Source organism: Bradyrhizobium sp. Bra64 (assembly GCF_024519875.1).
GTDB lineage: Bacteria > Pseudomonadota > Alphaproteobacteria > Rhizobiales > Xanthobacteraceae > Bradyrhizobium > Bradyrhizobium japonicum_G.
In genome coordinates this window covers 114,212-161,929 of record NZ_JALJRD010000014.1, presented here as the reverse complement: position 1 = coordinate 161,929, position 47,718 = coordinate 114,212, and the positions used below count along the sequence as shown (strand labels likewise).

Sequence of the window (47,718 nt, the reverse complement as noted above, 5' to 3'; positions counted from 1 at the left end):
GACCCTCATGGTGAGGAGCCCGCCAAAGCGGGCGTCTCGAACCATGCAGGCCGAGGTCTTTCGGAAACCTCCCGCTGTCATATGCGATAGCCCTGCCCTGGAGGGGTAGGGCAAGAGTTGCCCCAGCGTCTTCGCACATGACGGGCGCGCCCGGCTCGGCTAGATTATCCTCACAAAAGCAAGACGAATTGTCCGGGAGGACAGGCGTGCACCAGGGACGTGTCGTTTACGGCGCGATCGAGGAGGTCGTGTTCGGTCACCCGGCGGCCGCGGCCATCGTCGCGCAGATGGACCGGCTGGGGACGCGCCGTGCGTTCCTCATGGTCTCCGGCACGCTGAACCGGCAGACCGACGAGATCACGAAGATCAGAGATGCGCTGGGCGCGCGCTGCGCCGGCCTGTTCGACGCGATGCCGGCGCACACGCCGCGCGAAGCGGTGATCGCGGCCACCAATGCGGCGCGCGAGGCGGGCGCCGATCTGATCGTCACGGTGGGCGGCGGCTCGATCACCGACGGCGCCAAGGCGGTGCAGCTCTGCCTCGCCAACGGCATCGACGACATCGAGGGCATAGATCGTATCCGAGTGCACAAGGGCGTCGCGCCCGAGATGACCGCGCCGGTCGTGCGCCAGATCAGCGTGCCGACCACGATCGCCGGCGGCGAATTCAGCTCGATCGCGGGCGTCACCGACCGCAGCACGCATGTGAAGCAGATGCTGCGGCACCCGCTGACGGTGCCGCGGGCGACCATCCTCGATCCCGCCATCACCGTGCACACGCCGGAATGGCTGTTCCTCTCGACCGGCATCCGCGCCATCGATCATTGCGTCGAGGCGATCTGCTCGCACGAAACCCATCCCTATGCCGACGCGCAATCGGTCAAGGGGCTCGCGATGCTGGCCGACTCGCTGCCGCGGGTGAAGGCCGACCCTTCCGATCTCGACGCGCGGATGGACGCCCAGATCGGCACCTGGCTGTCGATGGGCGCGCTCGCAGCCGGCGTGCCGATGGGGGCGAGCCATGGCATCGGCTACGTTCTGGGCGCGGCCTTCGACGTGCCGCACGGCCACACCTCCTGCATCATGCTGCCGGCCGTGATGCGATGGAACGCGAGCGCGAATGCCGAGCGCCAGATGATCGTCGCGGCCGCGATGGGCTTTCCCGGCCACAACGCCGCCGACGTGCTCGATGCCTTCATCCGTTCGCTCGGCATGCCGCGCAGCCTCGCCGACGTGCGCGTCTCGCCCGAGCATTTCGACGCCATCGCCGAACAGGCGATGCGCACGCCCTGGGTGCCGCGCAATCCGCGCAAGATCGACAGCCCGGCGCAGTTGCGCGAAATCCTGGTTCTCGCCGCATGATTCAAAGCCGGAGGATCGATGTACCCAGGTCAGCATGCCCGCCTACGCCCTCTCCAGCCTGCCTTCATCATGGCTGGAACAGGCGAGGCGGTCACCTATCGCGAGCTCGACGCGCGCAGCAATCGCCTGGCGCATCTGTTCCGCAAGCACGGCCTGAAGCGGCTCGACCATTACTCGATCTTCATGGAGAACAATTCGCGCTACCTCGAAGCCTGCGGCGCGGGCGAGCGCTCCGGGCTGTACTACACCTGCATCAACTCGTTCCTGACGCCGGGCGAGCTCGCTTATCTCCTCGTCAACAGCCAGTCGAAGATCCTGATCACATCTGCGGCGAAACTCGACATCGCGCGCGAGGCGATCAAGGCCTGCCCCGACATCAAGCTCTGCATCGTCGCCGACGGCCCCGGGGAGAGCGACCGCATCGTCGGACTTGCCGAGGTGACCGCCGACATGCCGAAGACGCCGATTGCGGATGAATGGCTCGGCACCGCGATGCTCTACTCGTCGGGCACGACTGGACGGCCCAAGGGCATCCTGCGGCCGCTGCCGGAGGAGCCGCCGAAGCACAATCTGCCGCTGTTCGATTTCCTGACAAAGCTTTGGCACTACCGCGAGGGCATGGTCTATCTGTCGCCGGCGCCGCTCTATCACTCGGCGCCGCAGGCGGCGGTCAACCTCACGATCCGCATGGGCGGGACCGTGATCATCATGGAGAATTTCGATCCCGAGCGCTACCTGCAGCTCGTGCAGCAGTGGGGCATCACCCATACCCAGCTGGTGCCGACGATGTTCTCGCGCATGCTGAAGCTGCCTGAGGAGGTACGAAAGCGCTACGATTTGTCCTCGCTGGAGATCGCGATCCACGCCGCCGCGCCCTGCCCGGCGCTGGTCAAGGACGACATCATCAAATGGTGGGGCCCGATCATCCACGAATATTACGGCGCGACCGAGGGCCTCGGCTTCACCGCCTGCAACAGCGAGGAATGGCTCGCCCATCGCGGCACCGTCGGCAAGGTGCTGCTCGGCGACCTCCATATCCTCGACGAGAACATGCAGGCGTGCCCGACCGGCACGCCGGGGCAAGTGTGGTTCAAGACTGGATCGCCGTTCGAATATTTCAACGATCCGGAGAAGACGAAAGAGGCGCGCTCGGCCGACGGCAGCATGAGCACGGTCGGCGACGTCGGCTATGTCGACGCGGATCGCTACCTCTACCTCACCGACCGTGCGACCTTCATGATCATCTCGGGCGGGGTGAACATCTATCCGCAGGAATGCGAGAATTTGCTCATCACCCATCCGAAGGTCGCGGACGCCGCGGTGTTCGGCGTCCCCAATCCCGATCTCGGCGAAGAGGTGAAGGCCGTGGTGCAGCCGATGCCGGGCGTGGTGCCGGGCGAGGCGCTCGCCGAGGAGCTGATCGCCTTCTGCGGCGCGTCATTGTCGCGGCAGAAGGTGCCGCGCTCGGTGGATTTCGAGAAGGAATTGCCGCGGCTGCCGACGGGGAAGCTTTACAAGCGCCTGCTGCGGGACCGGTATTGGGGGAACAAGACGTCAAGGATCGTGTGACAGGCACAACCACAAACTTCACTGTCATCCAGAACCAACGTCGGCGCGGACCCGGGACGACAGCGAAGCTTGTCGCGGCGGCTCGGCACAGGAACCATCCGTTCGCACCTGCACTCCCACATTATGAAATGTGTGAACCTCCTGCGGCCTCGCGTCATCCGAATTGTCGAGAGCGCTGCCGCCCTTGCGGGTTGCTTCGCAGGGCCCGCGTCGCTATCGTCGCGACAAACAGGCCGCAAAAGGCCGATGTCCAGGGAGGATGAGCATGCGGAGCGTATGGGCGCTCGCCGCGATGGCGGCGCTATCTGTGCTGACGGCCTCAACCACTACGCTCGCCGGCGAGCCCAAGCAGGGCGGTGTCCTGCGGATGTATCATCGCGACAGTCCGGCCAACGCCTCCATCCTCGAAGGTGCGACCTATTCGGTCAACGTGCCGTTCATGGGGGTCTTCAATAATCTCGTCATTTATGACCAGCACATCGCGCAGAACAGCCCTGATACCCTGAGGCCTGATCTGGCCGAGAGCTGGTCCTGGAGCAGCGACAACAAGAAACTGACGTTCAAGCTGCGTCAGGGCGTCAAATGGCATGACGGAAAGCCGTTCACATCGGCCGACGTCAAGTGCACTTTCGATCTCCTGATGGGCAAATCGCAGCAGAAGTTGCGGCAGAATCCACGCAAGGCCTGGTACAGCGAAGTCAACGACGTCACGCCCAACGGCGATTTCGAGGTCTCCTTCGATCTGAAGCGGCCGCAACCTTCGCTGCTGGCGATGCTCGCGTCCGGCTATACGCCGGTCTATCCCTGTCACGTCTCGCCGGCGGACATGCGCACCCATCCGATCGGAACCGGGCCGTTCAAATTCGTCGAGTTCAAGGCCAACGAATCGATCAAGCTGACGCGAAATCCTGACTACTGGAAGAAGGGCCTGCCATATCTCGACGGCATCGAGTACACGATCATCACGAACCGCTCGACCGCGATTCTCGCCTTCGTCGCCGGCAAGTTCGACATGACCTTCCCGACGCACATCACGATTCCGCTCTTGAAGGACATCAAGTCGCAGGCGCCGAACGCGGTTTGCGTCGTCGAGCCGACCAATGTCTCGACCAACATCATCGTCAATTCGACCTCCCCACCGTTCGACAACATCGATATCCGCCGAGCGATGGCGATGGCACTCGACCGGAAGGCCTTCGTCGATATCCTGTTCGAAGGCCAGGCCGATATCGGCGGCACCATGCTGCCGCCACCTCAGGGCATCTGGGGCATGCCCAAGGACAAGCTGGCGACCATTCCGGGCTATGGCCCTGACGTGAACGCGAGCCGGGAGGAAGCGAAGAAGCTGATGCAGAAGGCGGGCTACGGCCCGGACAAGCACCTCGCGGTAAAAATCTCGACGCGCAATATCGCCGAATATCGCGACCCCGCGGTGATCCTGATCGATCAGCTCAAGAGCATCTATATCGACGGCGAGCTCGACGTCGTCGAGACCGCGAACTGGTTCCCGAAAGTCGCGCGCAAGGATTACATGCTCGGCCTCAATCTGACCGGCAATTCCGTCGACGACCCCGACCAATCCTTCTACGAAAACTATTCCTGCGGCTCAGAACGGAACTACACCAATTACTGCAACAAGGAGATCGAGAAGCTGTTCGACGCGCAGTCGCAGGAGACCGACATCGGCAAGCGCAAGCCGCTGGTCTGGGATATCGACAAAAAGCTGCAGGAGGACGTCGCCCGTCCGATCATCTTCCATGCCCGGGCCGGTACCTGCTGGCAGCCCTATGTCAAGGGCGTCACGATCATGTCGAACAGCTCCTATAACGGCTTTCGCTACGAGGACGTGTGGCTCGACAAGTAGCGCGCCAGGCTGAAGACCAGCGGCTCGCGGAGGGCGAAGGATGTTTGCCTATCTGGTGCGGCGCCTGCTTCTGATGCTCGTGACCCTGTTCGGGATCTCGGTCGTCATCTTCTTCCTGCTGCGCATCGTGCCCGGCAACATCGTCGACATCCTGTTTGCCGCGGCCGGCTATGTCGATCCCGCCGACAAGGCCAATCTGGAAAAGGAGCTCGGCATCGACCAGCCGCTGATCTTGCAATACTGGCACTGGATCAGCGGTTTTCTGCGTGGTGACTTTGGTTACTCCTACGTCTCCGAGAAGCCGGCGCTCCAGGAGATCTTGCCGCGGATTCCGATCACCGCGCGGCTTGCCGGGCTGGCGCTGCTGTTCTCGGCGTCGATCGGCATTCCGCTCGGCGTCATCAGCGCGGTGAAGCAGGGCACGCGGCTCGATTACGCGCTCCGCGTCGTCAGCCTGAGCGGATTGTCGCTGCCTTCGTTCTGGCTTGGATTGCTCATCCTCACCGCGTCGGTGGCGATGTTCAATCGGATGCCGATCTTCAATCCAAATCCACAGACCTGGCTCGAGGCGTTCGCCAGCTACGCCGTGCCCGCCGCCGCCGTCGGCTTCCGCAGCGCCGCGCTGACCATGCGCATCACCCGATCCTCGATGCTGGAGGTGCTGAGGCAGGACTATATCCGCACCGCGCGCGCCAAGGGCGCCTCCGATGCCACCGTGAATTATCAGCATGCGCTGAAGAACGCGATCCTGCCCGTCATCACCGTGATCGGCATCGAGGCCGCGTTCCTGATCGGCGGCCTCATTGTGACGGAGACCGTGTTCAACATCCCCGGCGTCGCCCGCTTCCTGGTCGAGGCGATCCGCTGGCGCGACTATCCGATCGTGCAGAACCTCGTGATGCTGATCGCGGTCGTGGTGGTGAGCGCCAATTTCATCGTCGACATGCTGTACGCCGTGTTCGATCCACGGATCAGGTACACGGATTAGGAGAGCTGCTTGGCTACGATCGACTATGATCTCGAACTGAGACGCGCCGGCGCGCATGCTGCCGGCGGCTGGCGGCGTGTGCTGTTTCTGGCGCAACGGCACGTGCTGGGCGCGGCCGGCCTCGTCATCATGACACTGTTCGTGGTCACGGCGATCTTCGCCGATTTCATCGCGCGCTATGATCCCCTGACGATCGACGCCGCCGGCGCGCTGGCGCGCCCGAGCCTGACGCACTGGATGGGCACCGATTCCTTCGGCCGCGACGTCTTCAGCCGCATAATCCACGGCTCGCGGATCTCCCTTGCGGTCGGGATCGGCTCGACCGCGCTCGGCGGCGCGATCGGCGTCATCGTCGGATTGACCTCGGGCTATCTCTCCGGCTGGGTCGATCTGGTGTTCCAGCGCATCTCCGACGTTCTCCAGGCGCTGCCGCTGCTGGTTCTGGCCCTGATCATGACGGCGGCGCTCGGCCCGTCGCTCCCGAATGTCATCATCGCCATCGCCATTCCGCTGATCCCGACCGTGTCGCGCGTCGTCCGCGCCAACACGCTGGCGCTGCGCGAACTGCCATTCGTCGAGGCCGCCAAGTCGATTGGCATGAGCGAAGTGCGCATCGCACTGCGCCACGTGCTGCCGAACACGCTGGCGCCGCTGATCGTGCTTGCGACCGCGCAACTCGGCTCGACCATCCTGACCGAGGCCTCGCTCTCGTTCCTGGGCCTCGGCATTCCAGAGCCTTATCCGTCCTGGGGCCGCATGCTGTCGGAATCCGCGGCCGAATATGTCCGCACCGCGCCGTGGCTGGTGATCTTCCCGGGCATCGCGATCAGCCTCGCCGTGTTCGGCGCCAACCTGTTCGGCGACGCCCTGCGCGACATCCTCGATCCCCGGCAGCGCGGCTGATGGCGGAAAAATCCGATCTCGTGCTCGAGGTGAAGAATCTGAAGACGGTGTTCTTCACCAATTCCGGCCTGTTCAGGGCGGTCGACGACGTCTCGTTCACCGTGAGGCGCGGCGAGACGCTGGCCATCGTCGGCGAATCCGGCTGCGGCAAGAGCGTCACTGCCCTCTCGCTGATGCGGCTGGTACCCGACCCGCCCGGCCGCATCGTCGGCGGCTCGATCACGCTCGAAGGCACCGATCTGCTGGCACTGGACGAGGCAGCGATGCGCGCTGTCAGGGGCAACCGCATCTCCATGATCTTCCAGGAGCCGATGACCTCGCTCAATCCGGTGATGCGGATCGGCGACCAGATCGTCGAGGCCGTGCGGCTGCATCGGAACATGTCGTCGAAAGAGGCCCGCGACGTCGCGGTCGAGATGCTGCGCCTGGTGCGCATCCCCGAACCGGCGCGGCGCGCACGGGAATATCCGCACCAGCTCTCCGGCGGCATGCGCCAGCGCGCGATGATCGCGATGGCGCTGGCCTGCCGGCCGGCGCTGCTGCTCGCGGACGAGCCGACCACCGCGCTCGACGTCACCATCCAGGCGCAGATCCTGGCGCTGATCCTCGACCTCCAGAAGGAGCTCGGCACCGGGCTCGTGCTCATCACGCATGACCTCGGCGTCGTCGCGCAGACGGCGCAGCGCGTGATCGTGATGTACGCGGGCAGGAAAGTCGAGGAAGCCAGCGTCGAGGCGCTGTTCGCCGCGCCGATGCATCCCTACACGCGCGGGCTGATGGCCTCGATCCCGGCCGTGCCGGCGTCGGGTGTCGCCGCGCAGGAACGGCTGAACGAAATTCCCGGCACTGTGCCGTCGCTGGTCGGGCTGCCGAAAGGCTGCGCTTTCGCGCCGCGCTGCAAGCTCGCGATCAAGCGCTGCGAGGCCGAATATCCGCCGCTCACGGATTGGGGCGGCGGCCATCTCGCCGCATGCTGGCGCGCGGCCGACGTGGCGGAGGTGGCATGACCGTGGCGCTGCTCGAGGTCACCGATCTCACGAAGCACTATCCGGTGCGCGCGGGCGTGTTGCGCCGGCAGGTCGGCACCGTGCATGCCGTCGACGGCGTCTCGTTTTCAGTTGGAGTCGGCGAGACGCTGGGCCTGGTCGGCGAATCCGGTTGCGGCAAATCGACGGTGGCACGCAGCGTGCTGCGGCTGGTGGAGCCGACCTCGGGCCAGATCCGCCTCGATGGTGCGGACATCACCCATCTCTCAAAGACGGCGCTGCGCCCGCACCGGCGCTCCATGCAGATCGTGTTCCAGGACCCGTTCGCCTCGCTCAATCCGCGCATGACCGCAGGCGACATCGTCGGCGAGCCGCTCGCCGTGCACGGGCTCGCGACCGGCAAGGCGCTGGAGGCACGCACAGCAAAGCTGTTCGAGCAGGTTGGCCTTCGGCCCGACCAGATGCGCAATTTCCCGCATCAATTCTCCGGCGGCCAGCGCCAGCGCATCTGCATCGCGCGCGCGCTGGCGCTCGGGCCGCGTCTGATCGTCTGCGACGAGCCGGTCTCCGCACTCGACGTCTCGATCCAGGCCCAGGTGATCAACCTCTTGATCGACCTGCAACGCCAGCACGGCTTCTCCTATCTCTTCATCGCGCACGACCTTGCCGTGGTCGCCCATATCAGCCACCGCGTCGCCGTGATGTATCTCGGACGCATCGTCGAGATCGCCGACAAGGACGAGCTGTTCCGCAGTCCGCGCCATCCCTACACGCAGGCCCTGCTCGCCTCGGTGCCGGTTGCGAACCCGCTCGCGAAGAAGCTCGTGCCGCTGGTCGACGGCGACGTGCCGAGCCCGGTCAATCCACCCTCCGGCTGCGCGTTCCACACCCGCTGCCGGTTTGCGATGGAGCGATGCAGGACGGAGCGGCCGGCGCTGGTGGATACCGGTGATCGTCATCAGGTGGCGTGTTTGCTCAATGAGGGGACGGGGCGACCGAACTCGATCCCGTAGGACGGGCAAAGCGAAGCGTGCCCACCATTCCATGGCAATCGCGGCACTGGTGGGCACGGCCCTATGCGCCTTTGCCTACCCTACGATAGCGTCGTGCCGGCCTACCCCGCCCCGATCTCGGCCACGATCCTTCCCGTCGTCACCTGCTCGCCCTCCGCGACGTCGATCGCGGCAATGACTCCGTCGATACCGGCCTTGTGGACGTGCTCCATCTTCATCGCTTCGAGCGTCAGCACCGGTTGGCCGGCAGTGACGCGCTCGCCGGGCTTCACCAGGACCGCGACGACGCGGCCGTTCATGGCGGCGCGGACTTTTCCGTCGCCGCCATTGCTCGCGGCAGCCTTCGGCGCGGCGAGGGTGAGATCGGTGACCGCAAGCGGAATGCCGCGGTGTTGAAGGTAGAGCTGGTTCCCGCCGCGCAGGAATCTTGCGCTGTCCATCACGCCATCATGGCGAAAGCGGATCGCGTCGGCATCGAGCTGGTCGATCTCGAACCTGTCTTGCCGTCCGTCGACGGCAACGGTGTAGCCGCCATCGCGCTCGCGGGTGACCTCGAGCTCACACGCGTGATCCGCAATTTCGATTTTCGCGGGCAGAGGGAACGTAGCCGCAAGGCTCCGTCCGCTGTGCCACGACGGCGCGCGCGGATTTGTCACGTAGAGCAGCAAGCCCGCCAACGCCGTTTCGAATGCGGCGTCGGCGCGCGGCGCCGGCAACTCGTCGCGGTGCGCGCCGATGAAGGCCGTCGTCGCCTCGCCCCTGGCAAAGCCGGGATGACGCAGGCAGGCCATCAGGAACGCCTGGTTGGTGGTGACGCCGAATGCTGTCAGTTGCTCCAGCCCGACGATCAGCCGTCCCCTCGCCTCCTCGCGCGTGGCGCCGTGGCTGATCACCTTGGCGATCATGGAATCGTAGAACGGCGGGATCTCCGAGCCCGATTGCAGCGCATGCTCGACGCGGATGCCCTCCGGGACCTGCCAGAGCGCCATGCGGCCGGACTGCGGCATGAAATCCTGTGCGGCATCTTCCGAGCAGAGCCGCACCTCGATGGCATGGCCTTCGAAGCGAATGTCCTGCTGTTTCACCGGCAATGTCTCGCCGCGCGCCACGCGCAGCTGGAGCTCGACGAGATCGAGCCCGGTGATCGCCTCGGTCACGGGATGCTCGACCTGGAGCCGCGTGTTCATCTCCATGAAGTAGAACTCGCCGTTCGTATCGAGCAGGAATTCCAGCGTGCCGGCGCCCTCATAGCGCAGCGCCTTCACGGCGGCGACCGCGACCTCACCCATTCTGGCGCGCAACTCCGGCGTCACCGCCGGCGACGGCGCCTCCTCGATCAGCTTCTGGTGCCGCCGCTGTACCGAGCAGTCGCGCTCGCCGAGATGGATGGCGTTGCCGTGGCTGTCGCCGAAGACCTGGATCTCGATGTGGCGCGGATTCTGGATGGCGCGTTCGAGGATCACGGTCGGATCGCCAAAGGCGGCCTTGGCCTCCGACCGTGCACTGCGCAGCGCATCCGGAAACGAAGCTACATCGGTCACGAGCCGCATGCCGCGTCCGCCACCGCCGGCGACAGCCTTGATCATCACGGGGAAGCCAATCTTCCTGGCTTCCGCAAGCATGACATCGTCGCCCTGGTCGGCTCCCTGGTAGCCAGGCACGCAGGGCACGCCGGCCTTCTTCATGATCTCCTTGGCGCCGGCCTTGTTGCCCATCGCCTCGATCGCCTGTGGCGACGGGCCGATGAAGACGAGGCCAGCGTCCTTGCAGGCCTGCGCAAAATCCTCGTTCTCGGCGAGGAAGCCGTAGCCGGGATGCACGGCATCCGCGCCGCTGGCTTTCGCCGCGGCAATGATCGCGGGAATGTTGAGATAGGACCGCGCCGGCAGCGCTTCGCCGATGCGCACGGCCTGATCGGCCTGCCGCACATGGAGGGCATCGCTATCCGCATCCGAATAGACCGCGATGACGCCAAGGCCGAGCCGGCGCGCGCTGCGCATCACCCGCAGCGCGATCTCGCCGCGATTGGCAATCAGAACCCTGACGTACGGCCGGTGCTGCACTGATCCGTTCCTCATGGGCGGGCCACCGAGAACTGCATGCGCTGAGGTGTCCGTGCGTCGCCCTCGCGGCAGATCGCAAGTACCTCAGACAGGACCGCGCGGGTGTCGCGCGGATCGATCACGCCGTCGTCGAGCACGCGCGCGCTGGTCGAGAACACGTCCATCTGGCCGTCGAACACGCCGATGATCTGCGCCTTCATGGCGTCGAGCTTGTCCTTTTCGATCGGCTTGCCGCGGCGGGCTGCGGCGGCTTCCGTCACGATCGCCATGGTCTCGGCGGCCTGCTCGCCGCCCATCACGGCAGTCTTGGCGTTCGGCCAGGAGAAGCAAAAGCGCGGGTGGAAACCGCGGCCGCACATGCCGTAATTGCCGGCGCCGAACGAGGCGCCGCAATAGATCGTGATTTGCGGTACCGTCGCCGACGTCACCGCCTGGATCATCTTCGAGCCGTGCTTGATCATGCCGGCTTCTTCATAGGCCTTGCCGACCATGTAGCCGGTGGTGTTGTTCAGATACAGCAGCGGCGTGCGGGTCTGGCAGCAGGCCTGGATGAAATGCGTTGCCTTGTTGGCGCCGGCCGGATCGAGCGGGCCGTTGTTGGTGATGATGCCGATCGCCTGCCCTTCGATGCGTGCATGGCCACAGACGGTGGCCGGACCGTAATTCGGCGCCATCTCGGTGAAATCGGAATCGTCGACGATGCGTGCGATCACCTGCTTCATGTCCACGGGGCGCTTGTGGTCCATCGGCATGATACCGAGCAGCTCGTCCTGGTCGTAGCGCGGCGGCTTGTGATCAGCTTCCGCCCGGCCCGGCCGCTCCCACTCCAGAGCCGCCATGATCTCGCGCGCGATACGCAGGGCATCGCGGTCGTCCTCGGCGAGATAGTCGCCGAGGCCGGAGACCTGCGTGTGCATCTCGGCGCCGCCAAGTTCTTCTTCCGTGGCGATCTCGCCGGTCGCGGCCTTCAGCAGCGGCGGCCCCGCGAGGAAGGCGCGGGTGCGGCCGCGCACCATGACGATGTAGTCGGACAGGCCCGTTTGATAGGCGCCACCGGCAGTGGACGAGCCGTGCGTGACGGTAACGACCGGCAGCCCCGCCGCCGAAAGCCGCGCCAGATTGCGGAAGATGTTGCCGCCGCGGACGAAATCCTCGACGCGGTAGCGCAAAAGGTTGGCGCCGGCGCTTTCGACCAGTTGCACGTAGGGCAGCTTGTTCTCTAGCGCGAGCTCCTGCACACGCAGCGTCTTATCGAGGCCATAGGGTTGCAGTGCGCCGGCATCGATGCCGGAATCATTGGCGCTGACCATGCAGCGGACTCCCGAGACGAAGCCGATGCCGGCGATGACGCCGCCGCCCGGCACGCTCTTGTCGGCATCCGGCACATCGAACATGTAGCCGGCCAGCGTCGACAGCTCGATGAACGGCGCGCCAGGATCGAGCACCAGCGCGACGCGTTCGCGCGGCAGCAGCTGCCCGCGCTTGTGGAAGCGCTCCTTTGCCGCGGCCGAGGCTGCGCGCGTACGCTCTTCCAGCGCGCGCATGCGGTCGATCAGTCCGAGCATGCCGTCGCGGTTGGCGCGGTAGCCGGCACTGCCAGGGGAAACGGTGTTTTCGAGAATGGACATGACTTGATCCTGCTCGTCATTGCGAGGAGCGAAGCGACGAAGCAATCCAGACTGCCTCAACGGAAAGATTCTGGATTGCTTCGCTTCGCTCGCAATGACGGATGAGGCGATACCTTACCGATTCGTCCCAAATATCTTCCGCGCTTCCGCCGGACTCGCGATCTCACGGCCTGCGCGCCGGGCGCAGGCGGCGATGGCCTCGATCAACTGGCCGTTCGACGTCACCTTCTTGCCGTCGGCGAGATAAAAGGCGTCCTCGAGGCCGGTGCGCAGATGGCCGCCGAGCTCGGCGCAGCGCTGATGCAGCGGCCAGATCTCTTCGCGGCCAATGGCGGTGACCTGCCAATGCGCTTCGGGGCGCTTCAGCTTGAGCAGGATCGGCAGCAGCTCCGGATCCGACGGCATGCCGGAGGCGACGCCCATGACGAAATTATATTCGAGCGGACCCTTGTACATGCCGACCTGGGTGTACATGCCGACACAACGCACGATGCCGACGTCGAAACATTCGAACTCGGGGATGGTGCCGACCGCGTTCATGACGTCGAGATAGTCCTTCACTTTCTCGACCGCGTTGTCGAACATCATCGGCGGCCAGGCCCAGCTGTTGTCGGCCTTCACTTTCAGATAATTCAGCGAACCGGCGTTGCAGGCCGCAATCTCGGGCCTGGTCTCACGGATGCAGTCGAGCGCGCCGCTGTAGTTCGGCCCTGATACCCCGGATGTGTGATTGATGAGGACGCCGGGACATGCTTCGCGGATCGCCTGCTGGATTTCCTTGCTGACGCTGACCTCCCAGGAGGGCAGATGTCCCTTGTTCGGCGCCTGCTGACGCAGATGGATGTGCATGATGGACGCGCCCGCATCGAACGCAGCCTTGGCCTCGCGCGCCATTTCTTCAGGCGTGACCGGCACGTTGTGCTGCTTCGGATCGGTGAGCACGCCGTTCAGCGCGCAGGTGATGACGGCCTTGTCGCTCATGCCCTAGATATCTCGCACGTTGAGAATTCAACGCTTGCGATCATGTGATGCGCGGCATGCGGCTTCTTGCGCGGAGAAGCTGGAAAGCGAGATGCTGCAGGGCGGGCAATGGCGCTCCTGCGCCGTGCCCACCATCTCTCCAGACCTTGCGCAGGCGGTGGGCACGCTTTCGCTTTGCCCGCCCTGCAAGAGCGACGCTAGCTCGCCTCCGCCAGCCGTACCGTCTCGCTGCTGCGATAGATCGCGAGGTCGCGCGAGCCGACGAAGATCGCGCGCGGCTTCAATCCGTAGAAGCGGCGGATCGAGTGGCTGAAATGGGTCGAGTCGGGATAACCGATGTCCTGCGCGAGATGGGCGAGGTTGAGGTCCTGGTTGGCGAAATGCAGCAGGTGCCGCGCGCGCTTCCAGGCGCGGAAGGACCGGAATGAGATGCCGGTCTCTTCCTTGAACAGATGCAGGAAGCGCGACGCCGAGAGCCCCGCTTCGGCCGCACAAGTATCCGCGGTCACCGGCTCTCCGGAGAAGCGGCCGATGCGGGCCACTGCGCGCATCACGCGCGGGTCGAGCACGCGGCGCGGCAGCGCCTCGCCAAAACACATCTCGTCGAATTCGGCGGTGGTGATGTCGTTATAGCGGCGCTGGCGCAGCAACGTATAAGCGGCGAGGATCTTGCGGGCATAGACGGCCTTGTCCGGTCCGGTCAGCCGCTCAGCCAGAGCCTCGATCACGCCATCCGGCAAGCTCTCGGGCTCGAGCGTCACGCTGATTGCGGTGCGGTAGTCGCTGGCGATGGAATGCCGCTGGTTCGGCAGGGTGACGAACAGCTCGCCGGTGGCGAGGGCGTCGTCGATCGTCAGATGCAGGCTGCCTTTGACCGCCACGTAGACGTGACAGCAGCCGGGCGTCCGCTTGCGGGGGCGGCCGAGCAGGCCGGCATAGAACACCCGCTCCGGCGTGATCAGCATCAGATGGTCGGATTCGCGACCGTTATCTTCCATGGGGATCCTCCTCGCGCGGCTCTTTGGCCGCTGCGGACGGAGATCACCTTAGCCTAAATTCGGGCGGTGTCACGGCGGGATAGCGCTGTCATGGCGCGCAAAAGGTCAGCATTCCCGGGCGGCTGTCGAACCGCATCCGGAACCCTTCAACAGTCGTCGTCCCGGCCTTACGCCGGGACGACAAGTCTTAGGCCCTTACCCTCGGCACAATGTTCTGCTCGATCCCGGCCTTCTGCTCTGCAGCAACCGCGCGCTTGAAGCCGTCGCGCTGCTGCAAACGCGCCCAATAGGCTGCGACATTTGGCCCAAAATCCTTGGCCAGCCCGATATTGTCGGCGAGGCGGAGCGCATAGCCGATCACGACATCTGCGGCGGTGAAGCGGCCGGCACACAGGGTTTCGGCATTTGCGGTGGCGGCCTCGACGGCGCGCAGCCGGCCCAGAAACCATTTGGCGTAGTCGCCGGCGACCTGCGGATTGCGGCGCTCCTCCGGCTCGAGCTGGGTGTATCGGAGCACCAGCGTTTGCGGGAAGGTTAACGTGGCGTCGCTGAAATACATCCAGTTCAGGAAGGCGCCATAGGCGGGATCCTCCGGACCGACCATCAGCGGCGTCGGCCCGTGCTTGATGCCGAGATAGTGGCAGATGCCGGAGGACTCGGTCATCTTCGTCTCGCCGTCGATCAGGAAAGGGATCGTGCCAAGCGGATTGATGCCGAGATAATCCTTGGCAAAGACCCTCGGCGGGAACGGCAGCATTTTGAGCTCATACGGCAGCCCCATCTCCTCCAGCATCCAGAGCGGGCGGAACGAGCGCGCGGCGTCGCAGTGATAGAGCGTGATCATCAGGAACTTCCCTTGCTGCCGGGCAGCGTGCCCATCATCTTGCACAGGACCATCAGCATGACCTCGTCGGCGCCGCCGCCGATCGAGGTCAGCCGGCCGTCGCGATAGGCGCGGCTGACCGGCGTCTCGTTGGTAAAGCCCATTCCGCCCCAATATTGCAAGCAGGCGTCGGTGAGCTCGCGGCCGAGCCGGCCGGCCTTCAGCTTGGCCATGGTCGCAAGCTTCGTCACGTCCTCGCCGGCGACCAGCTGCTCGGCGGCGCGATAGATCAGCGCGCGCAACAGCTCGACCTCGGTCTGCATCTCCGCGAGCTTGAAGTGGACGACCTGGTTGTCGAGAATCGACTTACCGAACGCCTTGCGGTTTCTCGTGTATTCGATCGTTTCATTGATGATGTATTCGTGCGACTTCAGGCAGGCGGCGGCGCCCCAGAGCCGCTCCTCCTGGAACTGGATCATCTGGTAGGTGAAGCCTTTGCCCTCCTCGCCGATCCGGTTGCGCTTGGGCACGCGGACATCGTCGAAGAATATCTGCGCGGTGTCGGAGGAGCGCATCCCCATCTTGTCGAGCTTTCGCGCGACGGTGACGCCCTTGGTCTTCATGGGCACGCAGATCAGCGACTTGTTGCGGTGAACGGGCCCGTCGCCGGTGTTGGCGAGCAGGCAGATCCAGTCAGCCTGTGTGCCGTTGGTGATCCACATCTTGCCGCCATCGATGACGTAGTCGTCGCCATCCGAACGCGCGTTGGTCTTGATCGAGGCGACGTCCGAGCCCGCGCCCGGCTCGGAGACACCGATGCAGGCAACGAAGTCGCCCGAGATCGAGGGGCTGAGAAACTCGCGCCGCACCTCGTCCGAGCCGAACCGCGCCAGCGCCGGCGTCGCCATGTCGGTCTGCACCCCGATCGCCATCGGCACGCCGCCGCAGGTGATGGCGCCCAGTTCTTCCGCCATCGTCAGCGCGTAGGAATAGTCGAGACCCGAGCCGCCGAACTCGAGCGGCTTGTTGAGGCCGAGAAAGCCGAGGCTGCCCATTTTCCTGAACAGCTCGTGCGCCGGGAAGATGCCGGCCTTCTCCCATTCATCGACATGGGGGTTGATCTCGCCCGCGATGAATTTTTGCAAGCTCCGGCGGATCTCGTCGTGGTCGGCGGTGAATAGCATTCTCTCTCCATCGTCATTCCGGGATGGCCCGAAGGGCCAGGCCCGGAATCCATAACCACGGCTGGTGGTTATGGATTCCGGGCTCACTCGCTTCGCTCGCGCCCCGGAATGACGCAAGGAAGAATACTCACAGCCCCATCTGCCGCGACGCCAGATCCTTCATGATCTCCTCGGTGCCGCCGCCGATGGCGTTGACCTTGACCTCGCGGTAGATGCGCTCGGCCTTGATACCGCGCATGAAGCCGGCGCCGCCGAAAATCTGCACGGCCTCCGAGGCGCAAAACGCCATGGTCTGCGTCGCCTGATTCTTCATCATGCATATCTCGGCGACGGGGCTTTCGCCCTGCTCCAGGCGCCATGCCAGCATTTCCAGCATTGCCTGACTTGCGGCGACCTTCTGCGCCATGTCCACGATCTTGTGGCGGATGACCTGGTGCTGCGCCAACGGCTTGCCGAACGTCTTGCGCTCCTTGGCGTAGGCAATCGCCTCGTCGAGGCAGACACGCGCGAAGGCGGTGCAGCTCGCCGCCATGCCGATGCGCTCGCTGTTGAAATTCTGCATGATGATCTTGAAGCCCTGGCCTTCCTCGCCGATCAGGTTTTCGGCCGGCACGCGGCAGTCGTCGAAATGCAGCGTCGCGGTATCGGAGGCCCACCAACCCATCTTCTTCAGTTTTGTCCGCGACAGGCCGGGCGTATCCCCCTCGATCAGGAGCAGGCTGACGCCACCGGCACCCTCGCCGCCGGTGCGCACCGCAACGGTCAGATAATCGGCGCGCATCCCGGAGGTGATGAAGGTCTTCTCGCCGGTCACGACGTAGTGATCGCCCTCGCGCCGAGCCCTGGTCCGCAGATTGGCGACGTCCGAGCCGCCGCCCGGTTCGGTGATCGCAAGAGCGGAAATCTTCTCGCCGGCGAGCACCTGCGGCAGCACGCGCGCCCTAACCTCCGGGCGCGCCGCCCGCGCGATCGGCGGCGAGCCGATGGTGTGGCTCATCAGGCTCGCGCTGATGCCGCCGGCGCCCGCCCGTGCCAGCTCCTGGCTCGCCACGATCTTCATGAACTGGTCGGCGGCGATCCCGCCATGTTCCTCGGGGAATCCAAGTCCCAACAGGCCGATCTCGGCCGCCTTGCGATAGAGGGCGCGGGGAAATTCACCCGCTTCGTCCCATTCATGGGCGAACGGCGTAATCTCCTTCTCGACGAAGCGGCGCATGACGTCGCGGAAAGCGTCATGCTCGGCGGTGTAGAACGGGCTCGTCATCGCACTCCTGCCTCGTTGACGGATTCATCTCGCCCACCATCGCTGGAACATTGGCGGTTCACTTGCGCGGAGTGGCTGGCTGCGGCCATGGCGACAATCTAGCAACTCAACGCAAGACGATTTTCGTCACTCACAGGCCAACTCCGGGTCAAAAAAAGTGGTGCACAAAACTCCGGCTGGCCTCCCTTGGCCACGCCGGGCATGGTGCACGGCAATAGAGCGCAGGCGGCACAAGACCGCCGAGGGAGGGATTTTTGGCCGTTCGTTACTACGATTGGATCGCCCACCATCGCCGCCGGACACCTGATAAGGTTGCGGTGATCGATCTGGCGAGCGAGCGCCGCTTCACCTATGCGCAACTCGACGCCCGCATCTCGCGCCTCGCCTCCTTCCTGCGTCACACGCTGGAAGTCTCGCGCGGCGACCGCGTCGCGGTGCTGGCGCTGAACACCACCGATACGCTGGAGGTGCAGTTTGCCTGCGGCCGGCTAGGCGCGATCTTCGTGCCGCTGAACACGCGTCTCACCGTTCCCGAGCTTCAGTTCATCACCGGCGATTGCGCGCCGAAGGTGATGATCCACGACGTCGAGCTGGCCGAGACGGCGCTTGCCGTCGCAAAACTCTGCGGCATCGCGACCAGCCTGCTGCTCGGTCCCGGCGGGAGCTATGAAGCCGGCATCGCGGCCGCAAGACCGCTCGCGGCGATCGAGGAGGTCACGCTCGATGACGTCTCGACCATCATGTACACGTCGGGCACCACTGGGCATCCGAAGGGCGCGACCATCACCCATGGCATGACCTTCTGGAACTGCGTCAATCTCGGCGGCCCGGCCTGCATCGGACCGTCTTCGGTGCTGCTCACCGTGCTGCCGCTGTTCCACACCGGCGGACTCAATTGCTACACGAATCCGGTGCTGCATGCCGGCGGCACCGCGATGATCATGCGCGCCTTCGATCCCGGCATGGCGCTCGGCCTGATCAACGATCCCGCGCAGGGCATCAACGCGTTCTTCGGCGTGCCCGCGAACTACCAGTTCATGGCGCAGCATCCGGCCTTCGCGACCACCGATCTCGGCCGATTGATCGTCGGCGGTGTCGGCGGCGCGCCGATGCCGGTGCCGCTGCTGAAAGCGTGGGAAGCGCGCGGCGTCGCGCTCCAGCAAGGCTACGGCATGACCGAGACCTCGCCGGCCGTGCTGGTGCTGGATCGCGAAGATGCCGCGCGCAAAGCCGGCTCCGCGGGCAAGCCGGTGCTGCACACGGAGGTCCGCATCGTGCGGCCCGATGGCAACGATGCCGATGTCGGCGAGCTCGGCGAGCTCTGGGTGAAGGGGCCGAACATCACGCCCGGCTACTGGAACAGGCCGGAGGCCAACAAGACGTCCTTCACCGACGGCTGGCTGCACACCGGCGACGCAACGCGCGTCGACGAGGAAGGCTTCTACTACATCGTCGACCGCTGGAAGGACATGTACATCTCCGGCGGCGAGAACGTCTATCCGGCGGAGGTCGAGAACGTCCTGCACCAGCTCGACGCCATCGCCGAAGCCGCCGTGATCGGCATTCCCGATCCGCAATGGGGTGAAGTGGGCCTTGCCATTGTTGCGGTCAAGCCGGGACAAAAGCTGACCGAGGCCGATGTCATCGCGCATTGCGCGGCCAATCTGGCGCGTTTCAAATGCCCACGCCAGATCCGCTTCGTCAATGCGCTGCCACGCAACGCAACCGGCAAGATCCACAAACCGACCTTGCGCAAGGAATTCTCGGCGGCCTCGGAAGTCGACAAGAAGGCCGCCAACGCCTGATCGGAGCGCCCCTTGCGGGCGCTTTTCTTTTTTGCGTGCCTGCCCAGAAGAAACCCAAAGAAACCCCAAGGAATTTTCATGAACAAGAAACTGACACTGCTTGCCGCAGCAACAGCGATGACGCTGCTTGCGACCCAATCCGCCCAGGCGCAAAAGAAATACGACACCGGCGTCACCGACACCGAGATCAAGATCGGCAACGTCGAGGCCTATTCCGGTCCAGCTTCCGCCTACGGCGTCATCGGCAAGACCGAGGAAGCCTATTTCAAGATGATCAACGACCAGGGCGGCATCAACGGCCGCAAGATCACCTGGATCTCCTATGACGACGGCTATTCGCCGCCCAAGACCGTGGAGCAGGTCCGCAAGCTGATCGAGAGCGACGAGGTATTTTTGATCTTCAACGCGCTGGGCACGCCGACCCAGACCGCCGTGCAGAAATATCACAACGCCAAGAAGGTGCCGCAGCTGTTCCTCGCCACCGGCGCCAGCAAGTGGAACGACCCCAAGAACTTCCCCTGGACCATGGGCTTCCAGCCCAGCTACCGGGTCGAGGCACAGATCTTCGCAAAATACATCCTGAAGGAGAAGCCGGACGCCAAGGTCGCGATCTTCTATGCCAACGACGATTTCGGCAAGGATTACCTCGCCGGCATCAAGGACGTGTTCGGCGACAAGGCATCGAAGCTGATCGTGGCCGAAGAGAGCTACGAAACCTCGGAGCCTTCGATCGACGCCCATATCGTCAAGCTCAAGGGCACCGGCGCCGATGTTTTCGTCAACATCGCGACCCCGAAGTTCGCGGCGCAGGCCATCAAGAAGATCGCGGAGCTGGAGTGGAAGCCGATGCACCTGATGACCGACGTCTCGGTGTCGATCGGTGCGGTGATGAAGCCCGCCGGCCTCGAGGCCTCCGAAGGCGTGCTGTCCGCCGGCTATCTGAAGGACGCGTCGGATCCGCAGTGGAAGGACGACGAGGGCATGAAGAAGTTCATGGTCTTCATCGACAAGTACATGCCCGGCGCGAACATTTCCGACGCCAATCTCGTTTACGCCTATGCAGCAGCCCAGACGATGGTGCAGGTGCTGAAGCAGTCGGGCGACAACCTGACTCGTGAAAACGTGATGAAGCAGGCGGCCAGCCTCAAGGACTTCGTGCCCGACACGCTGATCCCGGGGATCAAGATCAACACCTCCGCCACGGACTTCGCGCCGATCGAGCAGCTCAAGATGTGGCGGTTCAAGAAGGGCCAGTGGGAGCTGTTCGGCGACATCATCACCGCCGAGACCGGAGGCTAGCTCACCTCGATTGGACAGGTCTCAACGAAATAGCGGCCGAAAGGCCGCTATTTTTTATGTGCGCTCGGCGGGCGAGCTATCCCGGCAGGAAGAGCGCAAAAGACTCGTCGATCGTGCGGCGCAAGTGACCGCGATAAAGCGCATGGTTGGCGTCATCAGGCGCGACCCGTCCCAGCGACGGCTTCGGGACATTCCTGAGCGGCACATAGGCGATCGGCGCAGCGATCGGCGTCAGCTGCGAGCCGGGCCCGGCGCGGAGCGTCGAGATGATGCCGTACATTTCGCCGGCAACCGTCGGCCGCGACACCGTGATCACGCGATGCTGTCCGTGCTTTATGATGACGAGATAGATGAAGCCGGACTGATGCGGCACTGCGACCTCGCCGGTGTGCTCATAGGCGGCATCGGTTCGCTCACCTTCGCGGAACACCAGTGACGAGACCCTCGGCTCCCAGACGATCTCGGTGCGGTAGGCGAAGATCGCGTCCTTGTCCCCGAACGACGGCCGCAGCGTGATGTAGACGTCCTCGAGCCAGGTCACCGCGCGATGGGCGTAGGAGCCAAGGCTGTCGGGCGCGACATCGCTTGCGGCCGGAGGCGTCATCACGACGACGCTTTTGCGCAAGGAGACGCCCAGCGCCTGCTCCAGCCGCACCGTCGTCGCCAGCGTGAACGGCCGCCGCCCGCCAAGGACCTTCTCCAGCGTCGACAGGCTGAGCTTGGCCTGCTCGGCCAGCGCTTGCCGGGAGATCCGGCGTCTGGCGAGCTCCTCGCGAATAGTCTCCGCGACCTCGCGGCTCTGCTCGTCCGAGAGCTGCTTGTCGATGAATTTGTCCTGCATCTGCATCGTGGCCCTGCTCCAGGACGGCCATCCTAGCAGGGCGGACAAACCAGCACAAAACCGCACCTGGCCATCCCGGCGGCGGCCGATCCAGGCCGACCGCGGCGGAACATTGCCGATCATTCTGCTCGCGAAATCGCCCGCTCCCGACCGATGCTCTGCAACGTCAAACACCTTCGGGAGCAAGCCAAATGGACAATTACGACGCGGTCGACAGCAACGAACACCCCTGGCTGGGCAGACTCATTGTGGTCGGACTGTTCCTTCTGGCGCAGGGCATCGCGGTGATGCTGGTCGCCTTCGTGGCCCTGCTGGTGAGCTTCGAGCCGGGCTGGTCGGCGACGACGGAGCAGGCCAGCCTGCTCCAGCCCCGCGATGCCCGATCCGGCACCCTCCTCCTCAAAGAAGACGGCGCCACCATCGAAGCGATCCGCCTCGGCATCGATATCGACGTCACGGTCTCCGGCCCGACGTTGCGCGCCCGCGTCACGCAGGTATTCCGCAACCCGACCAAGGACTGGGTCGAGGCGACCTATGTCTATCCGCTTCCCACCGGCGGGGCCGTCGATACGCTGAAGATGGTGGTCGGCGACCGCGTCATCGTCGGCGACATCAAGCAGCGGCAGCAAGCGCGCGTGATCTACGAAGAGGCGCGACGCGCCGGCCAGAAGGCCGCGCTCACCGAGCAGGAGCGGCCGAACATCTTCACCAACTCGGTCGCCAATATCGGCCCCGGCGAAACCGTGCTGGTGCAGATCGAATATCAGGAGCCGGTGCAGCAATCCGCCAACGAATATTCGCTGCGCCTGCCGCTGGTGGTCGGGCCACGCTACAATCCGGCGCCGATCGTGCAGAGCGTCGACTTCCGCAACGATGGCTCCGGCTGGGGCGCGACGACGTCGGACCCGGTGCCGGACCGCAACCGCATCTCGCCGCCGGTGCTGGATCCTGCCCGGAATGCGCCGGTCAATCCGACCAGCATCACGGTGCGCCTGAAGGCCGGGTTTGCGCTGGGTGAGGTCAAGAGCCCTCACCATAACGTCAAGATCGAGAGCCCGGACAGCACGACACGAATCGTCACGCTCTCCGACGGCATTGTCCCCGCCGACCGCGATTTCGAGCTGACCTGGAAACCGGCCGCGGAGAAGGCGCCGTCGGTCGGCCTGTTCCGCGAGCATGTCGGCGACGCCGACTATTTGCTCGCTTTCGTTACACCGCCCACCACCGAGCAGGCGACGCAGAAGCCGCTGCCGCGCGAAGTCGTGTTCGTGATCGACAATTCCGGCTCGATGGGCGGAACGTCGATCGTACAGGCCAAGGCCAGCCTCACTTATGCGCTCGCTCGTCTCCAGCCGACCGATCATTTCAACGTCATTCGCTTCGACGATACCATGGACGTGCTGTTTCCGACCTCGGTGCCGGCGGATGGCACGCATGTCCGCGAGGCGACTTCGTTCGTCGATGCGCTGCAGGCGCGTGGCGGCACCGAGATGGTGCCGGCGATGCGTGCAGCGCTGACCGACAAGCTCGGCGACACCAGCATGGTTCGCCAGGTCGTGTTCCTGACCGACGGCGCCATCGGCAATGAGCAGCAATTGTTCGAAACGATCACGGCGATGCGCGGCCGCTCACGTGTGTTCATGGTCGGCATCGGCTCCGCGCCCAACACCTACCTGATGACGCGCGCCGCCGAGCTCGGCCGCGGTGCCTTCACCCAAATCGGCTCCGTCGAGCAGGTCGAGGAACGCATGCGCGGCCTGTTCGCCAAGCTGGAGAACCCGGCGGTGACCGGCCTCAGTGTAAGGTTCTCCGAAGCCAAGGCCGACGTCACACCGGCGATCATTCCGGATGTCTATCGCGACGAGCCGCTGGTGCTGGCGGCAAAACTCGACAAGCTCGCGGGCTCGATCGAGATCAAGGGACGCGTCGGCGACCGTCCGTGGTCGGTGACGCTGCCGCTGCAGAGCGCAGCCGAAGGCAAGGGCCTGTCGAAGCTGTGGGCGAAGCGCAAGATCGGCGACGCCGAAGTGGCGCGCACCATACGGGAACTCACGCCGGAGCAGGCCGACAAGGCGATCCTGGCGCTGGCGCTCGACCATCAGATCGTCACGCGACTGACGAGCCTCGTCGCGGTCGACAAGACGCCGAGCCGTCCCGAAGGCGAGCCGCTCAGGCTCAGCGAATTGCCGATCAACCTGCCGGCCGGCTGGGACTTCGAGAAGGTCTTTGGCGAGCGGCCGCAGGTGCCGGGTCAGTTGCGCGAGCGCCATGCCGATGCGCGCAATCAACCGACGGCAAGGCGGCCGACACCAGCTTCACCCGATGCGATCCGTCTGCCCAAGACCGCAACCTCGGCCGAGCTGAAGATGATCGCAGGCCTGGTCCTGATCGTGCTTGCCCTGGTCCTGTTCGTGTTCAACCGGTGTCAGACCTTGCTCACTGACGCCGCTTGAGAGAGGAGCCCCCCAAACTCCTCTGTTAGCGCGCGCGGCTGCCCGTCCCACACCAACGGCCGCGCGCGCCTTTTTCGAAATGACGAACGAGAGACACCGATGACCCGCTTCGTCTCTCCCCTGGTCCTGGCGCTGATAGGCATCCTCCTGTTCGGCGACGGCGCCTACATCCACGCCAAGGCCTGGCTCGCGCAGGTGCTGCTGCAGCGCGCGTTCGACAGGAGTGTTGCGACCGGCGAAGTGGTCAAGCCATGGTCATGGGCCGACACCTGGCCCGTCGCGCGGATCGAGGTAAAGCGGATCGGCGCCAGCGCGATCGTGCTGGAAGGCACGAGCGGCCAGGCGCTCGCTTTCGGTCCCGGCCATATCCGCCAAACGGCTGACGCGGGCGAGCGCGGTGTTGCCGTCTATGCCGGCCATCGCGACACGCATTTCCGTTTCCTGCGAAACGTCGCCATCGGAGATATCATCGAGATCACCCGTCGCGACGGCAGGCAGTTCCGCTATCGCGCGGACGCCTCGGCCATCGTCCGCTTCGATGAATCCGGCATCGATCCCACGGCGCAGGATTTCCAACTCGTGCTCACCACGTGCTGGCCGTTCGAGGCGGTGACGCCCGGGCCCGAACGTTATGTCCTGCATGGCGTCCTGATTGGCGTCGATAAAGATGAATAAGTGCGATGCATCGCTCATTCCATCACGCGGCATACCATGTGGTTGCCAGTCCGAAGAACTCGCCATAGAACAGAGTGACGCACCGCCAACAAGAACAACAGGTGAGGTCACGCCATGGAAGCTCGCGTATCTGCTGCGTCCGGTTCTTCGCGCCCATGGTCTCCAACGCCCGACGCCAGCGACATCGTCAAGGGCATCCACGCCATGCTGCACCCGCACAACATCGTGCTGGTGGGCGCGACCGACAAGCCCGGCAACTATGCCGAGCGCATCTGGAACAATCTGGTCAAATACGGCTTCGAGGGCGGGCTCTATCCGGTAAATGCCAAGCGCGAGACCATCTGGGGCGTCCCCTGCTTCAAGGATTTTGCCAGCCTCCCGGAGAAGCCAGATCACGTGCTGGTGCTGGTGCCGGCGCGCTTTGCGGTGCAAGTGATCCGCGATGCCGCAGCGGCCGGCGCGCGCTCGGCCACCATCGTCACCTCGGGCTTCAGCGAGTTGCAGGATGAGCAGAGCCAGAAGCTCGCGGCCGAACTGCAGGCGGCCGTGCGCGAGACAGGCCTGGCCGTCACCGGCCCGAATTGCCTCGGCAATCTGAGCGCTGGCGAAAAGCTCTTCACCAATATCGACGACCGGATCGTCACCATGGAACAGGGCGCGGTGGCGATCGCCGGACAATCCGGCGCCATCGTCATGGCGATCCGCCAGGCGCTGGAGGATCGCGGCGTCGGAGTGGGCTACATGGTGACGACCGGCAACGAGGCCGGGCTCGAGACGCCGGACCTGATGCGCTATTTCGCAGAGGATCCGAGCATCAAGGTGATCGTCGTCTATCTCGAGGGCGTGCGCAACACCAAGGCGTTCCGGGAGGCCTGCAAGGCTGCACGTGCCGCGAGCAAGCCGGTGATCGCGCTCAAGCTCGGCGCGTCCGAGGGAGGCCGCGCGGCGGCGATGGCGCACACCGGAGCGCTCGCAGGCTCGATCGAGACATTCGATGCCGTTGCAACGCGCGAGGGCGTGATCCGGGTTGGCGGGCTCGACGAACTGATCGAGACCACCGAATGCTTCGTTCACTCTGTCGTGCCCAAAGGCGACCGGCTCGCCGCGGTCACGCTGTCCGGCGGCAAGCGCGGCATGCTGATCGATGCCTTCTACGCGGAAGATCTGAACTTCGCGCCGCTGAGCACGCATGTCAGCTCGGAGCTTGCGAAAATGCTCGGGCCAGGCTCGATCGTCGGCAATCCGCTCGACGCCGGCTTTGCCGCGGTGGTCGATCCCTCCGTCTACATGAAGTCGATCGAGCTGATGATCGAGGATCCCGATATCGACATCGTCATCATCGATGCCGAACTGCCGAAAGCGCCGCACGAGCTGCGTGAGCGCAATCTGCGCATCGTCAACGAGATGGCGAGCCGGGCCGGTAAGCCGGTGATCTACATCAGCGCGATGTCGATCGGCTTCACCGAGTTCACCAAGTCCCTGCGCAAATCGCTGCCGCATCTTGCAGTGATGCAGGGCATGGACCGCGCGGTGACCGCGATCAGGTCGCTGCTTGCCTATGCCAAGCTTCGCAAGGAGGTGCCTGACATCGCCTCGAGCTCAAAGCCTGCCGCGCGTGCCGTGCTGGAGAAGGCGCTGAGATCGGCAACCGGCGCCGCGCTCGACGAGGTCGCCTCGAAGAAGCTCCTGAAAGCCTACGGCATCCCGATCTCGAAGGAGGCGATCGCGCAGACGGCAGCCGAGGCCGTGAAGATCGCCAAGCAGATCGGCTTCCCGGTCGTGGCAAAACTCGTCAGCGCCGAGATCCTGCACAAATCCGACATCGGCGGCGTGGTGCTGAATCTCACCACCGCGGCCGAGGTGAAGAAGGCGTTCAGCGACATCACCGCGCGCGTGAACAAGCTGAAGGGCAAGCCGAAGCTCGACGGCATCCTGATCGCGCAGCAGGTCAAGGCCGATCTCGAGCTCGTGGTCGGCGCCTCGCTCGATGCCGAGATGGGTCCGGTCGTGCTGTTCGGCACCGGCGGCATCGACATCGAGCTGATGAAGGACGTGGCGCTCGCCGGAGCGCCGCTGGACGAGGCCGAAGCGCGACTCCTGATCGGTCGCACCAAGGCCGGTATCAAGATGCGCGGCTATCGCGGCAAGCCGGCCTTGCACGAGGCTTCCGCCGTGAAGGCGCTGGTCGGCCTGTCCAATTTGATCGCGGATGCCGGCGACCGGATCGCCTCGATCGACATCAATCCGTTCCTGATCAATGCCAGGACGGGCGTCGCCGTCGATGCCCTCATCGTCCTGAACAATGCCGCGGCAAAGCGTGCGGCCGGACATTGACGTCGCGGAAGGCGGGTTACGCTTCCCTAACCTGCCTTACCTAGAATCGCGGCCATTCGGGCTCCTTCCAACTTTCCTGCTTTGGCCGTAGAATCGCCCCTGATGGCACGCGCGAGCAATCTGGTGATCGGAACGGCGACGCTGGCGGTGATCGCCGTGGCGTTCGGCGGCCTGCTCGGCATGCAGAAATGGCGCACCCTCCAGAGCCGCAGCCAGTTGCGCGTGGTGTTCGAGGGCGGCTCCGCCAGCGGATTGCGGCGCGGCGGGCCGGTCAATTTCGACGGCGTGCCCGCCGGCCAGATCCTGTCGATCAAGCTGGACAATCCCCGCAAGGTCGTGGCGCTCGTATCGCTCGATAACGCCGCGCCGATCCGCAAGGATACCGTGGCCGGCATCGAGTTCCAGGGCCTCACCGGAGTCGCCGCGGTGTCGTTGATCGGCGGCGCCCCCTCCGCCCCGCCGGTACCCCTCGACTCGGACGGCGTCCCGGTACTGACCGCCGATCTCAGCGATGCCGAATCCATCGTCGACACCCTGCACAGTGTCGACCGCACGATCGTGAGCAATGCCCCGGCGATCAAGGAGGGCCTGCGCACGTTCGAGACCTACACCGCCGGTCTCAAGAGCAAGGGCGACGAAATCGATTCCGTCATGGCCAAAGTCGACAGTGCCTTCGTGGGCTTCGACAAGGCTGTCACGAAGATCGAAGGCGTGGTGCCCGGCTTCGTCGACGGCAAGGCCGACGAGCTGTTCGAAAAGGTTCAGGGACTGCGCGAGCTCGCCGACACCATGAAGAAGAAATCGGCGAGCTACCTCGACGACATCCGTCGCTCGCTGCTCGACGTCAGCGAGGCCGCCAACAAGATGAGCGGGACGCCCACACCCGCCGCCGCACCGCGCCCGCCGCGCAAGCCGGCGCAGAAGAAGCGGTAGCGCCTACCACGCGTAACGCACGACGCCCTTGCCGGCATAGGAGCGGGTGACGTTCGAGAACTCGCTCTCGAAGGTCGCCGACGCGGACCAGCCGTTCATCCAGCTCATCTGTATCGCCGCCGTGGTCAATGCGGAATCGCGCGCCTGGACGGCCCCGTTCACGACGAACGCCGATCCCGGCAACGTCTGAAACACCGCACCGACGGCGCGGTCCGGATTGTAGTCATGGGCCCAGGCGACGCGGCCGCGCAAGGTCATCAGGCCGCCGGCCGCGGCGAATGACTTGTCCGCGCGCAGGCCGAGTTCGGTGCGGGTGCTAGTCATGTCCTTGGCGGCATAGTTGAGCGCAAAGGTATTGTTGCCGACCACCGCGAACTCCGAATAGCCCGGCAGGCTGAACATGGTGGCCTGGAGCGCTGCGTAGGGCGTGAGGCCGATCCACTGCGTGGCCTGGCGATAGCCGCCCTCGATACGGCCCGAGAACGCATTGGCCTTGAACTGCGCACGCAACTGATCGACCCCGGCAGCGGTGACGATGCGATTGGTCGTGACGTCCTGCCAGCCGTAGGCCAGCGCGGCCATGATGTAGGCCGGTCCCACAGTATGACGCACGAACGCGCCGGCCTGGAACAGGTCGGAGCGGCCCCAGCCAAGCCCGTTGACGTTGAAGCCGGTGCCGCCGCCGGCAAGCGCGATGCCAGCAATCGTCGAAGGCGAGAAGCGGTAGTCGAGACCGACGGCGGTGCCATAGACGCTGCTGGTGGTGTTGTTCGAACCGAGGCCGGCCTTGCCATCGGTGGTCTGCGAGCCGCCATAGCCGGCCGCCCACACGTCCCAGCGCTGCTCGAACGTCAGAGCCGGTGCCTTGCGAGAGATCGAGGCAAAGGCGTCGCGCGCGCTTTTGTCACGCGCGGCCTTGCCGGTCGCGGCATAGGCGTTCGCACTGATCTCGTCGGCGTATGGCGTCGCACCAGGCGTGCCACTGCGCCCAGAGCCGAACACGTCGGTGAGCAAGCCGAGGAACAGGTTCATCGCGTTGAAGGTCGTCTGCTGCGAACCCGTCGCCGGTTCGCCGGAAGCCTGCGTCAGGCCGTTCGGGCCGAGGCCTGCGAATTCGGCTTGCAGAAAGCCATTCGCGTTGAAGAAATTCTGAAGCGTCGCGGCAACGTTCTTCTGATTGACGTTGAGGGCGTACTTCGCGCCGTAGTCCAGCGTGAAATTGAGATAGACGGTGCCGCTGGGATCCACGGTCGTCGTGCCAATCAGGCCGCCGGGAGCGGCGACACCGGCAAAGTTGTCGGAGGCAGAGCCGGAAAACTGCATGATCTTGTATTGCGGCAAGATGGCGCTGCCAGCGTACAACGAGACGCCGACGGTGCCGTTCAGGCCAACATTGCCGAGAACATTGGCAAAGCTCGCGGTGGATCCGCTGCCGACCTGCACGAGGTAGACCGCACCGGACTGAAAGGCGAGGTCCCCCAGAACCAGCATGCTCGAGCCCGGACCACCGTCACCGGGCGCGAAGATGCCGCCGGCAGCGATGGTGGTATTACCGACGATCCCGGCGCCGAACAGCGCTCCGCCCGCGTTCACGGTGGTCAGGCTCGATTGGGAGATGTCGCCATCGACCCGCAGGATGCCGCCATTGACGGTCGTCGTGCCGGTATAGGTATTGGTGCCCGAAAGGACCAGCGTTCCGCTGCCTGCTTTTTCGAGGGAACCGGCGCCGATGAAACCGCACCCGCAGGGATCGTAGTTGCCGATGACACCGTCGACCAGCGTCGAGCGATTATTGCTACCGACGACGAGCGTGTTGCCACCCCCGATATAGTAGGTGCCATTGCCTTCGATCGAACCGGCCGTGATGCGGCCGTCACCGTTCAGGCCGCGGCTGATCCCGAAGTCAACGATGCCCGTGCCGGTGGTGATGAAGCGCGCGTTGCCGCCGGTGGAATTGTCATAGAACTTGGTCGCGCCGCCGTCCTTGGTGATGATGGTGGCATTGGCGGCCGTCGACAATCCGCCGAAAGCGGTCTGGCCGTCGACATCGTTGATGATTGTTGCGTTGTCGGCGGTCGCGGTGCTTCCCGGCACGGCGCCGAAGCTCGTGCCGCCAAAGTCCTTGTTGACGATGGTCGCCGAGCCCGCCGAGGCTTGATCGATGAACGCGGTGGTGCCGCCGTTCTGGTTAGTGATGCTGGCGGAGCCTGCATTGGTCCGGCCAAAGAAGCCGATCAAGCCGCCATCGTTGGTGATGGTCGCCCGGCCGGCCGTGGCGGTGTCGGTCCCGGTTCCGAACGGATCGCCAAAGTACAGCTGGCCCTTGTTGGTAATGACCATAGAGCCGGCGGATGTTGCGTTGAGAAACATCGTCGTGCCGGAGAAACTGTTCAGGAGCGACGTGATGCCCGACGTGTCGGCATTGACGACGTTGAAGAGACCGTCGTTGACGACGGCGCCGATGATGCTCGCGGTATGCGTCGGGTCACCAAGCTGCAACGCCGCGCAGGAGCAGATGAAAGTGTCGCCGGTATAGATATTTGCGCCGAGCAGCGCCAGGATACCGGGTCCCTGGACGTTGATCCCGCCGCTGCCGGTGATGCGCGAGGCGATCACGGCCGACGGATCCGCCGTGCCGGTGACATCGTTGGTGAAGAACGTGGTGCCGCCCGGGGCTAGCCGAAGGTCGCCGCCCTGGATGGTGTAGACCGAATTGTCGCCGGTGACGTCGAAGCCAACGAGGCCGGTGAGCTGGACGCCACTCGGCGCGACCGTCACGGTGCCGGCCGTGGCCGGCGTCAAGACTCCCGAGTAGCCGAATATCGTGCCGGCTGACGCGGGATCGTAGGCGCTGCTGGTCGAACCGAAGACATCCGTCCAGTTCGTGGTGGTGGTGTCCCACACCCCGCCGCCACCGTTGATGGCACCGTTCGGCGTGGTCTGCGATCCGTTGAAGACCTGCTGCGCTGCTACGGGATTTGTCGCGGCGGCCGCGCTCAAGGCGAGGCCAAGCCAGAATGCCGTGCGAACCGGGGCAACACCCCGGCGCGAGCAACCCTGCCCGCTCGATGGAAATCCAGCTCCCACGCTCAGCCCCTGCCCCCGGCGCTCTCAGCGGCGCCGCGCGGAACGTAGGGCATGGGTGCGGCCAGTAGAACTACGGCAAGGCAAGAATCAGCCAAGGAGGCTGCAACTTAGGCAGATTCAACAGCTCATGTTGCAACCGCGCCACGCGTTGCCGCGCCCGGCTCTCAATTCACGCGTGCGAAGGTGCACCAGGGGGTCCGGCCTTGTGTACGGTCGTTCACATCATTCGCGATGAAGGGCGGGTGCGCCAAACATGCTACCCGCCCTGCGCCATCCGCAACGGCTCAGTAATTGCTGGCCGCTGCCTCGTTCGGGATGCCCTCGATCGGGCACTCGTCGGTCCCCGGGGTCGAGCGGGTCATGGCCTCGACCATGTCCCGCGTCCCTTCCGGATCGGCGATCCAGTTCTTGTAGAAATCGTAGGGGCAGGCCGCAACACCGCGCGGGCTTTCGCCGGAATTGATCATGCCGGTATAGCCGCGGTGGACCAGCTTGTAGAGATGGTTCTGCGACTGGCCGTTGCGGCGCGCATCGCGGATCAGATGTTTCGAGAGCTGCGCGTACTGGATGCCGTAGTCTTCCTCGCCGCACTCGCCAAGCGTGCGGCCGTCGAAGCCGATGATCGCGGAGTGACCGAAATAGGAATAGACGCCGTCGAAGCCGGCGGCGTTGGCGACCGCCACATAGACATTGTTGGCCCAGGCCATCGCCTTGGAAATCAGGATCTGCTGCTCCTTGGCCGGATACATGTAGCCCTGGCAACGCACGATCAGTTCGGCGCCCTTCATGGCGCAGTCGCGCCAGATCTCGGGAAAGTTGCCGTCGTCGCAGATGATCAGGCTGACCTTCATCCCCTTCGGGCCGTCGGAGACATAGGTGCAGTTGCCGGGATACCAGCCCTCGATCGGCACCCAGGGCATGATCTTGCGGTACTTCTGGACGATCTCGCCCTTGTCGTTCATCAGGATCAGGGTGTTGTAGGGCGCCTTGTGCGGATGTTCCTCGTGGCGCTCGCCGGTCAGCGAGAACACGCCCCATACCTTCGCCTTGCGGCAGGCTTCGGCGAAGATCGCGGTCTCTTCGCCGGGCACCGCCGAGGCGGTCTCGTACATCTCCTTGGAGTCGTACATAATGCCCTGGGTGGAGTATTCCGGGAAGATCACGAGGTCCATGCCGGGCAGGCCGGCCTTCATGCCGACCAGCATGTCGGCGATCTTGCGGGCATTGTCGAGCACCTCGGCCTTGGTGTGCAGGCGAGGCATCTTGTAGTTGACCACCGCGACGCCGACGGTGTCGTTGCTGCTGGAAATATCGCCGTGAAGCATCTTGAGCGCTCCTGTATCTTGTTCGTGTTGGGTTGCCGCGCGCGTTAGTGGCTGATCATCCAGGGGCGCGCCGTGGGAAAGCCCTTTGCTCCGCTCCTGGTCTTGGTCACCAGCCGCGCCGGCTTCTTCCTGTCCGGCGCGCTCTTGTCCTTCACGGTCTTGCCCGACGAGCAGCAGCCGCAGCCGGGGCCATGCGAGGCCTTGTATTGCGCAAGCGTTTGCGGCGCATGCGTGCTGCGCTCGTTGACGGCGTGCGCCTTGCGGGTCTCCGCCGGCATGCAGAAGAAATTTGGTGCGGTCAGGATCACGCGCGGCGCCATGGTTTCACAATGCGGGCATTCCTGCGGGTCGTCGCATTCCGCCATCGGGCGCAGATCCTTGAACGGACCGCAATCGTCACAGAGATATTCGTAGACCGGCATCGCATCATCCCCACGCTGTTGCCTGTTTCGAGAAGTCCCGCGGCGGATGCGGGGCGGCAAATCCGTGCCGTCCCGCATCCCGTCGCGCAGGGAGACTATTTGTCCGGCGAGATCGGCATCTGGATATCGCCGGTGATGTGCTTGATGGGACCCGCCGCCGACGGCATGACGTCGAAGTCGAAGATCTCGGTCGGCAGCCACAGCGTGGCGCAAGCGTTGGGCACGTCGACGACGCCGGAGATGTGGCCCTGGCACGGCGCGGTGCCGAGGATCGAGTAGGCCTGGGCGCCGGAGTAGCCGAACTTCTTCAGGTACTCGATGGCGTTCAGGCAAGCCTGGCGATAGGCGATGTGGACGTCGAGATAGTGCTGCTTGCCTTGCTCGTCGACCGAGATGCCCTCGAAGATCAGATAGTCCTTGTAGTTCGGGGTGATCGGCGACGGCTTGAAGATCGGATTCTTGATGCCGTATTTCGCCATGCCGTCCTTGATCACTTCGACCTTCAGATGCAGCCAGCCGGCCATCTCGATCGCGCCGCAGAAGGTGATCTCGCCGTCACCCTGGCTGAAGTGCAGATCGCCCATCGAGAGACCGGCGCCGGGCACATAGACCGGGAAGTAGATCTTCGAGCCGCGCGAGAGGTCCTTGATGTCGCAATTGCCGCCATGCTCGCGCGGCGGCACGGTGCGGGCGCCCTCGGCTCCGATCTTGGCCTTGACGTCGCCCTTGGCGCGGCCGCCATGGGCGGTCGGCGCGAACGGCGGATTGGCAAGACCGGGCACGCGGGTCGGGTTGGTCGAGATCAGCTCGGCCTCGCGCTTGTTCCAGGTGTCCAGCATCTTCGGATCGGGCAGGCAGCCGATCAGGCCGGGATGGATGAGGCCGGCAAAGTTCACGCCGGGGACGTGACGCGACGAGGTGTAGAGACCCTTGATGTCCCAGATCGACTTCTGCGCCAGGGGGAAATGGTCGGTGAGGAAACCGCCGCCGTTCTGCTTGGAGAAGAAGCCGTTGAAGCCCCAGAGGCTCTCCTTCATCGGACCGACGTCGAGCAGGTCGACCACGAGGAGATCGCCGGGCTCGGCGCCCTTGACGCCGATCGGACCGGAGAGGAAGTGCACGATCGACAGGTCGATGTCGCGCACGTCGTCGGCGGAATCGTTGTTCTTGATGAAGCCGCCGGTCCAGTCATAGGTCTCGATGATGAAATCGTCGCCGGGATTGACCCAGGCCACAATCGGGATATCGGGGTGCCAGCGGTTATGCACCATGTCATTTTCGTAAGCCGACTTGGTGAGATCGACCTTGATCAGTGTCTCTGGCATCGAGAAGCTCCCCTTTTACACGGTTGGTTAGACGGACAGATATTTCGAGACCTGCGCGGCATCGACGGCATCGCGCGGATCGTCGCGCACGATCTCGCCGTTCTCGATCACCAGCACGCGGTCGGCGATGTCGAGCGCGAAGCTCAGCACCTGTTCGGACACGACGATCGAGAGCCCCTTTTCGTCGCGGATGCGCTTCAAGGTGCGCGCCATTTCCTTGATGATCGACGGCTGGATGCCCTCGGTCGGCTCGTCCAGCAGCAGCACTTTCGGCTTGGTCGCGAGCGCGCGCGCGATCGCGAGCTGTTGCTGCTGGCCGCCCGAGAGATTGCCGCCGCGGCGGCCCTTCATCTCCAGCAGCACCGGAAATAATTCGTAGATGTCAGCGGGCACTTCGGTCCCGCCGGAGACGACGAGGCCGGTCTCGATGTTCTCCTTCACCGTCATGGTCGAGAAGATCATGCGGCCCTGCGGTACATAGGCGAGGCCCTTGGCCACCCGCTCGTAGCTCGGCAGGCCGCCGAGCTCGGCGCCGTCCATGCTGACCGAGCCGCTCTTCGCCGGCAGGATACCCATCAGCGACTTCATCAGCGTGGTCTTGCCCATGCCGTTGCGGCCCATGATCGCCACGATCTCGTTCGCGGCGACCTTCACGTTGAGCCCGTGCAGCACCTCGCTCTGGCCGTAAGCGACGTGAAGATCGGAAATAGCTAGCATCGAGATTCTCCTCAGTGTCCCAGGTAAACTTCGATGACCTTGGGGTCGTTCTTCACCTTGTCCATGGTCCCCTCGGAGAGAATCTGGCCCTGGTGAAGCACGGTGACCTTGTGCGCGATGTCCTCGACGAACTTCATGTCGTGCTCGATCACCAGCACCGAACGGTTCTTGATGATGCGGTTGAGCAGTTCGGCGGTCTTGGCCCGCTCGGACACGCTCATCCCGGCGACGGGCTCGTCGAGCATCAAAAGGTCCGGATCCTGGATCAGCAGCATGCCGATCTCGAGCCATTGCTTCTGGCCGTGGCTGAGCAGGTCGGCGCTCATGTTCAGCCGATCCTGGAGGAAGATCATCTCCGCGACCTCGTGCACGCGGTCGCGGACGGCCGCATCGCGGGTGAAGGTCAGCGCGCCGAACACCGAGCGGCCGCGCGGATAGGAGATCTCCAGATTCTCGAACACCGTGAGGTCGTCATAGATCGAAGGATTCTGGAACTTGCGGCCGACGCCGGTCTTGACGATCTCGTTTTCCTTCATCCGGGTTAGCTCCTTGCCGCGGAACTGGATCGAGCCGGATGTCGCTCTGGTCTTGCCGCAGATCAGGTCGAGCACGGTGGTCTTGCCGGCGCCGTTTGGGCCGATGATGACGCGGATCTCGTTCTCATCGACGTAGAAAGAGAGATCGTTGACCGCCTTGAACCCGTCGAACGACACGGTCAGCGCTTCGACGGCGAGCAGGAATTCCCTGGGCTGTTGACCTACGAGCATGATGATCTCCTCACTCCGCCGGGGCACCGTCGGCGACCGAATTGTCGGTCCAGCCTTCGGGTTTCGGTTTGCGCGACGAGATCAGACGATCGATGCGCGGCTGCACATAGTCGCCCCAGATCCCCGCAAGGCCGTTCGGGAAGGCCAGCACGACGGTGATGAACAGCCCGCCCAATCCAAACAGCCACAATTCGGGAAAGGATTCCGACAGGCTGGTCTTGGCAAAATTGACCAGCAGCGTGCCGTAAACTGCACCAAGGATCGACAACCGGCCGCCGACCGCGGTGTAGATCACCATCTCGATCGAGGGCACGATGCCGACGAAGGACGGCGACATGAAGCCGACGTTGAGCGCGAACATGGCGCCGCCGATCGCGGCGAACACGGCGGCGATGCAAAAGGCGAAGATCTTGAAGTTCGCGACGCTATAGCCGGAGAAGCGGACCCGGTCCTCCTTCTCGCGCATCGCAACCAGGATACGTCCAAGCTTGGAGTGCCGGACGAACTGCGCGATCATGATGCAGGCGAGCAAGAGTCCAACTTCGAAGAAGTACAGCACGATCTTGGCGTGATCGGGCCGGATGTCCCAACCCTTCAGCGTCCGCAGATCGGTCATGCCGTTGATGCCGCCAGTGTAGCCCTGCTGTCCCACGATCAGGATGGTGAGGATGGCCGCGACTGCCTGGGTGATGATGGCGAAGTAGGTGCCGCCGACCCGGCGCTTGAACATCGCCGTGCCGATGATCAGGGCAAAGATGCCGGGGACCAGGATAATGGCGAGGATGGTGAAGGTGAGACTGTGAAACGGCTGCCAGAACAGCGGCAGCGACGTGATCTGATTCCAGTCCATGAAGTCCGGGATGCCGGGGGTCGACTGGATCTTGGTGTTCTCGACGCTCGATGCTTCGAGCTTGAGGAACATCGCCATGCAGTAGCCGCCGAGCCCGAAGAACACACCTTGGCCGAGGCTGAGAATTCCGCCATAACCCCAGCAGATCACCAGCCCCAGCGCGACGAAGGCATAGGTCAGATATTTTGCGACCAGGTTGAGCCGAAAGACATCCAGCGTGAGCGGCAGGACAACGACCAGGAAGACCGCGAGCACCAGAATTCCGATGAGCTCCGATCGATTGAAGAACCGATTGTCGGTCATGGCATCAGCCCCATTTCTCACTTGCGGACCTTGAGGGCGAACAGCCCCTGCGGCCGCAGCATCAGGATTCCGACAACGGCGAGCAACGTGAGCACCTTGGCCATCGAGCCCGACATGAAGAACTCGAGGGTGGATTGCGTCTGCGAGATCGAGAATGCCGACGCGATGGTACCGAGCAGGCTGGCGGCACCGCCGAACACGACGACGAGGAAGGTATCGACGATGTAGAGCTGACCCGACGTCGGCCCGGTCGATCCGATCATGGTGAAGGCGCTGCCGGCGACGCCGGCGATACCGCAACCGAGCCCGAACGTGTAACGGTCGACCTTCTCGGTGTTGATGCCGACCGCGCCGGCCATGATGCGGTTCTGCACCACAGCGCGCACCTGGCGGCCCCAGCGCGACTTGTACATCACATAGGCGACGCAGACGGTGATGAGGACGGTGAGACACATCACGAAGACACCGTTGATCGGCACCTCGATGCTGTCGCTGACGTGCAGCGAGCCAAGCATCCATTGCGGCAACTCGACGCCGACCTCGCGCGCGCCGAACACGGAGCGATAGGCCTGCTGCAGCATCAGGCTGAGACCCCAGGTGGCCAGCAGGGTGTCGAGCGGGCGCTTGTAGAGATGCCGTATCAGCACCCACTCCACCAGCATCCCCAATGCGCCGGACGCGACAAAGGCCAGGATCATGGCGAGGAAGAAATAGCCGCTGAACAGGCTCGGCAAATAGGTCTGGAAGAAATTCGAGGTCATCCAGGTGACGTAGGCCCCGAGGATCATGAACTCGCCATGGGCCATGTTGATGACGCCCATCTGGCCGAAGATGATCGCGAGCCCTAGGGCCATCAGGACGTAGACCGAGAACAGGATCAGTCCTGCAAAGCCCTGCATGACGAAGATGGAACCAAGATCACCAAGCGAATAGTCGCCGAACATCGATGTCCTCCGTCGGGGATAGGGTCCCGCGTCGCGAGCAGGTTCGCGACGCGGGGGTCTTGGGTATGGACTTGCAATCCACGCCAGGGAGCGGTGTGATCTTGAGGGAAGCCGCGGCTGACGCCGCGACTTTTACTGGTAGCCCTTGGGGAACGGATCCGGCTCGACCAGATCGGCGGTCTCGTAGATCAGCTCGAACTGACCATCGAGCTTGGCGCGTCCCACCCGGGTCTTCGACCAGAGGTGATGGTTTTCGTGGATGCGCACATAGCCTTCCGGCGCGCCCTTGAACTCGACGCCGGGCGAAGCCGCCGCAATCTTGTCGACATCGAAGGAGCCGGCCTTCTCGACCGTCAACTTCCACAGCCACGGGCCGAGATAGGCAGCCTGGGTGACGTCTCCGATCACGGTCTTCTCGCCCCACATCTTCTTGAACGCGGGCACGAAGGCCTTGTTGTTCGGATTGTCGAGAGACTGGAAGTACTTCATGCAGGCATAGGCGCCCGCGATGTTCTCGCCGCCGATGCCGTCGATCTCGTCTTCGGTCACCGAGATCGTCAGCAGCGCCTGCTTGGAGAGGTCGATGCCGGCAGCCTTGAGCTGCTTGTAGAAGGCGACGTTCGATCCGCCGACGACGTCGGTGAAGATCACGTCGGGCTTGGTCAGCTTGATCTTGTTGATGACCGAGTTGAACTGGGTGTTGCCGAGCGGATAGTACTCCTCGCCGACGACCTTGCCCTTCAGCACGTTTTCGACGTGCTTGCGCGCGATCTTGTTCGAGGTGCGCGGCCAGATGTAGTCGGAGCCGATGAAGAAGAACGACTTCGCGCCCTTTTCCTTCGCTATCCAGTTCAGGCCAGCGAGGATCTGCTGGGTCGCTTCCTGGCCGGTGTAGATCACGTTCTTGGACTGCTCGAGGCCTTCGTAGAAGGTCGGGTAGTAGAGCATGCCGTTGTACTGCTCCACGACGGGCAGCACGGCCTTGCGGGAGGCCGAGGTCCAGCAACCCATGATCGCCGCGACCTTGTCGTTGACGAGCAGCTTCTTGGCCTTCTCGGCGAAGGTCGGCCAGTCGCTGGCGCCGTCCTCCTGGATGAACTTGATCTTGCGCCCGAGCACGCCGCCGGCGGCGTTGATCTGCTCGATGGCGAGCTTCTCGGCCTCGATCGAGCCGGTCTCGGAGATCGCCATGGTGCCGGTCGCCGAATGCAGGATGCCGACGGTCACTTCGGTGTCGGTGACCGCGAGGCCCGTCGTATTGACCGCCGAGGTGGCCGGCGTCTGCGCAAAAGACGCCCGCGGCAGCATCGAGATGGCCGGTACGGCGGCCATTCCCATCAATAGTTTACGCCGGAGCGGCGATAACAGGCCCTTGTTTGCTTCGTCTGACATGAGCACCCCACTTTTGTTCGAGGACACGCGATTGGTCCTGAGAGGATGGCTCGAATTTGTGCACCGCAAGCATACGCAAGATCGCGTATACTGCACCGCAAAATAGCGACGTAGGCTTTTGGTACGGGATTTGCGAGAGGTCCGGCGAGTTCGGGAGCGGGGTTTCAGTGGCAGGGCGGCAGCGAATAGACCGCGTCAGGCGCCAGTACAACCAATGGGTCGCCAACCAGACGCTGGAAGACTACGCGCTGCGCTTCACCGCCAAGAGCGCGCGCCGCTGGTCCGCCGCCCGCGTCGCCAACACGGCCATAGGCGCGATCTCGTTCCTGGTGCTCGAAGCGATCGGCGGCACCATCACCCTGAATTACGGCGTCACCAACGCCGCTGCCGCGATCCTCGTCGTCTCAACCATCATCTTCTGCTGCGGCGTACCGATTGCCTATTATGCCGCCAGATGCGGCATCGACATTGACCTGCTCACCCGCGGCGCCGGCTTCGGTTATATCGGTTCGACCATCACGTCGCTGATCTATGCCTCCTTCACCTTCATCTTCTTCGCGGTCGAGGCGGTGATCCTGGCGACCGCACTGGAGATGTGCCTGGGGATTCCGCGTCCGATCGGCTACCTCATCAGCGCGGTCGCGATCATCCCGCTCGTGACCTACGGCATCACGCTGATCAGCCGCTTCCAGCTCTGGACGCAGCCGCTCTGGGTCGTCCTGCACATCCTGCCTTTTGCCGCGATTGCATGGGCCAATCCCCACTCCTTCACGGAATGGCACAAATTTGCCGGCGAGCACGGCGACCTCGGCGGACATTTTGATCTGCTGCTGTTTGGCGTCGCCTCCTCGGTGGTTTTCTCGCTGGTGGCGCAGATCGGCGAGCAGGTCGACTTTCTGCGCTTTCTGCCACGCGACCGCCGCACCTCCAGGGCGTCGTGGTGGATTGCGCTGATGAGCGCGGGACCGGGCTGGATCGTGCTCGGCGCGCTAAAGCTTCTGGCCGGCTCGTTCCTCGCCTTCTTTGCGCTGAGCCACGGTGTGCCGCCGGAAGAGGCCGCCGAACCCGCGCATATGTACCTGGTCGCATTTCAATACGTGCTGTCGGAGCCGGATCTCGCGCTCGCGCTGACCGGCGTATTCGTGATCCTGTCGCAGCTCAAGATCAACGTCACCAACGCCTATGCCGGATCGATCGCCTGGTCGAACTTCTTCTCGCGCCTCACCCACAGCCATCCCGGGCGCGTCGTCTGGCTGGTGTTCAACGTCATGGTCGCGCTGCTCTTGATGGAGATCGGCGTCTACAAGGCGCTCGAGCAGACGCTTGCGCTCTACTCCAACGTCGCAATCGCCTGGGTCGGCGCGCTGGTGTCCGATCTCGTCGTCAACAAGCCGCTCGGCCTGCGTCCGCCGCAAATGGAGTTCAAGCGCGCGCATCTCTACGACATCAACCCGGTCGGTGTCGGCGCGATGACGCTCGCGATCATCGTCTCGATCGCGGCGTTCTACGGCCTGTTCGGGCCGACCATGAAGGCGCTCGCGGCCTTCGTCGCGCTCACCGTCGCCTTCGTCACCGCGCCGGTGATCGCCTGGCTCACCGACGGTAAGTACTACATCGCGCGCAAGCCGAAGCGGAGCTGGGCCAACATCGAGTCGATCCAGTGCTGCATCTGCGAGCACAGCTTCGAACCCGAGGACATGACGTCCTGCCCCGCCTATGCCGGTCCCATCTGTTCGCTGTGCTGCTCGCTCGACGCGCGCTGCCACGACCTCTGCAAGCCACATGCGCGCGCGCAGGTACAGTTCGCCGACGCGCTCAGCAGGATTTTGCCGCAGCCGATCTATCAGCGGATCAACTCGCAGTTCGGCCATTACATCGGCGTGTTCGTCGTCTCCGCCGGCCTCGTCGCGCTGGTGCTTGGGCTGATTTATCTCCAGACCTCGGCGAGCATTCATGGCGAGAACACGCTCGTCTCCAACGTACTCTGGAAGGTCTTCTTCTCGCTCAGCATCATCATCGGCGTGGTCGCCTGGCTGTTCGTGCTGGCACAGCAAAGCCGCCGCGCGGCGGAGGCCGAAACCAAACGGCAGACCACACTGCTGATCCAGGAGATCGACGCGCACAAGCGCACCGACGCCGAGCTCCAGCGCGCCAAGGAGGTCGCCGAATCCGCCAACCTCGCCAAGAGCCGCTACGTCGTGGGCCTGAGCCACGAGCTGCGTTCGCCGCTGAACGCGATCAGCGGCTATGCCCAGCTGCTCGAGCAGGATTCGACGCTCAACACCAAGCCGCGCGACCAGGTCCGCGTCGTCCGCCGCAGCGCCGATCACCTCTCCGGCCTGATCGACGGCATCCTCGATATCTCCAAGATCGAGGCGGGGCGGCTTTATCTCTCGCGCGACGAAGTGCGCTTGAGCGAGTTCCTCGACCAGCTCGTCGGCATGTTCCGTCTTCAGGCCGCCGCCAAGGGCATCGACTTCGTATTCAGGCGGCCGCCGCACCTGCCGGTTGTCGTCTATGCCGACGAGAAGCGGCTGCGCCAGGTGCTGATCAACCTGCTGTCCAACGCGATCAAATTCACCCAGACCGGCAGCGTACAGTTCGTCGTGCACTATCGCAGCCCCGTCGCGGAGTTCGAGGTGATCGATACCGGCCCCGGCATCCAGGGCGACGATCTCGAACGGATCTTCGCGCCCTTCGAGCGCGGCGCGCTCGGGGTTTCGCAGCCGCAGACCGGTACGGGATTGGGGCTTACGATCAGCCGGCTGCTGGCCGGCGTGATGGGCGGCGACATCAAGGTCGCCAGCACGGTCGGCCGCGGCAGCACCTTCAGGGTGAAGATGCTGCTCTCGGAGGTCACCAATCCCAGGCGCATCGCGCCGGTGGAGGCTCCGGTCTCCGGTTATCACGGCGCGCGCAAGACCATTCTCGTCACCGACGACGACCCCGTTCATCGCGACCTGTTGCGCGAGGTACTGACTCCGCTCGGCTTCATCCTGCTCAGCGCTCCCGACGGGCCGGGCTGCCTGGCGCTGGCGCAGCATTGCCGGCCCGATCTGTTCCTGCTCGATATTTCCATGCCGGGCATGGACGGCTGGACGGTCGCGGAGACGCTGCGCGCGAGCGGCCATCACCAGGCGCGCATCCTGATGGTGTCGGCCAGTGCGCTCGAAGCCCACGGCACGCCGCTGGCGCAGCCCTTCCACGACGGCTATTTGATGAAGCCGATCGACATTCCGCGATTGCTGGAGACGATTCGCCAGCTCCTCAAGCTCGAGTGGCAATACGGCTCGGACGAGATCCTCGTGCCGTTGTGGCAGCCGGAGAGCGGCTCGCGGCCGCCGGTGCGGCACATCGAGGCACTGATCGGGCTTGGCCAGATCGGCTACGTCAAAGGCATCCAATTGAAGCTGGACGAGATCGGCAGCGAGCACCCTGAACATGCCGATTTCGTCGCGCAGATGCGATCGCTGGTCGACCGCTTCGACCTCGACCAGTACATGGCCACATTGAAAACATTGCATGCGTATGAGCACTGAGCCGAAAAAGCGCGACGTCGCGCTGGTGGTCGACGACTCCCCGGAGACGCTGCGGCTGCTCACCGACGCGCTCGACGGCGCCGGAATGACGGTAATGGTGGCGCTCGACGGCGCCTCGGCGATGCGCATCGTCGACCAGATCACGCCCGACATCGTGCTGCTGGACGCGGTGATGCCCGGCATCGACGGCTTTGAGACCTGCCGGCGCCTGAAGCGCGACGCCGGCCTTGCCAATGTGCCCGTGATCTTCATGACGGGCCTTGCCGAAACGGAGCACATCGTGCGCGGGCTGGAGGCCGGCGGCGTCGACTACGTGACCAAGCCGATCGTGATCGAGGAGATGCTGGCGCGCATCCGCGTCCATCTCGGCAATGCCCGGCTGACCCAGAGCGCGCGCGCTGCGCTCGACGTGTCCGGCCGCTTCCTGTTCGCGGTCAACCGCCAGGGTCACGTGCTCTGGGCGACGCCGCAGGCGCAGAAGCTGCTGTCCGACCACCACGGCACACAGGCCGACGACTTCGTCCTGCCGCCCTCACTGCTGCAATGGCTGGGGCAGGCGAAGGGCAAGGGCAGCGCGAAGTCGCAGACGGCCTCCCTGCCAGACAATCCGCAACTTCGGTTCTACTACATGGGCGAAACCGCCCCGAACGAGTTCCTGCTGCGCCTCTCCAGGGAGTCCGGCACTGCGCTGCCGCCCGAATTCACCAGCGAGCTCGGCCTCACCACCCGCGAGGGCGAGGTGCTGGCCTGGCTCAGCAAGGGCAAGACCAACCGCGACATCGCACAGATCTTGGGATTGAGCCCGCGCACGGTCGACAAGCATCTGGAGCAGATCTACGCCAAGCTCGGCGTGGAGAACCGGACGGCGGCCGCGGCGATTGCGGCGAATGCGACACGGCGGAATTCGTAGCGATACTGCGAATGAGTCGAGACGCAACCTACCCAAAAAACAGTGTCGTCCCGGACAAGCGCAGCGAAGCGGAGCGCAGATCCGGGATCCATAGCCACAGGGAGAAATTTGGCGAAGACTCGAAGTTATCAGCTCGTCTTATAACCACTCCCTGGGAGTATGGGTCCCGGGCTCGCTTCGCGCCCCGGAGACGACAGCGGAGTTTGTGGCAATCGCGACCGGCCCTCACATGCACGGCCCCCTCACCCGTACACGAACGCCTTGTCGTCCAGATCCGTCTTCGGAATCTCGTCCTTCTCGGTCCAGTAGTCCTGGCTGTGCTGCCATTCCGGCTTGTCGCCGCGCTTGGGCAACAGGTTCATGTCGCGCATGATGTAGCCCGGATTGAAGTTTTCCGGATCGATCCAGGGCAGGATCGGCATGTTGTGGTCTTCGGCGCGGAGCTTGACCTCGACCTTCTTCGTGCCCTTCGCCTTCATGTGGCCGAGCAGCCGGCAGACGAAGTCGGCGACGAGATCGACGCGCAGCGTCCAGCTCGCGCGGAAATAGCCGAACACCCACACCATGTTCGGCACACCGGTGAACATCATGCCGCGATAGGTGACGGTGTCGCCGAAGGCGAGCGGCTTGCCGTCGACCTCGAAGGCGATGTCGCCGAGTGCGGCGAGATTGAAGCCGGTCGCGGTCACGATGATGTCGGCCTCGAGCAGTTCGCCGGATTTGAGCTGGATGCCGTTCTCGACGAAGCATTCGATCTCGTCGGTGACCACGGAGGCCTTGCCGCTGGCGATGCCCTTGAACAGGTCGGCATCCGGCACGAAGGCGATGCGCTGCCGCCACGGCCGGTAGCTCGGCGTGAAGTGCGTCTCGACGTCGTAGTCAGGACCGAGCACCGCGCTGATCTGGCCGATCAGCTCCTTCTTGACCTGCTCGGGCTTGGAGATGCAGAGCTTCGTGAACGCGTCCTGCTCGAACAGGATCTTGCGGCGAACGATCTCGTGGATCCATTTCTCGTCAACCTGAAGCCGGCGCAGCTCCTCCGCGATCTCGATGGCATTGCGGCCTAGCCGGAAATAGGTCGGCGAGCGCTGCAGCATGGTGACATGCGCGCATTTGTCCGCGATGTTCGGTACCAGCGTCGCTGCGGTCGCGCCCGAGCCGATCACGACGACCTTCTTGCCCGCAAGGTCGATGTCGTCAGGCCAGGTCTGCGGATGGACGATGCGGCCCTTGAAGCTATCAGTGCCCTTCCATTCCGGCGTGTAACCTTCCGAATGGCGATAATAGCCCTGGCACATCCAGAGGAAATTGGCGGTGAAGGTTTTCGGTTCGCCGGTGTCGGTCGTCACCGCCTCGATGGTCCAGAGATTGTTCTCGCTCGACCAACTCGCGGAATTGATCTTGTGCTTGTAGCGGATATGCCGGGCGATATCGTTGTCGTCGATCACCTCGTTCATATAGGCGAGGATTTCCTCGGCGGTCGCAATCGGCGGGCCGACCCAGGGCTTGAAGCTGTAGCCGAAGGTGTGGAGGTCGCTGTCGGAGCGGATGCCGGGATAGCGATGCGTGGTCCAGGTGCCGCCGAACGTCGCCTGCGTTTCCAGGATGACGAAACTCGCGCCCGGAAGCTGCTTTGTCATGTGATAGGCGCTGCCGATGCCGGAGATGCCGGCGCCGACGATCAACACGTCGAAATGTTCAGAAGCCTGTTTGGCCGTAGCGTGACTGCGAACAGCGACATTCATTGTTGCTTCTATGCCTTGCTTATTTTTGTGGCCGCCCTTGTCCGGGCAACGCGTTTCCTCCGCAACGGGCAGCATCGCTCGTCGCGTTTCCGCTACAAAATGACATAGATCAATTCGCGGTCAAATCACAGCGCCGCACCCCAGCTCCGCGCGGTCTGCAAGATCCAGTCGCGATAGAGCGTGAGCGGCGTGACGCCGGTCAGCCCGCCGCAACCGGCAGCGCCGTTCGGGCCCGTGGACCAGCTGATGACGCCGACCAGCACGGCACCGTTCGGCTTGTCCTCGAACACGGGACCGCCGGAATCACCCGTGCACGCACCGATTCCGTCGCGAACACCGTTGGTTACGGGATCGACCAGCCGGATCTGGAAGGCGCCGGGCTGACCCGTGGCGACGAGCGCAGCGACACGAATCGTGCCGCCACTCTTGCCGTCACCGCGCACGGTGACACCGATACCGGCAACCACGAAGCGGCTGCCGATCCGGATCGGAATATTCGGCATGCCGACCGGCACCGTGGATTTTCCCTTGAGTGGAATATCGAGTTGCAACAGCGCCACGTCGGCGGTGGCGCGATGTGCCTGCATCGCCTGCATGTTGAAGTTCGGATGGATCGCGACGGTGCGCACATTCAGCAATTGCGGTTGGCCGTCGGCGCCGCGGTCGATAATCTTGTAATCAGCCCCCGGCTGCACGCAGTGGGCGACGGTAAGCACCAGTCTTGGCGCGATCAAGCTCCCGGTGCAAAAGTTGCCGCGCGAGCCGACGATGGTGACGACGGCGCGCGCGACACCATCCGCCTGCGGCGTGCCGCCGCCGACGATCGCATGGGCGGGGGCCGCGAGCAGCAGCGTGGCTATGATGAGAATGACCGGCTTTTTCATGGGAACACGCTCTAACGACGGCATCGGTGACGGCGAAGGATTGCTTCAGACTGGCCCTTGCCGATATCGCATGCTAGCCCTCTTGGAAAGGAATTGACGAGGGCGGAACCTTGACGATCGAAGCTGTGATCTTTGATTTTGGCGGCGTGCTGACGAGTTCGCCATTCGAGGCGTTCACGCGATTCGAGGCCGAGCGCGGCCTGCCCGTCGACATCATCCGGCGCACCAATGCCGCCAATCACCTGGAAAACGCCTGGGCGAAGTTCGAGCGCGCCGAGGTCGATATCGACACCTTCGACCAACTGTTCGCCACCGAGTCGCTCGCGCTTGGCGCGGAGGTACGCGGGCGCGACGTGCTGCCGCTGCTCCAGGGCGATCTGCGCCCCGAGATGGTAGAGGCGCTGAAGCGCATCAAGGCGCAATTCAGGACCGGCTGCATCACCAACAATCTGCCCGCGAACGCGATCGGCAGCATGACCGGGCGCTCACTCTACGTCGCTGAGGTGATGGTGCTGTTCGACCACGTCATCGAGTCCGCGAAGATCGGGCTGCGCAAGCCCGATCCGCGCATCTACAAGCTGATGGTCGAGACGCTGCAGGTCGATCCGAACAATTGCGTCTATCTCGACGATCTCGGCGTCAATCTGAAACCCGCGCGCGAGATGGGAATGACGACGATCAAGGTCACCAGCGGCACGCAGGCGATCGCCGAGCTCGAGGCAGCCACGGGGTTGACGCTGGGTTAGTCTATCATCCCGGTCATTCCGAGCGCAGCGAAGCAATCCAGACTGCCTCCGCGGAAAGACTCTGGATTGCTTCGCTACGCTCGCAATGACGAGATTGGATCGACGCTCATCGCCAAACTTCTCACTCCGCCGCAGCGGCGACCCGTTCGGGGAACGCCGCCGCGAGCGAGGCGCGATCCGGCTTCAGCACGCCGCGCTCGGTGATGAGGCCGGTGACGAGACGCGCCGGGGTGACGTCAAAGGCGTAGTTCGCGACCGGCGAGCCCTCCGGCACGATCCGAACCGTCTCCAGCCTGCCATCCGCAGTGCGGCCGGTCATATCGGTGACCTCAGTGCCGCTGCGCTGCTCGATCGGAATGTCGCGGATGCCGTCATCAACGGCGAAATCGATCGTCGGCGACGGCAGCGCGACGTAGAACGGCACGCAATTGTCGTGCGCGGCGAGCGCTTTCAGATAGGTCCCGATCTTGTTGCAGACGTCGCCGTTGGCAGCGACGCGGTCGGTGCCGACGATGGCGAGATCGACCATGCCATGCTGCATCAGGTGCCCGCCGGTGTTGTCGGGGATCACGGTGTGCGGCACGCCGTGATGGCCAAGCTCCCAGGCGGTGAGCGAGGCGCCCTGGTTGCGCGGACGGGTCTCGTCGACCCAGACATGGACCTTGATGCCGCGCTCATGCGCGAGATAGATCGGGGCGGTCGCCGTGCCCCAATCCACGGTGGCGAGCCAGCCTGCGTTGCAATGGGTCAGCACATTGACCGTCTCGCCCGGCTTCTTCGCCGCAATCGCTTCGATC

At 64.1% G+C, this 47,718-nt stretch carries 36 protein-coding genes (1 of these 36 running past the window's edge); 16 read left to right on the top strand and 20 right to left on the bottom strand.

All coding sequences use genetic code 11. The features are described 5' to 3' along the window. Positions 1–206: 206 nt before the first annotated feature. From NR187_RS29685 to NR187_RS29655, 7 genes are all read left to right on the top strand, one after another. Complete coding sequence (locus NR187_RS29685) at positions 207–1,361, top strand: iron-containing alcohol dehydrogenase (RefSeq protein ID WP_256808646.1); 1,155 nt, start codon at positions 207–209, stop codon at positions 1,359–1,361. A gap of 18 nt (positions 1,362–1,379) precedes the next feature. Beyond that, on the top strand, positions 1,380–2,930 hold the full coding sequence (locus tag NR187_RS29680; RefSeq protein WP_256808644.1) for an AMP-binding protein: 1,551 nt from the start codon (positions 1,380–1,382) through the stop codon (positions 2,928–2,930). 265 nt (positions 2,931–3,195) lie between these two features. Continuing rightward, a complete protein-coding gene (locus NR187_RS29675) occupies positions 3,196–4,794 on the top strand; it encodes an ABC transporter substrate-binding protein (RefSeq protein ID WP_211384063.1) in 1,599 nt (532 codons plus the stop codon). A 40-nt stretch (positions 4,795–4,834) separates the two neighbouring features. After that, entirely contained in the window at positions 4,835–5,782 is a 948-nt protein-coding gene (locus tag NR187_RS29670) for an ABC transporter permease (RefSeq protein WP_256808641.1), read from the top strand. A gap of 9 nt (positions 5,783–5,791) precedes the next feature. Further along, positions 5,792–6,685 carry an ABC transporter permease gene (locus NR187_RS29665; protein WP_211384061.1) on the top strand — a complete coding sequence of 298 codons (894 nt, stop codon included), beginning with the start codon at positions 5,792–5,794 and terminating at the stop codon, positions 6,683–6,685. Continuing rightward, positions 6,685–7,692 carry an ABC transporter ATP-binding protein gene (locus tag NR187_RS29660; RefSeq protein WP_211384060.1) on the top strand — a complete coding sequence of 336 codons (1,008 nt, stop codon included), beginning with the start codon at positions 6,685–6,687 and terminating at the stop codon, positions 7,690–7,692. Before NR187_RS29665 ends, NR187_RS29660 begins: the two co-directional genes overlap by 1 nt. Beyond that, the gene (locus NR187_RS29655; RefSeq protein ID WP_256808640.1) at positions 7,689–8,684 is read left to right on the top strand and encodes an ABC transporter ATP-binding protein; all 996 of its coding nucleotides are present in this window, start codon (positions 7,689–7,691) and stop codon (positions 8,682–8,684) included. The genes NR187_RS29660 and NR187_RS29655 overlap by 4 nt, the downstream gene beginning before the upstream one ends. Before the next feature lie 101 nt (positions 8,685–8,785). Here the strand turns inward: NR187_RS29655 and NR187_RS29650 are convergent, their stop codons facing one another. From NR187_RS29650 to NR187_RS29620, 7 genes are all read right to left on the bottom strand, one after another. Then, complete coding sequence (locus tag NR187_RS29650) at positions 8,786–10,762, bottom strand: acetyl-CoA carboxylase biotin carboxylase subunit (RefSeq protein WP_256808639.1); 1,977 nt, start codon at positions 10,760–10,762, stop codon at positions 8,786–8,788. After that, positions 10,759–12,375: an acyl-CoA carboxylase subunit beta gene (locus tag NR187_RS29645; protein ID WP_211384057.1), complete on the bottom strand. Its 1,617-nt coding sequence runs from the start codon at positions 12,373–12,375 to the stop codon at positions 10,759–10,761. The genes NR187_RS29650 and NR187_RS29645 overlap by 4 nt, the downstream gene beginning before the upstream one ends. Positions 12,376–12,489: 114 nt before the next feature. Next, positions 12,490–13,356, bottom strand: a complete 867-nt coding sequence (locus NR187_RS29640; protein ID WP_256808637.1) for a 3-keto-5-aminohexanoate cleavage protein — start codon at positions 13,354–13,356, stop codon at positions 12,490–12,492. 197 nt (positions 13,357–13,553) lie between these two features. Further along, complete coding sequence (locus NR187_RS29635; RefSeq protein ID WP_211384055.1) at positions 13,554–14,354, bottom strand: AraC family transcriptional regulator; 801 nt, start codon at positions 14,352–14,354, stop codon at positions 13,554–13,556. Between the two features lie 187 nt (positions 14,355–14,541). Then, positions 14,542–15,198: a glutathione S-transferase family protein gene (locus tag NR187_RS29630; protein WP_211384054.1), complete on the bottom strand. Its 657-nt coding sequence runs from the start codon at positions 15,196–15,198 to the stop codon at positions 14,542–14,544. After that, positions 15,198–16,361: an acyl-CoA dehydrogenase family protein gene (locus tag NR187_RS29625; RefSeq protein WP_256808634.1), complete on the bottom strand. Its 1,164-nt coding sequence runs from the start codon at positions 16,359–16,361 to the stop codon at positions 15,198–15,200. The genes NR187_RS29630 and NR187_RS29625 overlap by 1 nt, the downstream gene beginning before the upstream one ends. Positions 16,362–16,488: 127 nt before the next feature. Next, positions 16,489–17,625: an acyl-CoA dehydrogenase family protein gene (locus NR187_RS29620; protein WP_211384052.1), complete on the bottom strand. Its 1,137-nt coding sequence runs from the start codon at positions 17,623–17,625 to the stop codon at positions 16,489–16,491. Between the two features lie 254 nt (positions 17,626–17,879). Here NR187_RS29620 and NR187_RS29615 point away from each other — a divergent pair, with 254 nt between their 5' ends. Both NR187_RS29615 and NR187_RS29610 read left to right on the top strand, forming a co-directional pair. Beyond that, a complete protein-coding gene (locus NR187_RS29615) occupies positions 17,880–19,430 on the top strand; it encodes a long-chain fatty acid--CoA ligase (protein ID WP_256808632.1) in 1,551 nt (516 codons plus the stop codon). 78 nt (positions 19,431–19,508) lie between these two features. Continuing rightward, a complete protein-coding gene (locus NR187_RS29610) occupies positions 19,509–20,729 on the top strand; it encodes an ABC transporter substrate-binding protein (RefSeq protein ID WP_256808631.1) in 1,221 nt (406 codons plus the stop codon). A gap of 76 nt (positions 20,730–20,805) precedes the next feature. Here NR187_RS29610 and NR187_RS29605 read toward each other — a convergent pair whose 3' ends face one another. Continuing rightward, positions 20,806–21,576, bottom strand: a complete 771-nt coding sequence (locus tag NR187_RS29605) for a helix-turn-helix transcriptional regulator (protein WP_256808630.1) — start codon at positions 21,574–21,576, stop codon at positions 20,806–20,808. 185 nt (positions 21,577–21,761) lie between these two features. On the opposite strand from NR187_RS29605, the gene NR187_RS29600 reads away from it, so the two are divergent. From NR187_RS29600 to NR187_RS29585, 4 genes are all read left to right on the top strand, one after another. Beyond that, entirely contained in the window at positions 21,762–24,023 is a 2,262-nt protein-coding gene (locus NR187_RS29600) for a marine proteobacterial sortase target protein (protein ID WP_256808628.1), read from the top strand. A 99-nt stretch (positions 24,024–24,122) separates the two neighbouring features. Next, positions 24,123–24,698, top strand: coding sequence for a class GN sortase (locus tag NR187_RS29595; protein WP_256808627.1), 576 nt, complete (start codon positions 24,123–24,125; stop codon positions 24,696–24,698). Positions 24,699–24,812: 114 nt separating this feature from the next. Beyond that, positions 24,813–27,032 carry an acetate--CoA ligase family protein gene (locus tag NR187_RS29590; RefSeq protein ID WP_256808625.1) on the top strand — a complete coding sequence of 740 codons (2,220 nt, stop codon included), beginning with the start codon at positions 24,813–24,815 and terminating at the stop codon, positions 27,030–27,032. Positions 27,033–27,134: 102 nt separating this feature from the next. Further along, complete coding sequence (locus NR187_RS29585; protein ID WP_256808623.1) at positions 27,135–27,965, top strand: MlaD family protein; 831 nt, start codon at positions 27,135–27,137, stop codon at positions 27,963–27,965. A gap of 3 nt (positions 27,966–27,968) precedes the next feature. Here the strand turns inward: NR187_RS29585 and NR187_RS29580 are convergent, their stop codons facing one another. The 9 genes from NR187_RS29580 to urtA all read right to left on the bottom strand — a co-directional run bounded on the left by NR187_RS29580 (position 27,969) and on the right by urtA (position 39,097). Continuing rightward, on the bottom strand, positions 27,969–30,965 hold the full coding sequence (locus NR187_RS29580) for an autotransporter domain-containing protein (protein WP_256808621.1): 2,997 nt from the start codon (positions 30,963–30,965) through the stop codon (positions 27,969–27,971). Positions 30,966–31,336: 371 nt separating this feature from the next. After that, complete coding sequence (locus NR187_RS29575) at positions 31,337–32,377, bottom strand: aliphatic amidase (RefSeq protein ID WP_211384043.1); 1,041 nt, start codon at positions 32,375–32,377, stop codon at positions 31,337–31,339. 44 nt (positions 32,378–32,421) lie between these two features. Continuing rightward, positions 32,422–32,799 (bottom strand): zinc ribbon domain-containing protein, encoded by a 378-nt coding sequence (locus tag NR187_RS29570; protein ID WP_211384042.1) that lies wholly within the window; start codon positions 32,797–32,799, stop codon positions 32,422–32,424. A gap of 95 nt (positions 32,800–32,894) precedes the next feature. Further along, complete coding sequence (gene fmdA / locus NR187_RS29565) at positions 32,895–34,124, bottom strand: formamidase (RefSeq protein ID WP_211384041.1); 1,230 nt, start codon at positions 34,122–34,124, stop codon at positions 32,895–32,897. A gap of 27 nt (positions 34,125–34,151) precedes the next feature. Then, a complete protein-coding gene (gene urtE / locus NR187_RS29560) occupies positions 34,152–34,841 on the bottom strand; it encodes an urea ABC transporter ATP-binding subunit UrtE (RefSeq protein ID WP_211384040.1) in 690 nt (229 codons plus the stop codon). A gap of 11 nt (positions 34,842–34,852) precedes the next feature. Further along, positions 34,853–35,608, bottom strand: coding sequence for an urea ABC transporter ATP-binding protein UrtD (urtD, locus tag NR187_RS29555; RefSeq protein WP_211384039.1), 756 nt, complete (start codon positions 35,606–35,608; stop codon positions 34,853–34,855). A gap of 10 nt (positions 35,609–35,618) precedes the next feature. Then, positions 35,619–36,761, bottom strand: coding sequence for an urea ABC transporter permease subunit UrtC (gene urtC, locus NR187_RS29550; RefSeq protein WP_256808620.1), 1,143 nt, complete (start codon positions 36,759–36,761; stop codon positions 35,619–35,621). Between the two features lie 17 nt (positions 36,762–36,778). Beyond that, complete coding sequence (urtB, locus tag NR187_RS29545) at positions 36,779–37,705, bottom strand: urea ABC transporter permease subunit UrtB (protein ID WP_211384037.1); 927 nt, start codon at positions 37,703–37,705, stop codon at positions 36,779–36,781. A gap of 132 nt (positions 37,706–37,837) precedes the next feature. Further along, entirely contained in the window at positions 37,838–39,097 is a 1,260-nt protein-coding gene (urtA, locus tag NR187_RS29540; RefSeq protein ID WP_256808619.1) for an urea ABC transporter substrate-binding protein, read from the bottom strand. Positions 39,098–39,264: 167 nt separating this feature from the next. Between urtA and NR187_RS29535 the strand changes: the two genes are divergently transcribed. Together NR187_RS29535 and NR187_RS29530 are read left to right on the top strand one after the other, a co-directional pair. Continuing rightward, positions 39,265–42,636, top strand: a complete 3,372-nt coding sequence (locus tag NR187_RS29535) for an ATP-binding protein (protein WP_256808618.1) — start codon at positions 39,265–39,267, stop codon at positions 42,634–42,636. Then, a complete protein-coding gene (locus NR187_RS29530; protein ID WP_211384034.1) occupies positions 42,620–43,546 on the top strand; it encodes a response regulator in 927 nt (308 codons plus the stop codon). Before NR187_RS29535 ends, NR187_RS29530 begins: the two co-directional genes overlap by 17 nt. Before the next feature lie 242 nt (positions 43,547–43,788). Here the strand turns inward: NR187_RS29530 and NR187_RS29525 are convergent, their stop codons facing one another. Both NR187_RS29525 and NR187_RS29520 read right to left on the bottom strand, forming a co-directional pair. Continuing rightward, positions 43,789–45,291 carry an NAD(P)/FAD-dependent oxidoreductase gene (locus NR187_RS29525; RefSeq protein WP_211384033.1) on the bottom strand — a complete coding sequence of 501 codons (1,503 nt, stop codon included), beginning with the start codon at positions 45,289–45,291 and terminating at the stop codon, positions 43,789–43,791. 125 nt (positions 45,292–45,416) lie between these two features. Next, positions 45,417–46,175, bottom strand: a complete 759-nt coding sequence (locus NR187_RS29520) for a trypsin-like serine protease (RefSeq protein WP_211384032.1) — start codon at positions 46,173–46,175, stop codon at positions 45,417–45,419. A 110-nt stretch (positions 46,176–46,285) separates the two neighbouring features. Between NR187_RS29520 and NR187_RS29515 the strand changes: the two genes are divergently transcribed. Then, entirely contained in the window at positions 46,286–46,921 is a 636-nt protein-coding gene (locus NR187_RS29515; RefSeq protein ID WP_211384031.1) for an HAD-IA family hydrolase, read from the top strand. A 121-nt stretch (positions 46,922–47,042) separates the two neighbouring features. Here NR187_RS29515 and mtnA read toward each other — a convergent pair whose 3' ends face one another. Next, a protein-coding gene (gene mtnA / locus NR187_RS29510) for an S-methyl-5-thioribose-1-phosphate isomerase (protein WP_211384030.1) crosses the window boundary here: on the bottom strand, positions 47,043–47,718 show its 3' portion. It continues 431 nt past the right edge of the window; only the last 676 of its 1,107 coding nucleotides appear in the window; its start codon lies off the right edge, out of view; its stop codon occupies positions 47,043–47,045.

Bases quoted from the DNA above. Each gene is read 5' to 3' on its own strand.
- NR187_RS29680 (WP_256808644.1), top strand. From the start codon at position 1,380: ATGTACCCAGGTCAGCATGCCCGCCTACGCCCTCTCCAGCCTGCCTTC.
- NR187_RS29675 (WP_211384063.1), top strand. From the start codon at position 3,196: ATGCGGAGCGTATGGGCGCTCGCCGCGATGGCGGCGCTATCTGTGCTG.
- NR187_RS29670 (WP_256808641.1), top strand. From the start codon at position 4,835: ATGTTTGCCTATCTGGTGCGGCGCCTGCTTCTGATGCTCGTGACCCTG.
- NR187_RS29660 (WP_211384060.1), top strand. From the start codon at position 6,685: ATGGCGGAAAAATCCGATCTCGTGCTCGAGGTGAAGAATCTGAAGACG.
- NR187_RS29655 (WP_256808640.1), top strand. From the start codon at position 7,689: ATGACCGTGGCGCTGCTCGAGGTCACCGATCTCACGAAGCACTATCCG.
- NR187_RS29650 (WP_256808639.1), bottom strand. From the start codon at position 10,762: ATGAGGAACGGATCAGTGCAGCACCGGCCGTACGTCAGGGTTCTGATT.
- NR187_RS29645 (WP_211384057.1), bottom strand. From the start codon at position 12,375: ATGTCCATTCTCGAAAACACCGTTTCCCCTGGCAGTGCCGGCTACCGC.
- NR187_RS29640 (WP_256808637.1), bottom strand. From the start codon at position 13,356: ATGAGCGACAAGGCCGTCATCACCTGCGCGCTGAACGGCGTGCTCACC.
- NR187_RS29635 (WP_211384055.1), bottom strand. From the start codon at position 14,354: ATGGAAGATAACGGTCGCGAATCCGACCATCTGATGCTGATCACGCCG.
- NR187_RS29630 (WP_211384054.1), bottom strand. From the start codon at position 15,198: ATGATCACGCTCTATCACTGCGACGCCGCGCGCTCGTTCCGCCCGCTC.
- NR187_RS29625 (WP_256808634.1), bottom strand. From the start codon at position 16,361: ATGCTATTCACCGCCGACCACGACGAGATCCGCCGGAGCTTGCAAAAA.
- NR187_RS29620 (WP_211384052.1), bottom strand. From the start codon at position 17,625: ATGACGAGCCCGTTCTACACCGCCGAGCATGACGCTTTCCGCGACGTC.
- NR187_RS29610 (WP_256808631.1), top strand. From the start codon at position 19,509: ATGAACAAGAAACTGACACTGCTTGCCGCAGCAACAGCGATGACGCTG.
- NR187_RS29605 (WP_256808630.1), bottom strand. From the start codon at position 21,576: ATGCAGATGCAGGACAAATTCATCGACAAGCAGCTCTCGGACGAGCAG.
- NR187_RS29600 (WP_256808628.1), top strand. From the start codon at position 21,762: ATGGACAATTACGACGCGGTCGACAGCAACGAACACCCCTGGCTGGGC.
- NR187_RS29595 (WP_256808627.1), top strand. From the start codon at position 24,123: ATGACCCGCTTCGTCTCTCCCCTGGTCCTGGCGCTGATAGGCATCCTC.
- NR187_RS29590 (WP_256808625.1), top strand. From the start codon at position 24,813: ATGGAAGCTCGCGTATCTGCTGCGTCCGGTTCTTCGCGCCCATGGTCT.
- NR187_RS29585 (WP_256808623.1), top strand. From the start codon at position 27,135: ATGGCACGCGCGAGCAATCTGGTGATCGGAACGGCGACGCTGGCGGTG.
- NR187_RS29575 (WP_211384043.1), bottom strand. From the start codon at position 32,377: ATGCTTCACGGCGATATTTCCAGCAGCAACGACACCGTCGGCGTCGCG.
- NR187_RS29570 (WP_211384042.1), bottom strand. From the start codon at position 32,799: ATGCCGGTCTACGAATATCTCTGTGACGATTGCGGTCCGTTCAAGGAT.
- fmdA (WP_211384041.1), bottom strand. From the start codon at position 34,124: ATGCCAGAGACACTGATCAAGGTCGATCTCACCAAGTCGGCTTACGAA.
- urtE (WP_211384040.1), bottom strand. From the start codon at position 34,841: ATGCTAGCTATTTCCGATCTTCACGTCGCTTACGGCCAGAGCGAGGTG.
- urtD (WP_211384039.1), bottom strand. From the start codon at position 35,608: ATGCTCGTAGGTCAACAGCCCAGGGAATTCCTGCTCGCCGTCGAAGCG.
- urtC (WP_256808620.1), bottom strand. From the start codon at position 36,761: ATGACCGACAATCGGTTCTTCAATCGATCGGAGCTCATCGGAATTCTG.
- urtB (WP_211384037.1), bottom strand. From the start codon at position 37,705: ATGTTCGGCGACTATTCGCTTGGTGATCTTGGTTCCATCTTCGTCATG.
- urtA (WP_256808619.1), bottom strand. From the start codon at position 39,097: ATGTCAGACGAAGCAAACAAGGGCCTGTTATCGCCGCTCCGGCGTAAA.
- NR187_RS29530 (WP_211384034.1), top strand. From the start codon at position 42,620: ATGCGTATGAGCACTGAGCCGAAAAAGCGCGACGTCGCGCTGGTGGTC.
- NR187_RS29525 (WP_211384033.1), bottom strand. From the start codon at position 45,291: ATGAATGTCGCTGTTCGCAGTCACGCTACGGCCAAACAGGCTTCTGAA.
- NR187_RS29520 (WP_211384032.1), bottom strand. From the start codon at position 46,175: ATGAAAAAGCCGGTCATTCTCATCATAGCCACGCTGCTGCTCGCGGCC.